The following is a 55,144-nucleotide window of genomic DNA, read 5'->3' as shown; positions in this document are numbered from 1 at the left end:
AGCGTCCGGCCGCCGGTCGCGGCTCGGTTCCAGGAGTCGTTCGGGAGTCGCGCCCGAAGAAGTCGGCCAGAACGTCCCGGTACCGATACGCCAGCGCAGCCACCGCCAAAATCGCCACGATCGGGAGGAGGAGACGGAAGAGTAGACGTAACAGCGCGATCAGGCGGTCGAAGAGCGAGCGTTCATCGGCCGCAGAGCCCGTGTCGGCGGCGGAGCCGGTACCGCTTACAGCGCCGCCTCCCGAGTCATCGGCCGCGTCTCCGTCACTGCCCCCACCTGGCTCACCGTCAGGGTCCCCCACCTCACCTCCGCCCTCGATGGACTCCTGAATCGCGGCCGCGTCGCCCTGGTCTATCGGCAGGCTGTCCCAGTCCGGGTTTATCTCGTCGTCCGGATCGGTCGTCAGGCTCGTCTCCAGCGTCGTCGACGCCACGCTCAACGACGTGATCGCAAACAGCGCTAGCAGCGCCGACAGGAGTTGTGACCGATTCATAAGGCGAGGGACGACGTGGCGGGCTGACAGCCGCTACTCGGCAACGACTCGATGAGGACCAACTGCATTCGCGGAGTGGACACGCCAGAGGGTGTTTAGTATACACACCGTAACGACCCCGAGGCCCTCACGGGATCCATACCGAGGATCGCCGGGGGTCCGAGGATGGCAGGTCGCGGTGACCCGTTCACCCTCCTCGAGGACTATCTGGAGTAGTAGTACTCGCCGTCCCGCTTCTGTGACGTATCGAGCTGCGATCCTGGCTTGTTGATCCGGGGGCGACCCGTCCGCTCGTCGCGTCGGAACGTGATGTCCAGATCGGCGAGGAACTCGTTCATCCCGTCGCGCATGTCCTGTGGCGGCGCGGCGTGCCCGCGCTCGGCCGGCTCGCCGTCGAACACCATCAGACGGTCGGCCAAGAGATCGATCATGTAGATGTCGTGATCGATCACCATCACCGTCGCGTCGTGGTTCTCGGCGTACCGGCGGATCGCCGTCGTCGCGCGGACGCGCTGCTCGACGTCGAGGTGCGCGGAGGGCTCGTCGAGGAGGTACAGGTCGGCGTCCTCGGAGAGACACGCGGCAATGGCGACGCGCTGGCGCTCCCCGCCGGACAGATCGGCGAGGTTCTGCTCCATGATCCGATCGAGCTGAAGCGGCTGGGCGATCTCTGTACTCCAGTAAGAACTGCCGAAGTCGTCGGTGATAGACGAGAGAAACGCGTCCACGCGCATCGGCTGGTCGATCTCGATGTACTGCGGCTTGTACGCGATGTCGAGCGCGAAGTCGAGCGCCCCCATGTCCGGCTCCAACGATCCCGCGAACAGCTTCGCGAGCGTCGACTTCCCGATCCCGTTCGGCCCGACGACGCCGAGTACCTCGGAGCGGTTGATCTCGCCGCCCTCGACGTGGAGTTCGAACTCGCCGTCGCCGTACGACTTCGAGAGGTCCGGGTACTCGACCAGCGTCTCGCTGCGCGAGGAGACCCGCGGGGCGTGCTCCTCGAAGGTGATCGCGGAGGGCCGGATCCGCATGTTCTCGTTGTCGAGGTACCCCTTCAGGTACTCGTTGATCCCGTTTCGGACCGACTTGGGGTCCGTGATGACCCCGTACGCGCCCGGCTCCCCGTACGCGATGTGGAGGGTGTCCGCGAGCAGATCGAGGATGGCGAGGTCGTGTTCGACGACGAGCATCGAGCGCTCGGCGGCGTCGTCGTCCGCGAGCTCTCGGATGAGCCGTGCGACGACCATCCGCTGGCCGATGTCGAGGTACGGCGTGATCTCGTCGAGGAAGTAGAAGTCGGCGTCGCGGGCTAGACACGCGGCGATGGCGACGCGCTGGAGCTCCCCGCCGGAAATTGAGTCGATGTCCTGGTCCATCACCGGACGGATGTTGAGCCGGTCGATCAGCTCGTCGAGCGCGCCGCGCTCGTCCGTGCGCTCCAACAGCTCGCGGGTGTTGCCGTCGAACTGCTTGGGGATCTGGTCGACGTACTGCGGTTTGCGAGCCACGGCGACCTCGCCCTCCTTCAGCGATTCGAGGTAGTTCTGCAGGCCCGTGCCGCGGAATCGATCGAGCACGCGGTCCCAGTCGGCCTCGCTCTCGTGATCGCCGAGGTTCGGGACCATCTCGCCGGCGAGCCCGTGGACCGCCGTCGACTTCCCGATCCCGTTCGGACCGAGGATACCGGTCACGTTGCCGGGCTCGGGCGTCGGAAGCCCGTACAGCGAGAACGCGTTCTCGCCGTAACGGTGGACCGGCTCCTCGTCGAGCTCGGAGGGGAGGTTGATGATCTCGATCGCGTCGAACGGGCACTTTTCGACGCAGATTCCACAGGTCTCGCCGAGGCAGATCTCCTCGGAGATGTGGATCTGGTCCGGGTCGCCCTCGACCGTGTCCTCGCCCCGCTCGGTGATGCATTCCTTTCCGGTCCGGTTCGGCGGACAGTAGTTGGCGCACTCGTAGTTACACCGGTCGGGCTGACACCGATCGAGATCGACGACGGCGATGCTGTCGTCGGCCATCTCAGACCCCCAGTTCGACGCCGGAGATTGCGAGAACCGTGTAGCTGATGAACCAGAGCGTGAACGTCAGGAACGCCACGAAGAGGTTGTCTTTGGCCCCGAAGTCGCCGACGCCGATGATCTTGTACAGCGGGTACTGGGCGAGCACGAACGCGCCCAGCACCAACACGATCGTGGTGCTCCCGGCGTCGGCCGGGTCGGTTCCGACGTAGGCCGCCGAGACGACGCCAGCGGCGATCCCTGCGAGACAGCAGATCGTCGTGACGACTACGCTTCGGGTATGGCCCGTTATCCCCGAGTCGTCGCTCATACCAACGGATCCGCGAGCACCCGTGAAAAGCCGTTCGTTCCGGCCGCCCGTCGCGCCCGAGGCGACAGACGCTCACTGCGGAGACGCCTCGCTGCGGAGATGCTGCGGCTGCCTGCGGAACGGCCTCCGAGAGATCCGCGATCAGTCCCGCGAAATACGCGATCGGCGTCTCACGAGATGCGGGATCGGCCCCGCGAGATACGCGATCGGCCCCTCACGAGATGCGCGACCGAAGTGCGCGCGCGAGCGTCATCGCTGACTGACCGGTCAGTCGATCCGGCACTTTCCGGATTATATTGCCGGTGTTTGTGGTTCAAAGCGGCAATACGATCCGAGAAACGGGGGAAAAACCCCGTCTGCGGGCGGTACTCCATCAACATTTATGCCGATGTGTGATTTCGAGTCGTACCGATGGAAGGAACCCAAACGGAGGGTCTCGACGACCTCCCGCCGAGCGCCAAGCTCGTTTTCAAGGTGCTCGAATACAACGGCCCGCTGACTCAGAAGGGGATCGTCCAGGAGTCGATGCTGTCGGCCCGAACCGTTCGGTACGCCCTCGAACGTCTCGAAGGGATCGGCGTCGTCGACGAGGACGTCTACTTCGCGGACGCCCGACAGAACCTCTACAAGCTCACGGAGCCCGCACAGGAGTTCACCAGCGAGGAGAGCGACGCGTCCTGTACCGCAGACTGACCGACGCGTTCTGTGCCGAGGACTGACCGACGCGTTCTGTACCGAGGACTGACCGGCGGATCCGCTCGCTGGGGTTTTCTACTCGACACGCTCCGTTGAAACCTCGCGAGCTCCCCGCACCGCTTCGGCGACGGTGAGCGCGATGGCAACGAGCAGCGCCGACGTCGCCGCCAGCACGAACGCCAAGAGGAGGAACCAGACGTCCGGTCCGAAAATCGGGTACTCCCGAGTGTCGATGACCGGACCCAGAAGCTCCAGCGTCCGGACGAGGTACAACAGTGCGGCGAGGATAGCGCCGATGAGGAAACCGATCCGGACGTTCCGGTAGAAGGCCAACGACTCGAGGAGAACGAGCATCGGGGGCGCAGTCGAATCGTCGTCGCTCACGAGCGCCCGTAGCGGACGTGCGCGCATAGGATCATCGAAAAGCGATTGGACATCGATCCATCGAACACGCAGACGGCCACGAGAGCGAATTTGAGGGGGATCAACTCCGGTGAAACACCATTTTCCAAATATATATTCGTTCGAAACAACTGGTCGATGAAACGTGCCCCGTGAGCGATTGCGGGAGTAAGGATCTCAGTGTGTTGGAGTGAGCATTTATAAGGGAAAGAGCGGTGTTACAGGTGGCTGTTTATATATCGTTGCTGGCGCGGTGAATCGCTGTATTTCTGGCGTTGAGTGTTTATAAGTGGTTAACTGCACGGTGAACATCTTCAAAGCCCCAGCCGCGAGGCGGACGCACGCTCGCTGCGCGCCTCGCTCAGTCGCTAGACTCCTTCGCTGCGGTGCTTGTGTCGCCTGCGCCCGCCTCGCGGCTGCCCCTTTGAGTCCCGTCCCGCACAGCACCGCAACCGCACCTCATACCTCCCCAGCCTCGCCGCTTCGCGCCTTTATAAGGCGCTCGCGGCGTCCCTCGCGCGGTGTCGTTCGCGGCCTACTGGCCGCTCACGAGCACGCGCCACCGCCACGTTCATTTATAAATAATCGTCGCTGCCACGCTCGCCTGTTTAAATACCTCATTGCCAGCGACGGTTTGCAACACCCACTCCCGTAATCGATCAAGCGATTCCGCTTATAGTCTATCGAGCGCGTCGAAATCGTCGTCGGAGCCGTCGCTTTCCGTGTGCTCTTCATCTGCCGGCGCACCGAACTCGCTCGCGTCGAGCCCCGCCGCGAGCCCGGGACCGAGGTCGTAGGTGTCGCGCATCGTCTGCGCGAGGACGCCGTCGCGGTCGAAGACGACGTAGACGGCGACGAAGTCGTGCTCGACGGGGCGGAGGACGAACACCTCCCGTGGACCGTCGTCGGTTCGGGAGTCGTTCACGCGCGCGACGAGCGGCTCGATCGGAATTCGACCCGCTCGGAGATCTCCGAAGGTGTCGCCGCCGGGTGCGTCCGCGAAGAGGTACAGCGCCCCGTTCGGGTCACCGTCGTTCGACCGGGTCGTGATCGAGCCGACCGCCTCGCCGCTCGCGCGGATCTGCCGCCACGCGTCGACGGCCGCCTCGAACATCCCCTCGATACCGTCGGCGAAGCGAAACCGGCTCTCGCGGACGACGTCGACCTCGACGAACCGAGCCGACCCGTCCGTCCACGCCAGCGTGGCGTCCACGACGAATCCCGGCTCGAGCGACGACGCGCGCTCGGCGAGGTCGCCGCCGTATCCCTCCGCGGTCGCGAACAGCGGGTCGAACCGGTCCTCGGCGTCTGGAGCGGTCAGGTCGATCGGCCCCTCCGCGTGCTCGACGAGGACGAACTCCTCGGGGGCATCGGCGGATTCGCCGCTGCCGTGTGCGGACGCGCCGTCCGCACCCTCGATATCCGGTCGCGGGCGGCGGTCGTGCACGCGGAACCGGCCGCTCGTCGTCGGATCCATACCCGAGGATCGGCCGGCGGCCAGATAAGCCGGTCGGAATCGAGCCTCGATCCGGGGAGTGCCGTGCGACGAAGAGAATCATGCGACGAAGAGAGCCGTGCGCGTCGACGGACCCGCCGGACGGCGGCGGATCCGTGCCGTTATGGGGTGGGCGGCCCAACAAGCCGGTAAATGGGGATCCTCGAGGACAAGTCGAACGCCCGGCTGTTCTACAAGTACCTCTCGAAGGTGTACGACCGGGTAAACCGGTTCAACTGGACCGAGGAAATGCGCACGGAGGCGCTCTCGTGGCTGGAGTTCGGCGACGATCCGACGGTGCTCGACGTCGGCTGCGGTACCGGGTTCGGCACCGAGGGGCTACTCGACCACGCGGACGACGTCCACGGACTCGATCAGAGCGTCCACCAGATGGAGAAGGCCTTCGAGAAGTTCGGGAAGCGCGACCGCGTGAACTTCTATCGCGGGGACGCGGAGCGACTCCCGTTCCGGGACGACGCCTTCGACGTCGTCTGGTCGTCCGGCTCGATCGAGTACTGGCCGAACCCCGTAGAGGGCCTCAGGGAGATCCGTCGCGTCGCGAAGCCAGGCGGGCAGGTGCTCGTCGTCGGCCCCGATTACCCGCACAACCGCGTCCTCCAGCGGGTCGCCGACGCGATCATGCTCTTCTACGACGCAGACGAGGCCGACCGAATGTTCGAGGCGGCCGGCTACGAGGAGTTCGAACACCACATTCAGCGGGCGACGCCCCGAAGCCCGCGCGCGATCACGACGGTTGCTCGGGTCCCGAAGACGTAGTCTCCCGCGCTCACGCCGGCTTCGCGACCGCCTCCAGCGACGCGACCGGTCGTCCGTCGACGGTAACGTCGACCGCGACGGTCCGTCCGGGTTCGAGGGTTGGCGCGTTCGTCCCGGCCACCCGAAACGAGGTCGAATCACCCGCCCGCAGCGCGTCGCCGCTCGCGGCGTTGAACGCTCCGGTCGGTCCAGGGCGGAATCCGGCCGCCGAAAAGAACGGGACCGAGGGCTGTCTGACGAGCGGTTCGCCGTCGATCCGGACGCGAACCGTCAGTTCGTTCGCGTCGAGGTCGTCGCCGCCGCGGTGTGCGATCGCGATCCGGTCGTCGGTCGCCGACAGCGACAGCATGGCCGTGGGTGCAGGGTCGGGAGGTTCGTCGATCGCGGCCGCGACGACCCCGCCCGCGAGGACGACTGTGATGGCGAGCAGCAACACGCCGGCGACCGGCGCGAGTGCCCGGGTGGACGGATCGTTGGGAGGCGATGACGGCGAAGGCGTGTCGGTTCGCACGGGGCGACTGCCGCGTGATGAAATAAAAGCGTCCGGATGGCCGTCAGACAAACCGGCCGACGCGGTGCCGACTATCCGCGCGACGCGATACCGACTATCCGCGCGACGCGATACCGACTATCCGCGCGACGCGATACCGACTATCCGCGCGACGCGGTGCCGACTATCCGTTCGACGCGGTACCGTTCTCGATCGGGCTCGGCGTCGCGATCGGTTCGATCCCGTCGACGACCACGACGCGGGGCTCGTCGACAACGGTTATTCGGTAGGACGAGGCCGGAGAAAGCGTCCGGACGACGCCGTCCGAATCGGTGGATCCGATCGCCCGGCTGTCACCGTCACCGACGCTCTTCGTGACGGTGACGTCGGAGACGGGCTCTCCGGTCTCGTCGTCGAGGACAGTGACCGTCACCGGACCCCCGGCGTAGCTCCGGTCGACCGTGACGTTGAAACCGTCTCCGGCTTCGGCGACCGAATCGGTGTCGGGGAACGTGCCGAGATCGATCCGCTGATGTTCGACGAACACCGCTTCGGTGCCGCCGCTGACGAACGTTCGGAGCAGGCCGAACTCGTGCGGGATGGTGATCCGCTGGACCGAACCGGCCCCGAAGGCGTCGGGCTCGCGGAGCGATGCGGTTTCGGGGTACGCCGCCGACGTCGCCTCGATGGCGTCGTCGTTGCTGATCGACCCGCCGCCGCGGTCCCAGCGATCCACCCGGAACACCTCGCGGACGTACTCGCCGTCGACGATAGTCGACAGCACGATCGACTCCGAGGTGGACGCGACGTGGATGTCCGCGGGCCCCGTCTCGCCGCGGGCGGTGGCGAGCGCGTGGGAGCGGACGGGTCCTTCGTACACCTGCAGCGCCACTTGGAGCTCGTCGAGCCGGGTCGGTGAGCTGAATCCGTCCGTCTCCTCCGCGAGCGCGTCGAGTTCCTCGAGCCGCTGGTCGTACTCGCGGGCGGTCGCCGCGATGCGGACGAGCTCGTCGAGGAGTTCACGGTTGGACAGCTCTCCGGACGCGTGAGCGCTGAACGCTTCCGTCTGTCGGCTATTGAGGCTCACTTCGTCGCGCTCGATCTGGTTGATCGCGGCGAGGATGCGCCGCTGACGTTCAGTGCTGGTCTCCGCCCCCTCGATCCGCTGGACGACCCCCGCGGTTTCCATGGCCGCGTTGGCCTCGTCGACGGAGAAGTCGAGCGACGGGCCGATGTTCGCGCCGCGGGCGGTGCTTCCGGTCCGCGATTCAACGCCGTCGGGCGTCGACAGCGTCCGGAAGGTGAGATTCGCGTCGTCGACCTGCTGAGGTGCGGGGTGGCTCTGTCCCCCGTCGAGCGCGAGGCTCGGCGGCGCGGCCGAGGCGGGTGCGGCCGAGGTGGGTGCGGACGGTGTCGAACCGACCGAATCGAGCGCGTCGGACGAACCGACCGAATCCTGCGTACCGGCGGCTGCCGGGGGTATCACGCCCGCGACCGGCGCGAGCAACAGCAGAATCACGACGGCGACCGGGAGGGCCCTCATTACCCGTCAGTGCACCTCGCGATATAAAAAATCCACCTCAATGGCTCGACGCGGATCGGGACTGTCAACGCCGCTGTACGTTCTGACGGCGGGCACGAGAGGCGCGATCGACGCTGAGTCCATCGAAATTACCTATGGAAAGCGTTTTGGCCGGCGCATGAGTGGCCTTGATCTGTATGCGGAACCCCCCGTCTCGCGGTCTCCTCGTCGCGGTGGTCGGCGCGGTCCTCATCGCCGCCGTCGCTGCGCCCGTCGCCGGAGACGCGCTCGCGTCCCCGTCCTCCCCTTCCATCGACCCGAGAGCTGACTCCGTCGAACCGGGAGCTGACTCCATCGAACCGGCGATCGCAGCCCAGTCTTCACCCCCGGTCGAGCAGATCGACAACGAGTACGATCCGGACGCGACGACGCAGATCCGGATCGAGCCGTCCTCCAACCGCGACGCTCGCTGGGTCGTGTCCGTCCGGTACGGGCTCACCGACGCGAACCAGACCGCGGCGTTCGAGGCGCTCGGAGATCGGTTCCTCGACGGAGAAGTCGGGCCCGACCCGTCCCTGTTCGAGGGGTTCGCGCGGGAGGCCAACCGGAACGTCGATCGGACGATGCGGATCGAAGACGTCGACCGGGAGGTCGTCGTGCACGATGACCCGTCATCGTACGACGTTGCTGGCGACGAGGCGACCGCCGTGGGCGAGCTCCGGTTGACGTTCGTCTGGACCTCATTCCTGGCTCAGGACGGCGAGAACCTGGTGTTGGGCGACGCGCTAACCACACCGAACGACGGGACGTGGCTCCTCTCGCTGGAGCAGGGACAGACGCTTGAGGTGGCGACTCCGGAGGGGTACACGGTCACCGGAACGCCGGGCGCTACGGTCCCGCTCCAAAACAACGCCGTGATCATCGAGGGGCCGCGAACCTTCGGCGAGGAAGAGCGAGTCGCCGTCGTGTACGCGCCGGCGGGGACCGTGGGCCCGCCCTGGACGATGCTCGCCGCCGCGATCGTGCTCGCCGCGCTGCTCATCGCCGGGAGCATCGTCGGGTACCGACGGATGGACGGAACCGGCTCGATAGCGGGTAATGACCGCACGAACGGAGGGGGCGATTCCGACCCTGGGACGACCGAATCGGTTGCCGGGGCTGCCGGCGCGACCGGGACAGGAGGCGGGGCGGGCAACGGCGATGACATCCATCGAGAATCGGACGGCGACGACGAGACGGGGGTCGAAGGCGGTGCCGCCAGCGCCACGGAGGCGGAGACCGAACGGGACGACGAAGCGGACCTCTCACTGCTCTCCGACGAGGAGCGCGTCGAGCGACTCCTCGGCGACAAGGGCGGCCGGATGCGACAGGCGGACATCGTCGCGGAGACCGGCTGGTCCGACGCGAAGGTCTCACAGTTGCTCTCCGCGATGGCCGACGAGGGTCGCGTGGAGAAGCTCAGGCTGGGCCGTGAGAACCTTATCTCGCTCCCAGACGACGAGGACGAGACGGGTGGCTCTGGCGGGAGCGGGAGTGGGTCGGAGCGAGACGACGGCAGCGCGAACGGAACCGACGACGGGCCGGATAGAGCCGGTGACGGACGATAGGGCCGCCGTCGGTGCGTCTCGCGAAAACGCGGAGTCCGGCGGGACGCGTTCCGAAAGCCATTACACATCGAGCGACGGAGTATCGATCATGAAGATTCTGGTGACCGTCAAGGAAGTCGCGGAGGCGGACGACGACTTCGCGATCGACGGGACTGAGATCGCGGCGGCGGACCTCGAGTACGACCTCAACGAGTGGGACGACTACGCGATCGAGGCCGCGGTACAACTTGCCGAGGCCGGGATCGCCGACGAGGTCGTGACCGTCACAATCGGCCCGGAGCGCGCCGACGAGACGATCCGGATGGCCCTCGCGAAGGGCGCCGACCGCGCCGTCCGCGTCTGGGACGACGCTTTCGAGACCGGATTCGCCGACGTGGCCGCGAAGGCGTCGGTGTTCGAAGCTGTCGTCGAGGCGGAGAAGCCGGATCTCATTCTCGGCGGGGTGCAGGCCGCCGACACCGGTTTCGGCGCGACCGGCGTCGCGCTCGCGGAGCGGATCGGCTTCGAGCACGCCGCCGTCGTCAACGACCTCGCCCTCGACGCCGACGCCGGTGTCGCACACGTCCACCGCGAACTGGAGGGCGGCGTCGAGGAGCTGACCGATGTCGACCTCCCGGCCGTGTTGACCGTCCAGACCGGACTCAACGAGCCGCGGTACGCGAGTCTGCGCGGCATCCGTCAGGCACAGCGCAAGGAGATCGACGCGCGGGACCTCGCCGACCTCGGCCTCGACGCCGACGACGTCGCGAGCGCGCTGACGATCACGTCGATGTACGAGCCCGAAAGCGAGTCGGACGCTGAGATCATCGAGGGCGACGCCGGGGAGGCCGCGGGTCGCCTCGCCGAAGTCCTGCGCGACAAGGGGGTGGGCGCGTGATGGCAGACGTGTTCGTCGTCGCCGAACATCGTCGCGGGGAGCTTCGAGACGTCTCCTACGAGGCGATCACCGCCGGTCGCGAGCTCGCCGACGCGCGCGGCGGCGACCTTCGCGTCGCGGTCGTCGCCGGCGACGTCGACACCTTCGCAGAGGACCTGAACCGCGAGGGGGTCGACGCGATCCACGCGGTGGGGAACGGCGAGGAGTTCGACCACAACGTCTACCAGTCCGCGGTCGCCGCGCTCCTCGACCGAACGGACGCCGGCTCCGTTGTGATTCCGAACTCCGTCAACGGGCTCGACTACGCGCCCGCCGTCGCCGAGGACCGCGGGCTCCCGCTGGTGACCGACGCGATCGGGTTCGAGTACGACGACGGCCTGACCGTCACTCGCGAGATGTACGGCTCGAAGGTCGAGACGATCGTCGACGTCGACGGGGACCGGTTCGTCCTCACGATTCGTGGCGGGGAGTGGGCCCCCGCCGAGGGCGTCGGCGACGCGACGGTCGAATCTGTCGACGTCGACCACCCCGAATCCGGTGCACGCGTAACGGGCTTCGAAGAGGTCGGCGCGGGCGACATCGACATCGCGGAGGCGGACGTGCTCGTCTCGGTCGGTCGCGGGATCGAGGAGGAGGAGAACCTCGAACTCGTCGAGGACCTCGCCGACGCGCTCGGGGCGACCCTCTCCGCGTCGCGACCGATCGTCGACAACGGCTGGCTTCCGAAGAACCGACAGGTCGGTCAGTCCGGGAAGGTCGTCACCCCCGACGTGTACATCGCGGTCGGCATCTCCGGGGCGGTCCAGCACGTCGCCGGCATGAAGGGCTCCGACACGATCGTGGCGATCAACACCGACCCGAACGCGCCGATCTTCGACATCGCCGACTACGGGATCGTCGGCGACCTGTTCGACGTGGTGCCCGAACTCATCGACGAGTTCGCCTGAATCCGCCGCATCGACGCCCGCCGCGGAGCGGCGGACGACGGCTCGTTCTCGGGGCGTTTATCACCCCGCCGCACCTCCGATCGCATCATGAGCGAGGCCGACGAGCAGACGGCTGCGACCGCGACCGGTCGGGAGATCTGGATCGAGAAGTACCGGCCGCAGTCGCTCGACGACATCCACGGTCAGGAAGCGATCGTCGAGCGACTCCAGAGCTACATCGAGCAGGACGACATCCCACACCTTCTTTTCAGCGGCCCTGCCGGGGTCGGGAAAACGACCGCCGCCACCTCCATCGCCCGACAGGTGTACGGCGAGGACAACTGGCGCGGGAATTTCCTCGAACTCAACGCCTCCGACCAGCGCGGCATCGACGTCGTCCGCGATCGGATCAAGGGGTTCGCGCGGTCGTCGTTCGGCGGTGACTTCCGGATCGTGTTCCTTGATGAGGCAGACAGCCTCACCGATGACGCCCAGTCAGCGTTACGCCGGACGATGGAGCAGTTCTCCGACAATACGCGCTTCATCCTCTCGTGTAACTATTCGTCGAAGATCATCGACCCGATCCAGTCGCGCTGTGCCGTCTTCCGCTTCTCGCCGCTGTCGGACGAGGCCGTCGCGGCTCAGACCCGCGAGATCGCGGCGGCGGAGGGGATCGAGGTGACGGACGCCGGCGTCGACGCCCTGGTGTACGCAGCCGACGGCGACATGCGCCGGGCGATCAACTCGCTACAGGCGGCGGCGACGACCGGCGAGGTCGTCGACGAGGAGGCGGTGTACGCGATCACGGCGACCGCGCGGCCTGAAGAGATCGAATCGATGGTGACCGACGCCCTCGACGGCGACTTCTCGCGGGCGCGGGCGACCCTCGACACGCTCCTCACGGAGACGGGGATGGCCGGCGGCGACGTCATCGACCAGCTCCACCGCTCGGTCTGGGAGTTCGACCTGAGCGAGCGCGAGGCGGTCGCGCTGATGGAGCGGATCGGGGAAGCCGACTACCGGATCGCCGAGGGAGCCAACGAGCAGGTACAACTGGAATCGCTGCTGGCGGCGCTGTCGCTGGAGGAGTGAGCCACCCCGAGCGCGAGCGATACTGAGAGTGGGTGTCTCACTTCGGTGGAGTCGTTGTTTATAAGTGACAGAGTGGTGTTGCCGGCGGCTGTTTATATATCGTTGCTGACGCGGTGAATCGCTGTATTTCTGGCGTTGATTGTTTATAAGTGATTGTTGCTGGCGTGGTGAACACTTACAAAGCCCCAGCCGCGACGAGCTCGCGGTTTCACCGCTCGCTACGAGGGCTCTCTTCGGTCGCCCTCGCTACTCGGAGGCCTTGCTGCGGTCCTCGTCGCTCACTCCGTTCGCTCCTGCGGTCCTTGCTGCGGCCGCCTTCGCCCTCGCGGCAGCGAGGCGCAGAGCGCCTCTGGCAGCCGGTGCGTAGCGCCGGCGACTGCCCCTTTGAGTCCCACCCCAACAGCACCTCACGCCTCCCCAACCTCGCCGCTTCGCGCCTTATAAAGGCGCTCGCGACGTCCAGCGAGGCGCAAAGCGCCTCTGGCAGCCGGCGGCCCCGCCGCCGGCGACCTCGTGCGGGCGGCTCGCGCCCTACGGGCGCTCACCGGCGCACAGGGCGAGAGCGAAGCTCTCGCTTGAAGCCGGACGTAGTCCGGCGACGCCACCGCACCGCCACGTTCATTTATAAGCAATCGTCGCTGCCGCGCTCATCGATCTTAAATACCACGTCGACGGCGGCGATCTGCAATACCCACTTCCGTAGTCGATCAAGCGGCGGTCGTCAACGAATGGCGGTCTCCGTTGAGTACCGAGCAGATGAATAGACGGTCACCGGGACTGAGCGCCGTCTCAGACGTCGAACTCGGTCTGGTACTCGGTCGCGTCGAGGCGGTCCTCCCGGAGCGGCCAGAAGGCGAGCAGGGTAGCGGGCTCATCGGAGACGGCGCGTGACGCGTGCGGCACGTCCGGCGGGACCTCGACGGCGTCGTACGTCGACAGCGAGATCCGCTCGCCGTCGACGACGAAGTCGACCTCGCCCTCGACGACGAGATTCATCTGCTCCCACGGGTGCGAGTGCGGCGGCTTGTCCTCTCGCTCCGGACCGATCGTGGTCATCCCGATCATCTGGTCGACACCGCGGAAGACGACCTGCTCGAACCCCTTTCCCTCCTTCGCGAGAGGGGCGTCTCGGAGGTTGTGCACGGCCGGGATCTCGGACGGGTCGTACGAACGTACCATATACGGTCGAGTGCCGACGGAGAGTTAAAACTAGGAGATGCGGCGCGCGCCAACACGGCGCGATCGTGGGGCTACTCGACGATGTCGATCGCGGGTCGCCCCGGCTCCGCCTTCCGAACCACCGAGTCGTCGGCGTCTTCGGCGCGCTTGACGCGGACGGGGGCGTCGAACTCGCGCTCGATCAGCCACGCGGCGGCGCGCAGGGCGGCGAACTCGTCGTCGCCGGAGAGCGTCTCCCGGAGCGCCTCGCGGTTCGCCTGCAGGTCCTGTCCGTAGGAGGCCGCTGCGTCGCCCTGCTCGCGGATGTGGCTCTCCTGCATCAGCTCCGAGATGAGGTTGTCGGCGTCGTTGTCGATCGCGATCACCAGGGCGTCGTACTTCCAGCCGGGCGCGACGACGACGTCGATGCGTTCGGGGTCCTCGATGCCGGCGACGTCGACGATGTCGCGCACGTCCTCGCGGGTGTTCGCCACCAGCCGGCGGCGGCGCTCGACCGTCTCGCGGTCGACCGTCGCGGTCGGCCAGTCGGCCTCGACGACGAATCCGTCGCGGTCGAGCGTCTCCCACAGCTCCTCGGCGAGGTGCGGGACGACCGGCGCGAGCAGGCGGACGGCGACGTCCAGCCCGCGCTCGTAGGTCTCCGGGTGCGGGTCTGCGTACTCGCGGTAGCTTCGCAGCGTCCCGACGAGGTCCTGCGCCTCCCGCAGCGCGACGTTGAACGTCAGGTCGTCGTACTCCGTGCCCGCGATGGCGACCGCGGCGTCGACCTCGTCGGCGACGTAGTCGTCGACCGTGTCGCGGTCGGCGGTTCTCGTGTCGCGGTCGGCCTTGTCGTCACCTATCTCGTCGTCCTCACCGGCGTACCTCTCGACGAGGTCGGTCAAGCGCGTCAGGAATCGATGGGTCGATCTGACGCCCTCCTCGGACCAGTCGAAGTCGCGTTCGGGCTGGGCCGCCTGCATCATGAACAGCCGGGCCGTGTCCGCGCCGTACTCCTCGACGATGCGCTGCGGGGAGACGGTGTTCCCCTTCGACTTCGACATCTTCTCGCCGTCCAACTGGACCATCCCCTGGGCCAGCAGGTTCGTGAACGGTTCGCGGTGGGCAAGCCCCTCCTCGTCGGCCAGCACCTTGGTGAAAAAGCGCGAGTACAGCAGGTGCATCACGGCGTGTTCGATGCCGCCGACGTACTGGTCGACCGGCATCCAGTCGTTCGCTCGGTCCAGATCGAAGGGGGCGTCGTCCAATCCCGGCGAGACGTACCGCAGGAAGTACCACGAGGAGTCGACGAACGTGTCCATCGTGTCGGTCTCGCGGGTCGCGGGCGCGCCGCACTCCGGACAGGTCGTCGCCTTCCACTCGTCGGCGGCGTCGAGCGGGTTCCCGGTCGTGTTGATGAACTCGGGCAGCTCCACGGGCAGGTCCGCCTCCGGCACCATCACGGGGCCGCAGTCGTCGCAGTGGACGACCGGGATCGGCGTGCCCCAGTAGCGCTGTCGGGAGATTCCCCAGTCGCGCAGCTGGTACTGGGTGCTCTCCGCGGCGCTTTCGACGTCCGCCGTCAGGCGCTCGCGGGCGGTTTCGCTGTCGAGGCCACTGTACTCGCCCGAGTTGACGAGCACGCCGTCGTCGGTGAACGGCTCGTCGCTCACGTCCGGCGCGTCCGGAATCGACTCGCCGTCCCAGCCGTCGGGCTCCGGCGCGACGACCGGTTTGATCTCGACGCCCATCTTCTCGGCGAAGGCGTGGTCGCGCTCGTCGTGGCCGGGGACGGCCATCAGCGCGCCCGTCCCCACGTCCGAGAGGACGAAGTCGGCGACGAAGACCGGGATCTCCTCGCCGGTGACGGGATTGGTGGCGGTCAGGTCGGTCTCCACGCCGTTCGGTTCGTCGCCGTCGGGGTCGGCCTCGTCCTCGATGAAGCGTCGGACCGTCTCGTCCGACCGGGCCAGCTCCTCGCTGATCGGGTGGTCCGGCGCGAGCGCGAAGAACGTCGCGCCGTGTATCGTGTCGACCCGGGTGGTGAACGCCTCGACGGAGCCGTGCTCCCGCGGCTCGGCCCCCTCGCCGCGTCCGTCCGAGGCGCTCCGCGCCTCGCCGATGAAAAAGTCGAGCGTGGTCCCGTACTGCCGGCCGATCCAGTTGCGCTGCATCTGACGCACCGAATTCGGCCAGCCCTCCAGATCGTCGATGGCCTCCAGGAGTTCGTCGGCGTACTCGGTTATCTTCAGGAACCACTGGTCCAGGTCGCGGGTCTCGACGGGGGTGTCACACCGCCAGCACAGCTCAGCGTCGCCCTCGACCTGCTCGTCGGCGAGGACGGTCTCACAGGAGGGACACCAGTTCACCTCGGCGTCGCGCCGTTCGACGAGTCCGGCCTCCGAAAACCGGGTGAACAGCCACTGGTTCCACTTGTAGTACTCGGGAGTGCAGGTGGTGATCTCCCGATCCCAGTCGTAGCCGAACCCCATCGACTTCATCTGCCCGCGCATCGTGTCGATGCAGTCGAACGTCCAGTCGCGGGGGTTCGTGTCCCGTTCCTTGGCGGCGTTTTCAGCCGGGAGCCCGAACGCGTCCCATCCCATCGGGTGGAGCACGTCATCGCCGCGCATGCGGCGGTATCGGGCGTACGCGTCCGTGATCGTGTAGTTGCGAACGTGACCCATGTGGAGCTTCCCGGACGGGTACGGGTACATCCCCAGCACGTAGGTGGGGTCGTCCGCCTCGTCCGGCGTGTGATACACGGAGGCGTCGTCCCACGCCTCTTGCCACCGATCTTCGACCGCGGTGTGGTCGTAGCCCTCCTGAGACATCTGCTTATATACTCGTGGTGTGGTCGGCGTCGTATAGCTTTCCATCCACTGCTGGAGGGAGACGCGCTGATTTTCGGGAGTCGGAGGCGACGGGACGCAACGAGGTGGACCGACTACAGTTTCTCCGCGTCTTGCGCCTGCTCGACCCGTCGGGTCGCCTGCGCAATCCGCCTGTCGCTCGCATTGGCGAGCCCCGGCGGGAGTCCCTCGCGCGCCGCCGCGAGCCGCTCTTCGATCCGGGCGATCCGCGAGATCACGTTCTCCAGTTGGCGGTCCGTTCCCTCACCGTCGCCCTCGCGGGCACGCTCCTCGGCGCGTTCGGCGGCGTCGACCGCGGCGGCGAGCGCGCGTTCGAGCCCGTTCACGGCGTTCGACGGGCCGCCGCCGGAGCCGCCGGAGCCACCGCCCTCGCTGGATCCGCCGCTCCCGTCGTCAGAAGTGTCGCTATCGTCGCCGTCGCTATCGTCGGCACCTTCTTCCTCCTCGTCGCCTTCCTCCGCCACGGTCGCCGCCACCTCGGCGCGCGTCTCCTCGGCGATATCGGCGACGAAGCCGGCGAGCGAGGCCGCGCCGGTCTCGGGTCGCTCGATCCGGATCGGGCCGGGCTCCTCGGAGGTGTCGTTCGACCCTTCCGAGTCGTTCGAGCCGTCTCCGCCCCCTGCTCCCGGCGGCTCCGGATTCACCCGATACGCGCCCACTTCGTCGGCGGCGTCGCGGACCTCGGTGGTGTACGCACCTCCGGCGTGAACGTACACCGCGTCGCTGCCGTCGACCGCCGAGTCGTAGATCCGTCCGGCGAAGTCGTCCTCAACCGCCGTTCGGGTCACGTCGGTCTCGCTTCCCTCGTCCGAGAGCTCGACCTTGCGAGCGTTCTCGCGGGCGACGAGAGGGATCTCGCCGTCGACGCCGGCCGTCGTTACCGGCTCGTCGGCGGCAACCGCCAGCTCCTCGCTGTGCGGGGCCTGCCCAGCGCCGTTGACCGTGATCCGGTGATCGCCCTCCGGGACCCCCTGTGCGACCGCGACGCCGCCGCCGAACGTCGGGACTGCCTCGGGGTCGCTCTCGATCAGGACGAACGACTCGACGCTCGCGGCGGTCGTCGTCAGCCCCTCACCGTCGGGTGCCTCGTCGCTCTCGGTCGCCTCGGTGACGCGGGCGACCACGGCGTCCAGCCCGTCGGCTGCGCCGGCAGCGAACGAGTCGGCAGCGGCGATGGCGTCGTACCGGTCGGCGAGCTCGGCGCGGTGGTTCCCGGCGGTGACGTCGAGCTCGGGGTTCTCGTAGCGGGGCTGCTCCCACGGGACGCCCGTGGTCGTGATGTGCCCGGCGACGGTGTCCTCGGCGATCTCGGGGACCGCGAATTCGAAGCTCAGCTGCGGGCCGGTGAACGCCGCGATGTCCTCCAGCTCGGCGCTCTCGACGAGGTCGTATCCGATCACAGCTTCAGCGGTCTCGTCCGCGCCCGCGTCTTCGCGGTCGGCGTGCCGGAAGGCGATACCCGTCTCCCGGAGCGGGAGGTCGGTTGGCGGCGATCGCAGCTCGTCGAGCGACCGCACGGTCAAGGCTCCGTCGACCAGCGACTCGGACGTGACGGCGGGGAGATCCGGATGCTCGTAGATCGGCTCGCCCTCGTACTCGGGGACGACGAAGGGGAGCCGCATCCCCTCGTCGCGGGGGAGGCCGTACGCGATCGGGACGCCGAGGAGGTCCTCGACGGTGTCGATCGTCGTGTTCGTGATGTCCGCGAGCAGCCCCTCCTCGCCGACCCGCTGGAAGCCGTCCGGGATCTCGTTGACCGAGAGCGTGCTGGAGTGCGAACCGAGCTCCGGGAGGATCCGCGGGACTGCGTCGGGGTCAGGATCGAGAAACTCGTTGTTCGGGACGCTGCGGGAGTGCGAGCTGGCGACGTACAGCTGGGGGTCGCCCGTGTCGAGGTCGACGAAGACGTGGAGCACCTCCCAGTCGTGCCAGTGGAAGTTCGCGGTGAACTGGTCGAACGCGGAGTAGAACCAGAACTGGACGACCGCGAGCGGCGAGTCCTCGTATCGGATCCCGTTGTAGAACACCGTCGGATTCGGCGGCTCCCCGGCCTCGTCATACCGCTCGTGGTAGCCGTCGAACGCGGCGAACCCGTCGACGACCGTCTCGCCGTCCTCCTCGACGGTGTACGGTCGCGGATCGGTCGGGAACCACGGCTCGGCGGCGTCGAAGTACAGCGTCGGGGCGAATCGGGCCGCGAGTTTGTCGAGCGCCTCCGGATCGAGGTCGCCCGTGGCCGCGTCGTTCGACGCTGAACCCGAGCCAGAGTCGGAACAGCCCGCGACCGCGGTGCTGCCGGCCCCCGCGAGCGCGCCGAGGACGGTTCGACGGTCGACGCCGGAGCCGGACCGGTCGACGTTGGATTCGGGACGGTTATCGCCGGAGTCGAACCGATCGTCGTCGGGATCGACCCGATCGTCGTCGGGATCGACCCGATCGTCGCTGAGGACGGCGCGATCGGTCACGGGAGCGCCTCCAGGTCGTCCGTGGGTGGGATTTCCGTCGAAGACCGTGACTCCGGATGCATTTCACTAGGTCACGACCGTAGCGGCGAATAAGTCTTCTGACGGACAGCGTGATCCCCACGGGAGAAATCTCCACTGGGAGAAGGTATTTGCGCCCGGACGCGCGAGTCTCCCACATGGACGGGAAGAAGGCCCTCTACTACGCCGCGATCGCGATTGCAGTCTTGCTCGCCGTAAGCGTAATCGGGACGCTGCTTTCGATCGCCGTCGGGGTCACACTCTGGGCCGTCGGCTGGCTAGTGAACATCGCTGTCGTCGCGGCTGCGCTTTACCTCGCGTACAAAGCCGGAACGTGGCTCCTCAGCGGCGACGACGGCGGCGCGACGATAGACTCGATCGGAGGCTCGCGGTCGTCCTCGTCGGCGTCACCCGGAAACGGCGGGTTGGAGAGTCGGCAGGATCGGCTCCGCCGGCAGTACGTCGAGGGGCAGATCACCGAGGAGGAGTTCGAGCGCCGGATCGCGAGCGAGCTGGAGACAGAGGAACTCGACGACATCGACCGAGAGCTCGAACGGGAGCGGTAGGTACTTAAAAGCGGTCTCGCAGTTCTTCGCGCAGGTCGTCGAGGTCGAGGTCTTTCATCGCGAGCAACACCAGCAGGTGGTAGACGAGGTCGGCGCTCTCGTAGGTGAGCTCGTCGAGATTGTCGTCTTTCGCCGCGAGGATCGTCTCCGTCGACTCCTCGCCAATCTTCTCCAAGACGGCGTTTTCGCCCTTCTCGTGGGTGAACAGCGAGACCGTGTAGGAGCCCTCGGGGAGCTCCGCCTTCCGCGACTCGATGGTGGCGAACAGCGCTTCGAGGACGGCCTCGGGCGGGACGTCCGCGTCTTCGGGATCCGTAGCTCCCTCATCGGTTCCCGCGTTCGGGTCGCTCACGCGACCACCTCGTTCTCGGGGAAGAAGGCGAGGTCGTGGATCCGCGAGTCGGCGGTCAGTTCCGGGTGGAACGCGGTGGCGACCACGGGGCCGTCCCGCACCGCGACCGGCCGGCCGTCGACCGTCGCGAGCGTCTCGACGCCCCCGTCGACCTCGTCGATGAGCGGCGCACGGATGAACACCGCGTGGAACGGGTCGTCGAGCCCAGCCACGGAGAGCTTCGCCTCGAAGGAGTCCTTCTGGCGGCCGAACGCGTTACGGTCGACGGAGACGTCAACGAGCTCGAGCGCGTCGACGCGGTCGTCTTTCGCGTCCCGCGAGCAGACGATGAGCCCGGCGCAGGTCGCGAGTACGGGCTTCCCGCTCGCGACGTGGTCGCGGATCTCCTCGTCGATTCCCTCGCGGCGGATCAGCCGAGAGATGGTCGTCGACTCCCCGCCGGGCAGGAGGAGGACGTCGCAGTCGGACACGATACCGGAGTCCCGGACTTCGACGACCTCCGCGGGCTCGTCGTGGGCGGCCGCGGCGTTCCGGACGGCCGCGGCGTGCTCGGCCACGTCGCCCTGCACGGCGATGACGCCTGCTTGCATGGGTACCGGTCCGTCGGGGACGGGCAAAAAGGGCCCGCTACGGAGCTTAAAAATCGGGACGCAGACGAACGCGGCGGAAACGGTGAAACCCCAGACCGATCGGCCTAGGCGACGGTCAGCGAGAGAATCTGTACGAACACGCCGAAGAGGACGCAGAACGCGAGGACGGTCTTCGGGTCCATCGAGATCGCGTTCCGGTCTTGGGTGTCGAAGTAGCGGACGAGTCCCGCACTGGACATCAGCCCGCCGGAGTTGGAACCACTGCTCATACCCGACGGTGAGTCTCGCGACGTTCTAAACGTTTCGTTCGCGTGTCCGGACGTTCCGCTCGCAGGGTCGATTGTTCCGCGCGTGGGGTCGGTTGTTCCGATCGCAGATCCGGTCGCTCGGAGGTATGGCGTGCGGGAATGCACGGATCGGAGGCGGTATGGCGCGCACGAGTGCACGAGTGGGAAACCCTTATGCGCGGGCCGACGGTAGAATGCGCCGGATAATGACTGTTCGACTGCTGGATTTTCACGCTGACTGGTGCGGCCCGTGTAAGACGCAGGACCCGATCCTGGAGGAGATCCAGGAGGATCTCGGCGACGCCTTCGAGTTGCAGAAGGTGAACGTCGACGAGGAGCAGGACGTCGCCAACCAGTACCAAGTGCGCTCGCTGCCGACGCTCATCATCGAGAACGACGACGGCGTCGTCGACCGGTTCGTCGGCGTCACACAGCGCGAGGACATCGAGGCCGCGCTGTCCGAAGCCGGAGCCTAGCGTCTCGATCCGCGAGCGGCGCGCTCTGGCGACCCGAATTCCCCGCCGACGGGGCCGCCGCGTCTCGCAAGCTTTTACAGCATCGGCCCGACAGTACCCATATGGCCAGTTTCGACGCCGCGGAACGCCGCAACCTCGACCGAAACATCTGCATGCGCTGTAACGCCCGCAACTCCCCGGACGCGAAGCGCTGCCGCAAGTGCGGATACAAGAATCTCCGCCCGAAGGCGAAGGAACGCCGAGCCGCCTAGATCGGTCGCCGACCCCCTTCGTTTCCAGTGGAGAACACTTCGGCCGAGCGACCGGTACGGGTGTCGATGGGAAAGGATAAAATCCGATGCAGTGGTGCGGTTGTTTATAAATAGCTTATAAGTCGTTGCTGGCGGGGTGACCACTCACAAAGCCCCGGTCGTCGGCGGCTCTGCCGCCGGGTGACAGAGGCGCTCGGGTTCGCACCCTTGCGGGCGCTCACCGGTCCGCGCCACCGCAGCGCATTGTTCAGTGATACGCGGTCGTCGCTGGTGATCGCATTCGTTTACCTACCCCGTCGTCGAGTTCGGCGGATTGTTCGGCCGCGCGCTCGATTATTCGTCGGGGTACTTCGGCTCGCGGCGCTCGGCGCGCTCGGTCGCGCGTTCGAGGACCTCGCGGACCGTATCCGGGCCGTCGCCAGCGCGGTAGACGTCCCCGTGGCCGGGGTAGAGTTCCTCGACGGTGTCGGGCAGGCGGTCGAGCAGCGTGTGGAGGCTTTCGATCAGTCGCTCCCGCGACTGGCCGGCCATGTCCGTGCGGCCGAAGGAGCCGTCGTCGAAGGCACCGTCGTTGTAGACGAACACGTCGCCGGAGTACAACCGCTCGTCGCCGACGAGCGAGACGTGGTCGTCGGCGTGACCGGGCGTGAACACGACCTCGCAGTCCTCGTCACCCACGAGGATCTCGTCGCCGTCGTCGATCGCCGCGTCCCGTCGCGGGTGGGGTGCGTTCGCGTAGAGCGCCGCGTCGAAGCGGTCGAGCACCGCGTCGAGCTCGCCGACGTGGTCGTGGTGCTGATGGGTCAACACGACGCGGTCGAGCCCGCCGACGCCGGCCCCGTCGAGCGCGTCGGCGATGACGTCGTCGACGCCCGGCATCGTCCCGGCGTCGACGAGCGTGGTTACCTCGCCGGGCACGAGGTACGCGTTGCAGGTGAACTCCGCCGCGCCGTCGGTGACAGTGATCGGCTCCATACGCACGGGAAGGCCCCGGTGAGTAAAAACGTGCAGCCCGCGGCGTCCGCGGCGCGGGGTCGATCCTCGAATTCGGCAGGGGATTTATCAGTCGCGGTCTGCTAGTGACACACACATATGGGCTTCGGGAGCTACGACGAATCCGAACAGGAGAACCAGGACCTGGACGCGGATTTCGACGACGACGACGGAGTCCGAGCGGCAGAAGAGGTACACGAGGGCTCGGTGGACTACGAGCCCGGCGCGTCGAACGACGAGCTGCTCGACCGCCTCCAGGAGATCAAATCCGAGGAGACCTGATCGGGTGACTCCGCCGAGCCGGACGCTCGGTATCGCGTTCTCCGACGGCGACCGAACCAGTCGCGTAGCCGGTGCCGTCGTCAGATCGGACGGCACCCTCGACGGGCTCGGCTTCGAACGCTGTACCGTCGGCGGCACCGACGCGACCGACGCCGCGATCGACCTCGTCGACGCGCTCGGCCGCGAAGACGTCAGGCACGTCGCCTGCGACGGGATCGCCCCGGCGTGGTTCAACCTCCTCGATATCCGTCGGCTCCGCGACGCGCTCGACCGTCCCGTGTACTCGGTGAGCTACGCGGAGAGTCCCGGGCTCGAACCCGCGCTTCGCGATGCGTTCGACGGTGACGCGCTCGAGGCCCGCCTCGACGCGTATCGATCGCTCCCGCCGCGCGTTCGCGTGGACGACGACGGTGACAGCGACGGCGACGGTGACAGCGACGGCGACGGTACGGCCGATCCCTCCGCCGGCCCATCCGCCCATCCCCTGTTCGTCCGTGCGGCCGGGATCGACGCCGAGCGCGCGGCCGCGGCGGTCCGCGGCCTCGCTCGGAAGGGGTTCCGCCGCCCGGAGCCGCTCCGGATCGCCGGCATCGCGGCGAGCGCCCACCGGATCGCGGTCGAAGAGGGATAACTGTCGAAGAGGGATAACTGTCGGGACGAGCCGACGGCGACCGGACGCACTTATACGGATCGCGCCCGGATCCGTCTCCATGAACGAGGACGCTGGCGGTCTCGACGCCGACCTCCGAGTGCCGTCCTGCGAGCGCTGTCCGGCGCTCGTCGAGTCGCGGAGCCGCATCGTCGACGGCGTCGGCCCGACCGACGCCGACCTGCTGTTCGTCGGCGAGGGACCGGGAGCCAACGAGGACGAGCGGGGCGAACCGTTCGTCGGGCGCTCCGGCGACGTGCTCGACGACGCGCTGCGGGACGCGGGGCTCGCGCGGGCCGACGTGCGGATCACGAACTGTGTCCGGTGTCGACCCCCGGAGAACCGCGATCCGACGACCGAGGAGCTCGCGAACTGTCGCGGCCACCTCGACGCCGAGATCGACCGACTCGATCCCGAACTGATCGTGACCCTCGGGAAGGTGCCGAGCGAGCACCTGCTCGATAAAGCGGTGGCGATCACCTCGGAGTCCGGCGAGGTCGTCGACGCGCGGATAGCGGGCGCGTCGCGCCGCGTGTTGCTCTCGGTCCACCCCGCCGCGACGCTGTACGATCGCAGCCAGCGAGACGGGTTCTTCGAGACGATCGCGAGAGCTGGCGAGCTGAGCGGGGTCTCGCCGGGCGGCGGTTCCGATGGTTCCAACGGGTCCGGGGGACAGTCGCGGCTCGGCGAGTTCTGAACCGGCGAAATGGCGAAGTGACCGGAACGAGAAACGACCGAATCGCCGCAGAAACCCGTGCGAACGTCCATCACAATAGCGTTGGGTGTGAAACATAGAAAATAATTTACCGTGTGAGGTGAAGTGACAATCGTATGTCCGACAACAGGTGGTCGGCGAATCGGCGAAACTTCGTAAAGACAGCGGGCGCGGCGGGTGTGGTCGGGCTCGCAGGGTGTTCGGGTGGCGACGGCGGCGACAGTTCCGACGGCTCCGACGGTTCTGACGGCTCCGACGGCTCCGACGGCGAGACTTCGGGCGAAGCCGACAGCTCCGCGACGGAAGTGACCTGGGTGATGAACCCCGCGGAGGAGGAAATCGACATTCAGGTGCAGTACCAGCCGCTGTTCGAGTATCTCGAATCCGAGGCCGACATCGAGATCATCGAGCAGCCGACCGCGAGCTACTCCGGGACGGCACAGGAGCTACGCCGCGCGGCGGAGGGCGACCGGCTCTTCGCCGACACGTCCCCCGGCGCGGTCGCCCAGATTCCCGAAGAGATCGACGTGACGGGAATGCGCGTGGCCTACGGAGCCGAGCAGTACTTCTCGCTCATCACGACGCGGGCGGACAGCGACATCGAATCGCTCTCGGATCTCGAAGGCGAGGTCGTCGCATCCGCCGCGCCGACGTCGGTATCCGGGACGCTGTTCCCCCTCCTGATGCTCCGGAACGCCGGCCTCGATATCGGCAGCGCGCCCGGCGGCTCGCCGGAGGACTTCGAGCTCCGGACGTCCGATCACTCGACCGCCCGCGAACAACTCATTGCGGACGACCGGATCGCGGCCGCGGGGACTGGCGCGTTCTCGACCGCGGCGCACGTTCCCCAGGAACAGTTCGACGAGATGTCACAGGAGTTCGTCGACATCTCCGCCGAGTACGACGGCGCTGGCGAGAGCGACCCCGAGCTCCAGCTCCTCGCCGTCTCCGACCCGATCCCGCGCGCGCCGATCGTGAGCAACGCCGCGTGGGAGGAGCCGCTCAAAGACGATATCCGCCAGCTGATGATCGACGCGCCGCCGGAGGCGTTCGAACACGACTCGCAGGCCGACATCGCCGAGGCGCTCAACATCGACCCCGAGATCCTCGAGATGGACGAGTCCGAGCTGAGCGACGATCAGGTGGACGACCTCGAGCTGGTGGAGGCGCACGCGCTCTGGTTCAGCGGCGTCGTCGAAGCCTCCGTCGGGGACTTCGACCCTGTCGCCGAACTCGGACAGGAGCTCGGACTGGAGTGGAGCGACCTCTAGACAGCCCGGATTCACTTTTTGGACACATGAGCTACATCGAAGTAGACGGTCTTACGAAACGGTTCGGCGACACGGTCGCACTCGACGACGTGTCCTTCGAGGTCCCCGCGGGGGAGTTCGTCATCGTGCTCGGCGTGTCCGGCTCCGGGAAGTCGACGCTGCTGCGAACCCTGAGCGGACTCCTTCCTCCGACCGACGGAGAGATCACGATCGACGGGGAGCCGATGAACGAGCCCCGTCCCGAGGTCGCGATGATCTTCCAGCAGCACAACATCATCGGCGACATGTCGGCGTATTCGAACGCGCTCTCCGGCGGCGTCCACCGATCCGGGTTCTTCTCCAGCGTGCTCCAGCTACAGGACGTGGAGGAGAAACACCGCGCGCTGGACGCGCTCGACACGGTCGGGCTGTTGGGGGAGGCCGAACAGAAGGCGCGGAGCATGAGCGGCGGCCAACAGCAGCGCGTCGGGATCGCCCGCGCGCTCGTCCAGCAGCCGGAGGTGCTCCTCGCCGACGAGCCGGTCGCGAGCCTCGATCCCGGCAGCGCACAGAGCGTGATGGGGTACCTCCGCGCCGCGTCCGAGGAACGGGATCTGACGACGTTCTGTAGCCTGCACCAGGTGAACATCGCGCGGAAGTTCGGACACCGGTTCATCGGCCTCAGAGACGGTAAAAAGGTGTTCGACGGCTACCGCGACGAGCTGACCATAAGCGTTATCGACGACCTCTACGGCGACATCGAGACGGAGGGGATGTTCGTTCGCGAGGACGGAGACACGGCCAGCGAGACGGACGAGGACGCCGACGCCGCGACCGACGGGGTCGCGACGACGTGACGAGAACAGAGCTGATCTACGCGTGACAACAGACACACCGAGCACCGACGAGAGGGCCGGTCCCGACGTCAGCGACGGCGGGGTCGCCGTCCCGGACCGCATCGCAGCACAGTTCGAGAACATCAAGCGGACGCGACGACGCCGGGCGATCGGCTGGGTCGGATTGGTGTCGTTCCTCGCGTTCGCCACGGTACAGGCGTTCGCCGCGACCGAGCTGTTGAACCCGGACGCCAGGCTCGGAACGTTCGTCGAGTCCCTGAGCGAGTTCTTCCCGATCACGAACTACCTCGGCGTGATCCCATTCCTCGATTTCGGGCAGTACGTCGAGTTCATGATTCAGGAGAACCTGCTGTATGACCCCGATATCGGGGGCATGCTGTTCCAGTGGCCGCCGAACCCCGCGGACGCCTACGCCTTTTTCTTCCAGGAGCTCGGCATCTTCCAGGTGTTCGGCGAGGCCGGGATCACTCTCGCGATGGGGTTCGTCGGAACGATTCTCGGATTCCCGTTCGCGCTCGTCTTCGGAACGCTCGGATCCGAGCGCGTCACGCCGTTCCCGTTCAACTTCATCTTCCGCGGGACGATGTCGTTCATCCGTGCGATCCCCGCCATCGTCTGGACGCTCATCTTCATCCCGTTCCTCGGACTCGGCCCCGCCTCGGCCGCGATAGCGATCGCCTTCGACACGATCGGGAATCTCGGCCGGCTGTTCGTCGACGAACTCGAGGAGATCGAGGACGGCCCGATCGAGGCCATGCGGACGACCGGGGCGAACAAGCCGCAGATCGTCTTTTTCGGCATGCTGAGTCAGGTCCGAACGGCGTTCATCGCGTGGACGCTGTACATCTTCGAGATCAACGTCCGGATCGGCGTCACCGTCGGTGTCCTCGGGGCCGGCGGGCTCGGGTACATCGTGACCTCCCAGCAGAACCTGCTGCGGTTCACCAACATGATGGCGACGCTGATCGCCATCTTCATCCTCATCATCTCCGTCGAGCTGTTCAGCCAGCGGCTCCGGTCGCGGCTGCGCTCCGATGAGGTGAAGATGAGCCTCTGGGAGCTGATCACGGGGTTCCCACGGCGGATGGCCGAGTCGGCGATGAAGTAACGCCGGCACTCGTCCGCTCCCGTCGCGGTCGAACCGCCGACTGCAACCACCGACCGCCGACCGCCAACCACCGACCACCGACCGCCGACTGCCGACCGCCGGCCACCGACCGCCCACTGCCACAAGGGAAACCGATTTTTCCGTCCCCCTCCCAGTGGTGGTATGAGCACTTTCGAACCGCCCGCGGAGACGCTGGCGGACGTCGTCCTCGTCGACTACGGGCTCGGGAATCTCCGCTCCGCGACCCGCGGGCTCGAACGGGCCGGCGCGTCGGTAGAGATCACGGACGATCCCGAGGCGTTCGCGGCCGCCGACGGCGTCGTCCTTCCGGGCGTCGGTGCGTTCCGCGAGGGGATGGAGAACGCCGGACCGCTGCGCGAGGCGCTGACCGATCACGCGGCGACTGGCCGTCCCCTCTTCGGGATCTGTCTCGGCATGCAGATGCTGCTCACGTCGAGCGAGGAGGCCGACCACGAGGGGGAGGGCGAAGTGACCGGCCTCGATCTCGTGCCCGGCACCAACGTTCGGTTCGACGTGGACCGCAAGGTTCCGCACATGGGCTGGAACGAGCTGTCCGTGGAGCGCGATCACCCGCTGGTGGAGGGTGTCGCGGGCGAGTACGCCTACTTCGTCCACTCCTACTACGCGGAGCCCGACGATCCGGACGCGGTCGTCGCGACCGCGGACTACGGTATCGACTTCCCCGCCGTCGTCGCGAACGAGGCTGGAAACGTGTTCGGCACCCAGTTCCACCCCGAGAAGAGCGGGGAGACGGGGCTCCGAATCCTCCGGAACTTCGTCGAGTACTGCGCGGAGCGGTAGCGGAGACCGAGCCACTATGACGGGAGACGACGGAGACGACAGCCACCCCGCCCGGCTCGGCGTCGACGTGGGCGGCACGTTCACCGACGTGGCGCTGGTCGTCGGCGACGACCTGACCACCGCGAAGGTGCCGACGACGACCCCGCAACACGCCGGCGTCCTCGACGGGATCCGCGAGGCCTGCGCGGCGGCCGGTATCGATCCCGCCGACGTCGACGCGTTCGCACACGCGACCACGGCCTCCGTCAACGCCCTCTTGGAGCGCGACGGCGCGCGAACCGCGCTCGTGACGACGGCGGGCTTCCGCGACGTCTTGGAGATCGGTCGCCAGACGCGGCCGTCCCTCTACGACCTCGACGCGGAGACGGCCGACCCGCTCGTCCCCCGACGGCGGCGCTTCGAGGTCGACGAGCGCGCGACGACCGAGGGGATCGAGCGGGTGGTCGATCCGGAGGCGATCCGCGAGCTCGCGGACGAGATCGCCGAATCGGGGGCCGAGAGCGTCGCGGTCTCGCTGCTGCACGCGTACGCGCACCCGGATAACGAGGCCGCCGCGGCCGAGGTCCTCCGCGAGGAGCTCGACGTCCCGGTCTCGACCTCCCACGACGTGCTCCCCGAGTTCCGCGAGTTCGAGCGCACGGCGACGACCGCGGCCGACGCGTACCTGGCCCCCGAGCTCGACGCGTACCTCAGGCGGGTGATAGCGGACGCGGCCGACATCGGCCTTCCCGAGCCGCGCGTGATGCGCTCGAACGGCGGGGTCGCCGACGCGGAGACGGTTCGCGAGAGCGCGGTGACGACGGTGCTCTCCGGGCCGGCCGCGGGGGTCGTCGGCGCGGCCGCGGTGGCCGAGGGCGCGACGCTCGGCGGTGCGGAGGCGGAATCCGGCCCGCCAACCGGATCCGCCGTCACCTTCGACATGGGCGGCACGTCCAGCGACGTGAGCCTCGTCCGCGACGGGCGCGTCGAGCGAACCGCGGAGACGACGATCGCCGACGTGCCGCTCCGCACGCCGACCGTCGACGTGGAGACGGTCGGCGCGGGCGGCGGGTCGATCGCGTGGACCGACGCCGGCGGCGCGCTCCGCGTCGGCCCCGAGTCCGCCGGTGCGGACCCCGGACCGGCCTGCTACGGGCGGGGCGGCAGCGAGGCGACGGTCACCGACGCGGACGTCCTGTTGGGGTACATCGGTCAAGACGCGGCGCTCGGCGGAGACCTCTCGCTCGACGTCGACGCCGCGCGCGACGCGCTCGACCGGCTCGCGGACGAAGCGGGGATCGAAGCGGAAGGGGAAGGGGGTGGAGGCGGGAACGCCGACAGCGACGCCCCCGGCGACCTCGACGACGCGACGGCGGCCGCGCGCGGCGTGTTCCGCGTCGCCAACGCGACGATGGCGCGGGCGATCCGCTCGGTGACCGTCGAGCGCGGGCGCGACCCCCGAGCGTTCGACCTCGTCGCCTTCGGCGGCGCGGGGCCGATGCACGCCGCCGCACTCGCGGATCGGCTCGACATGGACCGCGTGATCGTTCCCGGGCCCGCCGGCGTGCTTTCGGCGTACGGGTTGCTCGCGGCCGACGAGACCCACGACGCGGCCCGCACGCTCCGGCTCTCGCTTTCCGACGCGACCGCCGCCGACCTCGGCGACGCCTTCGCCGAACTGACCGACAGGGTCTTCGAGGACGCCTCCGATCCCGCGGCGGCACGCGTCGAGCGCGCGGCGGACTGCCGGTACGCGGGGCAGAGCTTCGAACTGACCGTCGACGCCGGGAGGGACGCGGGAGACACCGGTTCCGCAGTCGACCCCGACGCCCTCGCCGAGCGCTTCGCCGCGGCCCACGAACGCGCCCACGGCTACCGGCTCGACGCCGCGGTCGAGGCGGTCACGCTCCGAGTCACCGCCGCCGTCGACGTCGACGCGCCGACGGTCTCTCGAACGGGCTCGGCGGACGCGAGGCAGGGGGTCAGAGACGTCGTCTTCCCGGAGTCTGGGACCGTCGAGGCGACTGTCTACGACCGCGACGCGCTGAGGCCGGGTACGGGACTCGACGGTCCGGCGGTCCTCGCGGGGACCGAGAGCACGACAGTCGTGCCGCCGGCGTGGGACGGTCGCGTCCGGCGGGACGGGACGGTGGTGCTGGAGCGGGGAGACGCCGAGTCCGGGGGTGACGATCGATGACCGACCACGACGCCGACACTGCGAGTGACCGCGACGCCGACACTGCGAGTGACCGCGACGCCGACACTGCGAGTGACCGCGACGTCGCCATCGACTCGGTGACGCTCGAAGTGCTCCGCAACCAGCTGGAGGGCGTCGCCGAGGAGATGGGAAGCGTCCTGATCCGCGGGGCGTACTCGCCGAACATCACGGAGCGCCGCGACTGCTCGACCGCGCTCTTCGACGCCGACGGGCGGATGATCGCGCAGGCGGAGCACATCCCCGTCCACCTCGGGGCGATGCCGGAGGCGGTCGACGCGGTCCGAAAGAAAGACCCGGGGCCCGGCGACGTGTTCGTCCTCAACGATCCGTTCGCGGGCGGAACCCACCTCCCGGACGTGACGCTCGTCTCGTCGCTGTCGCTCGACGGCGACGTGGTCGGCTTTGCCGCCTCCCGGGCGCACCACGCCGACGTCGGCGGGATGGTCCCCGGTAGCATGCCGGCGGGCGCTCGCGAGATCTACCAGGAAGGGCTCCGGATCCCGCCGATTCGGCTCGTCGCCGACGGCGAGCGCAACGACGACGCGTTCGACCTGCTGTTCGCGAACGTCCGGAACGCCGCCGAGCGGCGCGCCGACTTCGAGGCGCAGATCGCCGCCAACGAGCGGGCGGACGAGCGGCTCCGCGAACTGGCCGAAGAACGCGGTCGCGACCGACTCGAAGCGGCCTTCGACGCCGTCATCGGCTACTCCCGCGACCGGATGACCGCCGCGATCGCCGACCTGCCCGACGGGACCTACAAGGCCGCGGACGTCCTGGAGGGCGACGGCGTCACCGACGAGGATATCCCGATCTGCGCTGCGGTCACGGTCGACGGAGGATCGCTCGCGGTCGACTTCGACGGCAGCGCCGATCAGGTCGAGGGGAACTGCAACGCGCCGCTGGCGGTGGCCAAGAGCGCGGTATACTTCGCGGTCCGCTGCGTGACCGACCCGGAGGTACCGCCGAACCACGGGTGTTACGAGCCGGTGTCGATATCGGTCCCCGAGGGCTCGGTGCTGAACCCCGATCCGCCCGCGGCGGTCGTCGGGGGTAACGTCGAGACGAGTCAGCGTGTCACCGACGTGGCGCTCGCGGCGCTCGGCGAGGCGGCCCCCGGGCGGGTGCCCGCCGGGAGCCAGGGGACGATGAACAACCTCACGATCGGGGCGCGCGGCGGGGGCGAGACCTCGGATGGCAACGCCGCCGAGTCGTTCACCTACTACGAGACCATCGGCGGCGGGTTCGGCGCGCGCCCGGGGGCCGACGGGATGGACGGCGTGCAAGTCGGGATGACGAACACGCTCAACACGCCCGTCGAGGCGCTCGAAGCGGCGTACCCGCTCCGCGTGGAGCGCTACGCGTTCCGTCCCGATAGCGGCGGGGCGGGTCGCCACCGCGGCGGCCTCGGACTGGAGCGCACGGTGCGGGTCGAGACCGACGCGACCGTCTCGCTGTTGACGGAGCGGCGGCGTCACGCGCCCGCGGGCGTCGACGGCGGCGAGTCGGGCGCGCTCGGCGAGAACCTGATCGACGGCGAGCCCGTCCCGGCGAAGACGACCGTCGACGTGGAATCGGGGACGACGGTGACGGTCCGAACCCCGGGCGGCGGCGGGTACGGCGACCCGAGCGAGCGGGATCCGGCGTCGACGGCGGCGGACCTGGCGGACGGGAAGGTGACGGAAGACGAGAGAGACGCCTGAACGGGCGGGCGACGGGGTTCAGAGCCCGTCGTAGGGGCCGGGCTTCGCGGCGGTGAGGCGGTCGACCTGCCCGTCGGAGAGGTCGATCGAGGCGGCGGCGAGGTTCTCGGTCAGCTGGTCGACGGTTCGCGCGCCGACGATGGGGGCGGTGACGCCGTCACGGTGGGCGAGCCACGCGAGCGCGGTCTGCGCGGGCGACGCGTCGACCTCCTCGGCGACGGCGTCGAGTTCGTCGTGGACGTCGAAGTTCTCCTCGGTGAGGTACGCCTCCTGAAACCGGCTCGACTCGGCGGCCTTCGACTCTTCGGGGAGGTCCTCGTCGCGGTCGTACTTCCCGGTCAAAAAGCCCTGCCCGAGCGGGCTCCACGGGGAGACCGCGAGGTTCCGCTGGCGGGCGAACTCTAGGTAGTCGCCCTCGATCTCGCGGTCGACGAGGTTGTACCGCGGCTGGAGAACCGTGAACGGTTCCCACCCTTCGTTGCGGGCGATTTCGTTGGCCCGGGCGACCTTCCAGGCGTTCGGGCGGAGCGTCGACGCGCCGAGGTAGTGGACTTTGCCGGACTCGACGAGTCCGTTGAGGGTCTTCATCAGCTCGCGGGCGGGCGTCTCGTCGTCCCACCGGTGGATGTAGAGGACGTCGACGTAGTCGGTGCCGAGGCGGTCTAAGAGGGCGGCGACACGGTGGCGAACGTTCTTGCGGTTCGTGCCGCGGCTGTTCGGGTCGCCGTCGCGGATCTGCCAGTACACCTTCGAGGCGACCGTGTAGCGCTCGCGGTCGCGCTCGGCGAGCCAGTCGCCGATCCAGCGTTCGCAGTCGCCGCCGCCGTACACGTCGGCGGTGTCGACGTACCGCCCTCCCGCCGCCTCGTAGGCGTCGAGCAGCTCGTGGGCCCGCGTCTCGTCGATCTCCACGTTGCCCGCCTCGGTCACGCGGCCGAACCGCCACGTGCCGAACTGGAGTTCGCTCGTCCGGAGCCCGGTTCGGCCGAGCGGGACCGTACCGAGATCGATGTCGTCGAGTTCGGGTGTCATCCCCAGATAGTTGCCCCCGTCGCGGCAAAAACCCACAGCAACCGAACGCGACGAGTGACCGCGTGACACGGTACCGCATTGGCGCACACGAGACGAGCGCCGACCCGCCTGATCGATTTCCGATATGAGTGGTGCACGTGACGGCGGTGGACCGCTATGCGTGAGAGGGTGGTGTCGTCGGCGGCTGTTTATCTGTCGTTGGTGGGATGGCACATCCCTCGAAAGCCCCCAACCGCTCGCTTATAAGTCGTTGCTAGCCCGGTGAACACCACCTCAGCCTCGCCACTCGCGCCTTTATAAGGCGATCGCGGCGTCCAGCGAGAATCGGAGACCCGCTGGCAGCGGACGTAGTCCGGGGACAGCGAGGCGCGAAGCGTCGCTGGCAGCCGCCGCGCAGCGCCGTCGTCGACCTCGCGCAGGCTGTCGCCACCGCCACGTGCATTTATAAGCAGTCGTCGCTCTCGCACTCGCCCGTTTACATGCCGCGTCGCCGGCGGCGGTCCGTGATACTCACTCCCGCGATCTCTCACAGTCGCGTCGAAGAGCGCAACGAGCGGTCGCGGCGCTCACACCGACGCGAGGAAGTTCCGGATCAGGTCGTGGCCGGCTGCGGTGAGCACGCTCTCGGGGTGGAACTGCACCGCCTCGATCGGGTGCTCGCGGTGGCGAATCCCCATCACGATCGCGTCGCCGTCGTGGTCCGTGGTAGCGGTCACCTCGAAGGCGTCGGGGACCTCAGTGGCGGCAAGCGAGTGGTACCGCCCCGCGCGGAACCCCTGATCGAGGCCGGCGAACACGCCCTCACCGTCGTGGTCGACCGGAAACGCCTTGCCGTGGATCGGCTCCGGCGCGTGCCCGACCGTGCCGCCGTACTCGTACACGGCGGCCTCCAACCCCAGACAGACGCCGAGCGTCGGGACCTCGGGCGAGAGATCCCTGAGCACGTCCGCGCTGACGCCCACGTCGCGCTCGTTCTTCGGGTGGCCGGGACCGGGGCTGATGAGGATCGCGTCGGGACCGGCCGCCTCGATCTCCCCGAGCGACGCGGTGTTCTTGACGACCTCGACGTCGATCGCCGATCCGTTCCCGTCGCCATTGCCCCCGCCGTCCGCGCTCCCACCGTCCGCGTCGCCGCCGTCTGCGCTCCCCCCGTCCGCGTCGCCGCCGTCTGCGCTCCCCCCGTCCGCGTCGCCGCCGTCTGCGCTCCCCCCGTCCGCGTCGCCGCCGTTCGCGCCGCCGCCGTCCGCATCGCCCGTCCCGCCGATAGTCTGATCGGAGACGTACTCCACGAGGTTGTACGTGAACGAGTCGAAGTTGTCGACGACGACGATCTTCATTCGTCGACCTCCGTGCCGGCGGCGAGGGGGTCGTCCGCGTGAGCGTCGTCCGCGTCGTCCGCGTGCGAGTCGTCGTCCCGGATTCGGTCGATCGCGGCCACCACCCCGTCCATCTTCTGTTCGGTCTCCTCGTACTCGGCGGTCGGATCGGAGTCGGCGACGAGCCCGGCCCCGGCGCGGACGGTCACGACGGTGTCGCCGTCACGCGCGCCCGTGGGCGACTCTTCGAGCGTCGCCGTCCGGATCACGATCGCGAAGTCGGCGTCGCCGGTCCACGCGTAGTAGCCGACGCCGCCGCCGTACGCCCCCCGCGGGGTCGTCTCCAACTCCTCGATGATCTCCATCGCGCGCACCTTCGGCGCGCCCGTGAGGGTCCCGGCGGGGAACGTCGCACGCGTCGCGTCGAACGCATCGGCGTCGGGCGCGAGCGTCCCCGTCACCGTCGATTCGATGTGCTGCACGTGACTGTACTTCAGCACGTTCATGAACTCCTCGACGCGGACGGACCCGGGCTCGCTCACCCGCCGAACGTCGTTTCGCGCGAGGTCGACGAGCATCGTGTGCTCGGCGCGCTCCTTCCCGTCCGCGAGCATCTCGCCGGCGAGCCGGCGGTCCTCGACCGGGCTCGTTCCGCGGGGACAGGTTCCGGCGATCGGGTTCGAGACGATCCGGTCGCCCTGCACCGACACGAGCGTCTCCGGGCTCGCACCGACGATGGAGCGGTCGTCGTGGCGCAGCACGTACATGTACGGCGAGGGGTTCACGTCGCGCAGCGCCGCGTACAGCCCGAGCGAGTCGACCTCGCCGCGAAGCTCTCGGCTCCGCGAAATCACGCCCTGGTAGATGTCGCCGTCGAGGACGTGACGCTTGGCCGTCCGGACCGCCTCCTCGTACGCCTCGCGGGAGCCGGCCGACTCCCCCTCGACGCGGATCCCGTCGGGCTCCGGCGGGGCGGCCTCGCGCAGTTCGCCGGCGACGCGCTCCGCCTCGGCGACGAGCTCGTCGTAGGTCGCCGCGGGGTCGTCGTCGACGCCGATCACGGGCGTGAAGACGAGTTCGATCGTCCCCTCCTTCTCGTCGAAGACGACCGTGCGGGTCGTTAGCGCGAACTCGGCGTCCGGGAACTCGGTCTCGGGGCGGTCGACGCCCACCTCCTCCAGCCAGAGGTCGTACACCGCCTCGTACGCGAGGAAGCCGACGAACCCGCCCGAGAGGATCTGCCGGTCGGTGTCGGGGAACCCACGCAGGCTCACGTCGGGGAACGCCGCCCGGATCCGGTCGATCGCGTCGCCGGCATCGGAGCCGAGTTTGGAACCCGAATCCGCGGTTTCCGCCCCTTCCTCCACGAACTCGGCCGCCGGGCCGAGTCGCGTCACGTCGGTACGGTCCGGATGGACGGAGACGATCGCCTCCGGATCGTACCCGACGAACGAGTAGCGGGCGTGCCTGTCCGCCTTGCCGCCCGACGTAAACGCGCCGTCGGGGTCGCTGGAGGCGACCTTTTCGCCCGACTCCAAGAGGAACCCGTACGGTCCGTCGCCGACGAGGGTTGCGTACGCCGCGAGGGGGGTCACGTCGACGTCGAGCGGCGCGGACGCGCGAACGACCGCCGGCTTCTCCGCGTCGCTCACGAGGTCGACGAACGCCCCCTTCGAGCGGTTCAACGGCGAGCGCTCGTCGCTCATGCCAGCTCCATCTCCCGGCCAGCGTTCGCGACGAACCGGGCCACCGCGTTGTGGTCCTTCCGGCCCTCCGTCAGCTCGACGCCGGAGGCGACGTCGACGGCGAAGGGGTCGGCGGCGCGGACCGCCTCGGCGACCGTGTCGGCCGTGAGCCCCCCAGCGAGGACGACCGGAGAGGTGAGTCGTTCGGCGAGGACGCCCGCCCGCGTCCAGTCGTGAGTCTCGCCGGTGCCGCCCGCGCCCGACTCGTCGGTCGAGTCGATCACGAGCGCGTCGGCGACGGCGTCGAACGCCTCGGCGCGGGCCGTCTCGGCGGCGTCGACGGCGAGCAGCACCTTTCGCTCGGTCTCCGCGCGGATGAACCGGATCTCGTCGGCGGTCCACTCGCCGTGGAGTTGAAGCGCGTCGGGGCCGATCGTTCGGACCAGCTCGACCGCGCGCTCGGCCGACTCGGGCATCGTGACGAGCGTCGCGGTGACGAACGGGGGAACGTCGGCGAGCAGTTCGGCCGCCGTCGCGGGATCGACCTCGCGGGGCGAGTCGACGGGGACCTCGGAGATGACGCCGACCGCGTCAGCGCCGGCGTCGATCGCGGCGCGGAGGTCGGCCCCCCGCGTGAGCCCGCAGATCTTCACCCGCGCCATCAGTCGTCGCCCTCCGCACCGCGGAGGTCGGCCTCCGCACCGCAGAGCGCCGCGAACTTCTCGGCGGCCGCGCCGGAGTCGATCGCCTCGACGGCGCGCTCGACGCCCGCGGCCAGCGAGTCGGTCTCGCCGGCGACGTAGATCGCCGCCCCGGCGTTCGCCGCGATCAGATCGCGTTTCGCCCCGGTGACGGAGCCGTCGACGATACCGCGGAGGTCGGCCGCGTTCTCCTCGGGCGTCCCGCCGGCGACCGCCTCGATCGGGGCTCGATCGAGCCCGAGGTCCTCGGGGGTGAGCGTGAACTCCGTCACCTCGTCGCCGTCGACCTCGGCGACGACCGTCTCGTCGTGGATTCCGATCTCGTCCATTCCAGCGCCGTGGACGACGAGCGCGCGCTCGACGGGCATGTGCGCGAGCGACCGGGCGATCGTTCCGACGAGATCGGGGTCGTAGACGCCGAGCACCTGCGCGTCGGCACCGGCGGGGTTGGTGAGCGGACCGAGCACGTTGAAGATCGTCCGCATACCGAGCTCCTTTCGCGGATCGATGACGGCCTTCATCGCCGGGTGGAACACGGGCGCGAGCATGAACCCGATCCCGTCGTCCTCGATTGCGGCCTCGACGGCCGGCGGCTCGGCCTCCACGTCGGCACCGGCGACCTCCAGCACGTCGGCGCTCCCCGAGGAGGACGAGACGGAGTAGTTGCCGTGCTTGGCGATCGGAACCCCCGCGCCCGCGGCGACGATCGCCGCGGTCGTCGAGACGTTGATCGTGTCGTACTCGTCGCCGCCGGTCCCGCAGGTGTCGACGAGCGGCCCTCGGGAGGGATCGATCGTGCGGGCGGCGTCGCGCATCCCCTGCGCGAAGCCCGCGATCTCGGCCTCGGTCTCACCCTTCGCTCGGAGCGCCGCGAGGAGCGCGCCGATCTGCGCCTCCGTCGCGCCCTCGAAGACGAGCCGCGCGGCCTCGCGCGCCTCCTCGACCGTCAGGTCCGCCCCGTCCGTCACGCGTTCGACCGTGTCGTTGATATCCATAGTGTTCACCGATGTATTACTTCGAGTTGTAATGTACAAGTATGTACACTGATTTAACGCTGTCGCTGACGGCGGTCGTGGTGTGCCGTCCGCGCAGCCCACTACCTGGAGAGTGAGGTCGATCCGTCTGCCTCGACGACGATCACGGGGACGTCGGCGTCGTCGATCACGGTGTCGGTCGTTGATCCGAACACGAACCGACCGACGGTGCCGGTCGTCGGCGCGCCGACCACGACGAGGTCGTAGTACGGCGACTGCTCGACGATCGCGCCCGCAGCGGTGCGGTCCTCGACGAGCCAGCGATCGACTCGGTCGAACCCGCCGAGGCGGTCGCGGGCGGCCGAGAGGAGTCGATCGCCGGCCGCCGCGTAGTCGTCACCGTCTGCGTCGGGGTCGGCGCGAACTCCGCTGTCTACGCCGTCCGCGCTTCCCCCGCCGCCTGCGCTTCCCTCGCCGTCCGCGCTTCCCTCGCCGTCCACGGGCGTCGCGTCGTCGTCAGCGAGGGCCGCTTCCGAGGGGACGACGTGGAAGAGTTCGAGCCACGCGTCGGTCGCCTCCGCTATCGCACGCGCGACGTCGACGGTCGCTCCGGAGTGCGGGCCGGGGCCGACGGCGACGAGGATCGAGGAGACGCGGTCCGGGCGTTCCGCGCGATCTAGCCCCTCCAGACGGACGCGTTCCGCCGTCGGCGTCGACTCGACGGCCGCCGCGACGGCCGGTCGGATGACGCCCTCCCCGTCCTCCGACGCCCCGGTCGTGTCGTCGGCTGCCGTGTCGTCAGCCGCCGCGTCGTCGGCCGCAGTATCGCTGGTCGCGGTGCCGCCGGCTGACGCGTCGTCGGCCCTCGCGTCGGCGGCCGTCGCGTCGTCGGCGTCGCTCCCGTTCATGGCTCAACGTCAGACGTGCGTCTGATAAATCCAGGTGATCCGCCGCCGGTCGGCGTGCGCGACGGGGTCAGTCCCGGAAGAACTCCTCGCGTTCGAACGGCTCCTCCTCGCCCTCGACCGCGACCACGTCGAGCGCGGTGACCGTGGCGTCGACGCCGAGGAGCCCGGCGAGGCTCGGTTCGGTCCTCCCCTCGTCGCCGGAGATCAGCTCCTTGATGTAGAGCCCGCCGGCCCCGTGGACCTCGACGGTCGCGCAGCGGACGTCGTCGAGTTCGGCGGTCGCTTCATAGACGGCTCGCTCGCGGGTGAGGCTCGCGCGACGGTGGTCCACCCGGTTCGGCGTGTACTGCTCGACGGTCGCTCCCCTCAGCTCGTCGACCGCGGCCGCGAGGGCGTCGGCGTCGACGTCGGCGTCGAAGGCCACCTCGGCGCGGTAGCGCTTGGCCGCGTCGTGCTCCTTAACGCGCGCGACCATGTCGTAGCTCGCGAGCCGGAGCCCCTCGACTTCGACGGCACCGTCCGCGAAGGCGTTGATGTCGGACTGGAGCCGCTCGACGTCGACCCGGCGGCGGCGCGGTTCCTCGATCTCGATCACGAAGGGGCGGCCGGTGCCGAGCATGAGGGCGTCGACGTCCTCGCGGCCCGCGCCGTGGAACGTCGCCTCGGTACCGTCCATCACGTCCTCGACGATCGGCGCGGTGTACTCCTCGACGCTGTCGTCGTAGAGGTACCCGGAGCCGCCGCAGTGGTCGCACGGGTCCGCGCCCTGCCGCCCGGACCCCTTGCACTCCCGACAGGGCCACTCGGTCTGCGGGATGTCGCGCTCCAGCTTGCGGTACCGACCGTACACGAACGTCGAGTTCACCTTCGCGTCGAGGTCGTCCGCCGCGAGGTCGATCGTGAACTGCACGTCCGGCCGGTCGAAGGAGACCTCCGCACCCGTGATCCGACCGAATCGCTTGCCGACCTCCCGGTTGAACTCGGATTTGAACGGCTCGCCGGCGTCCTCGTCGAGCCCCGCCTCCTCGCGGAACAGCGCCTCGTTCTCCTCGATCAACGGCGGCGGTCGAGTGCCGACGTTGTACGTGGCGAATTCGATTCCCTCGACCGCCTCGGCGGCGCGCTCGGCCCACGCGTCGAACTCGGCACAGCGCCCCTCGCACACCCAGCAGTCGACCGTCTCGACCGGCTCATGATCCTCGTTGTCGCGCAGCGCGAGCCCGGTGCGTAACGCCGACCCGCGGTCGGCGTTCGACAGCCCGAAGCTCCGATCGGCGACGAGTCGGCCGAGGCAGGCGTCACACACCGGTCCCGTCCCGGTCGCCCGCGCCGCGACCTCGAGTACGTCCATACGGTCATCAGCGTCCCGCGTGGTAACTGTCTTACTACATTCGGGCCGGATAGCAGCTTCATCGGCGGGCGAGCTCGCAGCTTCGTCGGTGGACGGGACGACGAGCGCGTCGGACCGCCGGTGGCTTCCCGTCCGACTTAAGACGGTCGGCGTCGTTTCGGCGGGCGTGAACGGGCCGGCGTCACGGGAGGAGAAATTGGAGCTCGGCGTCGAGCTCCTCGCGCACCTCGAACACGACGAGCTGGCGCTTCCGGACGCGATCGACCGGATCGAGACGGTGACGACGAGCCCCGCGCTCACCCGCGAGATACTCGACGCCGCCGAGAAGCGCGGCGTCATCGAGCGCGAGAACGCCCGATTGCGGGTGCAGCGCGGCGGGACCTACGTGAACTACGAAACGCAGGTCATCACGCGGGAGGGGGAGTTCGAGTGCCGCCGGTGCGGGACGACGATCTCGACCGGTCACTTCGTGCAGTTGGAGCCCGGCGAGCTCGGTCCCTTCGGCTCCTCGTGCATCCGGAAGGTGACCGGCCGCGACACCGATTCGTCGGAATGAGCGACGATCGATTAAGGGAGTAGGGATCTCAGTGTGTTGGGGTCGTCGTTTATAAGTGAAAGAGCGATGTTGTTGGCGGCTGTTTATATATCGTTGCTGGTGCGGTGAATTGCTGTGTTTCTGACGTTGAGTGTTTATAAGGGATTGTTGCTGGCGCGGTGAACACCTCCAAAGCCCCAGCCGCGAGGGTTCGCGCGACTCGCTGCGCTCCTCACTCAGTCGCTGACGCTCCTTCGCTGCGGTGCTTACTTCGTCGGGCTTCGCCCTCGCGGCAGCGAGGCGCGGAGCGCCTCTGGCAGCCGGACGTAGTCCGGCGACCTCGCGGGCTCCTCGCGCTCGCTTTTAAGCGAGCGCTCAAAGGCGCGCCACCGCACGGTCATTTATAAATAGCCGTCGCTCTCGCACTTGCTCCTTTAAATACCACGTCGCCGGCGGCAGTCTGCAATACCCACTCCCGCTATCGAACAAAACACGTCGCCGAACGGCTAGTACATCCTCCTCTGGCTGAAAACGGCACTGTATGAGAGGTCATCTGATCCGCGCTAAGACGCCGGTACGATCCGTCGCTGGCGAGGGTCGATCCGACTCCTGCTACCGCTGTCGCGCTCGGCAGATGTCACTCTTCGTCGCCGGATTCGGGGGGAGTGGAATCCGTTGACTCCGCTTCCGCGGCGGCGTCCTCGTCCGTCACCTCTCGCCTCGACAGCCCGACCAGGTGGCCGATCTCGGGGAGGATCACCTCGTCGACGCCGAGCCGGACCGCGTGTTCGGAGCCGGGGAGGCAGAACACGGGCGTCTCCGCGGCGATCCCCGCCGTCGCCCGCGAGCCGATAGTCCGCGTACCGATGTCCTCGGCGGAGCGCCGACGGAACAGCTCGCCGAACCCGGGCAGCCCCTTCGAGAGGATCGGAGAGACCGCCTCCGGGGTCACGTCGTCGGGCGTCACTCCCGTCCCGCCCGTGGTGACGACCACGTCGGTGTCCTTTCGCCGGGCCAATCGGTCGACGGTTCCCTGCACGCTGTCGTACTCGTCGGGCACGAGCTCGCGGACGGCGACCTCGTGGCCGGCCCCCTCGAACGCCGCCGCGAGGTAGTCACCGGACGGGTCCTCGTCGAGCGATCGAGAAGACGACACCGTCACGATCCCGACCGCGACGGAGTCGACGTCGTGGTGATGGTGTTCGTGGTCGCCGTGTTGGTCGTGGTCGCCGTGTTGGTCGTGGTCGCCGTGCTGGTTCTGGTCAGCGTGGTTGTCACCGTCGTGCTGGTCGTGATCGCCGTGGTCGTCGCTCATGTCCGGCCGTTCGCTGCCGACGCGCAAAACACCTCCCGGTCTCAGTGCGGGCGTTCGGAGAAAAGCGCACGGATCGATCTACGGCCAGTCGTCGCGAGAGGGCTCTTCGACGGACTCTTCCTCGGCGGCGGCGGCGGTCGCGAGGGCCCACCCGGCGGCCTCGGCCGCGTCCTCGACGTGGAGGAACTCCCAGCCGGTCGCCTCGGCGACGGTCGCGTCCTCGTCGTCGACGCCGACGAACACGTGCCGGTCGGTGTCGAACTGCTGGGCGATGTTCTCCAGGCTCTCCTCGACGCCGCGGGGCCCCGAGAAGAAGTCCTGGCGCACGCGGTGCTTGCGGGTGAAGTTCGTGACGACGTAAGTCGGTTTCTCGCTGACGACGCCGACGTACTCCGTCCACTGCCGGGCGTTGTTGAACACCTCGTTGGGATCGGCGAGCGCCTTCAGCGCCTCCAACTCGAACGCCAGCGTCATATCGGTGGATCCGCCACTGTCCATAGATCCGATCTCTCGCCGCGCGCGAAAACAACTTCGCTTCCGCGGGGGCCGCCTCAGCGCGCGCGAACTTCGTAGTAGTCGGTGAACTTCACCACGTCGCCGTCGTCGAGGTCGCCGGTCTCGGGGATCGTCCACGGCCCCTCCGCGACCTCCCTGATCGCGACCTGCGTCTCCTCGGCGAGCTCGTCGTAGTGCCGGACACGTGCGTCCGCCGGCACTCGCCCGGTGCGCCTGAGCCGGATCCGCCTGTTCGTCTCCCTCAATGGCATGTGGTAACGTATGTCACGATTTATCATAAACGTTTCGGGGATTCCGAGCGGACGGAGCTACCGCACCGCTCGCGAGCGTGCGACTGGGTCAGGACGTCGTCGGAGAGTCTCCGAACGTCCTCGAAGAGTTTCCGAACGTCGACGGAGAGTTCGGCCGCTGCAGTTCGCCGTCTTATTGCTCGGTCGGCGCAGCCAGTTCGTCGACCGAGAACCCGGGCTCCATGAGACGGTCCGTCTGGTCGCTCACGTCGCGGCCCTCGCGCATCAGCTGTTTGAACGCCGACTGCGGGGAGAGGTCGCCGATGAGCACGCCGCCGACGACCTTCCCGTCCTTCAGCGCGACGCGACGCCACTCGTTCTCGGCCGTGGTCGCCTCCACCGATTCGTCTCCGATCGTCGGGTGACCGAAGGAGAGGAACGGGAAGTCGAAGTGCGTGATCGAGTACGACGAGACCCACTCGAACTCCGCGGAGCCGTACGCGATCATGTTGCGGGCGGCTATCGTTCCCTGTTCTTTCGCCGAGCCCCACGACCCGTTCTTCGCCTGCTCGCCGAGCACGAGGTCGTCGAACGTGGTGATGTCGCCGGCCGCGAACACGTTGTCGATACTGGTGCGCATGTACTCGTCGACGACGATCCCGTTTTCGGTCTCCAGCGGCGTGTCCTCGACGAGCTCGGTGTTGAAGTTGAGCCCGATGGCGACGCCCGCGAAGTCGCACTCGTAGCGCTCGCCGTTCGGGTCGACCGCTGCCTCGACGTGACCGTCGTCGTCGACCTCGAAGTGATCGACGCCGGAGTCGAACACCGGCTCCACGCCGCGCTCGCGCATCGCCTCGTGCATGATCTCCGCGCCCTCCGTCGAGAGGGCGTAGCGCCACCACGCGTCGCCGCGCATCAGGTACTTCGCCTCGACGTCCTGCGCGCCGCAGATGGCCGCGAAGTCGATGCCGAGGAGTCCCGCGCCGACGATGACGGCCCGCTCCGCGTCCTCGACGCTCTCTTTGATCTTCCGGGCGTCCTGGAACGTCCAGAAGTGGTGGATCCCGTCGGCGTCGGCGTTGTCGACCGGGAGCTGCTGCGGGGTGCCGCCGACGGCGAGCAGGAGGGAGTCGTACTCGAACGTGTCGCCCTCGTGGGTGTGAACGGCGTCGTTCTCCACGTCGATGTCGACGACGACCGTGTTCAGCCGGAGGTCGACGTCGTGCTCGTCGTACCACTCCTCTTGGTGGATCGAGATCGGAGCCTCGGGGAGCTTCCCCTTCGCGTACTCCTTGATCAGGATCCGGTTGTAGAGGGACTCTCCCTCGTCGGTGAGAACCGTGATCTCGGCGTCAGGCGCTTCCTCGCGGAGCGTCTCGGCAGCGGACGCGCCCGCGATACCGTCCCCGACGATCACGTACGAATCGCTCATGAGCGGCCCTTCGGATTCGGGGTTAATGTGGATTGTCATCCACGTGTCGAACCGTGACAGCCCGTCGCTCGGCCCCGCTCCCCGCGGAGAAACGACCGATCGGTGCCCGCGAGGGGACGGTACGCTACGGATCGCGGGGCCGAGACGCCACAGATTCAAGGCCGTCCCGGCCGAACGAGACGCATGAAGATCCGGCAGAACATCCGCCACTGGGCCGCGAAAAAGGCGTTGACGACGCCGGTCGTCGGCGACGTCGCGAACGACAAGCTCGTCGATCTCCACACGAGCATCTTTCTCAACAAGGCCGACGAAGCGCGCCGCGAGGAGCGCCGCGAGCACCTCGACGACTTCTTCGACGCGACTATGGACGCGTACGTCGCCGCCCTCGAGGCCGGCTTCGCGGAGGCCGAAGCCCGCGAGATCACCCACGTCCAGGCCAACTTCGACTTCTTCAACCACGGCTGGACGGAGATGATGGAGATCCCCGGCGACGAATTGGAGGCACACTACCGACGGTACGAGTCGTTCTTCGCCGAGCACGGGATCACGATCGACGACCCGCTCGGTGAGTTCCGCCCGGCGGGTGGCGTCACCGAGGCCCCGAAGACCCCCGAGCGGCTCGAAACCCCCGAGTACGAGAACGCGCTCGCCGGGTTCGCCGACGACGTCTACGTCGAAACCGACGACGGCGAAACGGTCGCCGGCGGCGAGACGGCGGAGCCGGACGAGGTCGACCCGTCTATCGCCCCGGGCCTCGACGAGGACGAGGCCAACGTCTAGGAACGAGGCCAACGTCTACCCGCTCATTTCGTCCGCGCGTACCCACGATCCACGTTTAAATACTGACGACGAGAGGAGACCGATATGAACCGCGGACAATCGTTTCTCCTCCTACTCATCGGGTCCGTCGCGCTCCTGACCCTTTTCATCATCCTCCCGTTCGTCGAATACGTCATCGCGTCGGCGATCCTCGCGTACGTTCTCTACCCCTTCCACGTGCGGCTGTCGCGGCGGCTTCGAGGCGCGCTGTCCCGTTGGCTGCGGGAGTCGCTGTCGCGTCCGCTCGGAAACATGCTATCCGCGCTCGCGCTCATCCTCTCGTCCATCGTCGCCGTGATCCTGCCGCTCGCGTACATCTCGTGGGTGTTCGTCCGTGACCTCACCGACATCGCTCGGGGAAACACCGACATCGACGTCGTCGCCATCGAGGCCCGCATCGCCGAGCTCACGGGCCAGGAGTTCGCGGTCGGCGACGTGCTGGCGACGGTGGGACAGACCCTCGTGAACACGCTCTTCGGCGGGGTCAGCGGGATCGTCAGCACGACGCTGCGCGCCTCGGTCGGCCTCTCTCTCGCGCTGTTTCTGGTCTACTACACCCTGCTCGACGGCCCCGCATTCGTGCGGTGGATCCGATCCACGAGCCCGCTCCCGCCGGACGTCACCGCCGACCTCGTCGATCGAGTCGACGCGATGACGCGCGGCGTCGTGATCGGTCATATCGTCGTGGCGCTGCTGCAGGCGGTGGTCGCGGGCATCGGGCTCTGGGCGGCCGGCATCCCCAACGTCGTCTTCTGGACGTTCGTCATGGCCGTGTTCGCGCTGCTTCCGCTGATCGGAGCGTTCTTCGTCTGGGGACCCGCCGCCGCGTACCTCGTGGTCGTGGACCAGATGGCGGCGGGGGTGTTCCTCGCAGTGTACGGCGTCCTCGTCATCGCCATGGTGGACAACTACGCGCGACCGCTCGTCATCGACCAGCAGGCGCACCTGAACCCGGCGGTGATTCTCCTCGGCGTGTTCGGCGGAATCTACTCGATCGGCGTCACCGGACTGTTCGTCGGTCCGATCGTGATCGGCGTGCTCGCCGCGACGCTGGAGACGTTTCGCGAGGACTACGACACGATCTGAGTGGTTTTTAAGCGACTCTCCGTACCACGAGCGTCACGGGAGGGTTGCCGTACCAGCAGCTTAACGGGCTCGCTGCCGTATCAGACGCATGGCTCCCGCCCTCCGAACGCGACTGCCCGACAGACGGGACGCGGCGCTCGTCGTTCTCGCGGCGATCGCGGTCAACCTGATCGGTGCGATAGGCGTCCCCTTCACCGCGACCGAGAGCGCGTGGTTCGCCGCCCTCGAACTGCCCTCGTATTACCCGCCCAGCTGGGCGTTCGGCGTCGTCTGGCCGATCCTGTACGCGCTGCTCGGCGCGGCGGCGGCGCTCGTCTATCTGTCGGATCGCCGGCGGAGCGGCGACGCCGACGGCCACGCCGGATTCGGAATCTCCCGTGACGCGCGGGTCGCGCTCGGCTTGTTCGCCGTCCAACTTGCGGTCAACGTCGCGTGGTCGCCCGTCTTCTGGGGGCTCGAACGCGCCGACCTCGGGCTCGTCGTGCTCGCGCTCCTCGTCCCTCTCGTCCTCGCGACGATGGCCGCGTTCACGCGCGTCGACCGGCGATCCGGGCTGCTCTTGGTGCCGTACTTCGCGTGGATCAGCTTCGCAACAGCGCTCAACTACGGGATCTGGGCGCTGAATTGACTCGGTTCTGCGCGCCGAACGGACCCGTCAGCCGTCCGGCGGCGAGTCACCGGCCAACCGGGCCGCGACGAACCGCCGCTCCGCGGGATCGAGGTCGCGGTCGCCGGCGCACGCCTCGTCGAGAAACGCTCGCAGGCCGGTTCGGTAAGCGGCGGAGCGCTCCGCCGGAGCGACGGGCTCGGCCGCGGGTCGCTCCAGCTCGAGCTCGGCGATCCCGGTCTGCTCGCCGGTGTAGGCGAAGCCGCACTTATAAAGCGCCGCGTAGGCGAAGGGGTTGTTGACCGCGATCCGGACGCGGTCGTAGCCGTCGGTCCCCAGGTGGGAGACGGTCCGTTCGACGAGCCGCGGGCCGAACCCCTCGCCGCGGCGCGCGACGTGGACGGTCACGTACCGGAGGCGACAGCACGCGGGGTCGGTGCGGTCGGGTGAGAAGGCGATCGCGGCGAGGACGTCGTCGTCGAACTCCCGCGCGTCGACGGTCGGGGGAAGCGACCCGTCCGGCTCCCAGTCGGGCACCGCCGGCGAGCCGTCAGCGGTCCGCAACACCGCCTTCCCGGGCGCGCCGACGACGAACTTGCCGGCGTAGGCGAACGCCCGGTAGTCGAGCCGCAGCGTCGCCCCCGACCCAGGTTCGCCGACGAGCGCGAACTCCATGGCGACCGGTACGGCGCGGGTATATAAATGCGCATGGGGCGCTCCCGAAACACCGTCACCTCCGAACTCGTGCGATCCACCCGTGAACCATCTCGTGAACCGCTCCGTGAACCGGACGAAGATCTCCTCGCCCGCGAGGCTATTTAAGTAACTTCGCCGCCGATCACGACCATGCACGGACTCGGCGACGTCCGCCTCTTCGACCGGATGGCTCCGCTGTACGATCTCGCGATGCCGGCGGCGAACGGCGAGGCGCTGGCGGCGGGGCTCGACCACGCGACGCGGCCGATCGAGCGCTTGCTCGACGTGGGCGGCGGCTCGGGTCGAGCGGCGGCCGCGCTCACCGGTCCCGAAATCACCGTCGTCGACGTCTCTCTCGGAATGCTCGCACGCGCCCGCGAGGTCCGCGGACTCCCGGCCGTCGCCGGCGACGCGGGTCGGCTCCCGTTCCGCGACGCGAGTGTCGACGCCGTCACGGTCGTCGACGCGTTCCACCACTTCCCCGGCCAGGAAGCCGCGATCCGGGAGGCCGCACGGGTGATCGCGCCCGGTGGGGTGCTCGTTGTCCGCGAGTTCGATCCCGCGCATCCGCTCGGGCGCGCTCTCGTCGTCGCCGAACACGCGATCGGAATGGCGTCGCGGTTCCGCGAGCCGCGCGACCTCGCGGCCGCGCTCGACGACGCCGGGTTCGATCCCCGCATCGTCGACCGCGGCTTCGGCTACACGGTCGTCGGCGTCCGCGCGTGAGTCGACGGCGCTCGGACACCCCCTCAGAGTCGGTTCGGACGGGTCGTCTCGCAAGTCTCGCCGGTGACGGCGACGGCGTCGCGTCTGCCGTCGGAGCCGACGGTAAAACGGACCTCCAGGTACAGGGTTATCCTCGGGAGGCACCAACGCTCGGGCGAATGAGCGACCGAAACACGCGGACTTCCAGACGGGCGGTATTGGCCTCGGCCGGCGCGGCTATCGCGGCGACGGCCGGCTGCCTCGGCTCGACCGACGACGAGCCGCCGGAGGCGTACACGACGCCCGCGGCGGCCGAGTTCGACGGCGTCGTCGACAGCCAGTGGCTCGAAGGGAACCTCGACGACGTCCACCTGCTCGACGCCCGCGACGAGGAGGCCTTCCTCGACGCGCGGATCCCGGGTGCGTATCACTTCCCGGACTCCGAGATGCTCGATAGCTACGCCGAGGAGACGCCGGACGGCTTCGAGGTCTCCCCGGAAGTGATCGCGTGGACGCTCTCGGAGGCGGGCATCGAGACCGACGACGACGTCGTGGTCTACGGTGCCGAGTCGAACCTCTGGGAGACGTACGCCATCTACACGCTCAACGCCCTCGGCCACGAGGGACAGGTCAGCCTGCTCGACGGCGGGTACACCGTCTGGGACGCCGGCGGCGGCGAGACGACGACGGGGTCGCCCGAGGCGCAGGAGGCCACCTACGAGCCCGAACTCGACACCGGCGTCGTTGCGACCCGGGAGTTCGTCGCCGAGAACGTCGGCGAGGATGACGCCTCGACCCCCATCCTCGACATGCGGTCGCCGGAGGAGTACTGGGGCGTCGACGAGCGCGGCGACCTCGACCGATTCGGACACGTCACCGGTGCGACCAACCTCAACTTCGTCCAGAGCATCGACGGCGAGGCCGGGCGACTCCGGACGCCCGAAGAGCTCGAAACGCTGTGGATCGACGACGCCGGTCTCTCACCCGACGAGACGGCCGTCGCCTACTGCCAGACGGCGATTCGGGCGTCGGTCGGCTGGTTCGTCCTCGAGCAGCTCGGCTGGGAGGACGTCCGCAACTACGAGGGGAGCTGGGCCGACTGGGGCACGCTCTCGGAGGACGACGGGTACTACTTCACCACCGGCGAGGACAGCGGGACGGTCGTCGACACGTTCGCCTAAGTCGGCTTCGTCGGCGTCGGTGGCAGCTATTACAGGGACGGGGAGCCGATCACCCGCCGACCGCGTCTATCGAGGTCCAATAGTATTGGCCGTCGTATTCGATATACGTGTTGTAACACTCTGTATCTAGTAATTCCGCACTTCCGTACACATCGTGGCTTCCGCTATCGTCGGAGTCGGTGTCCAGATTCCTTCTCGCGGTCTCGACTTCCTCTTGTGCCCCCTCGGGGAGTTCCTCGAAGTGACAGCTGTTGTCTGGCTGCTCGACGTCCTCTCTTGAGACGGTGACTACGTACGACGGACGGTCGCTGTCCGTTTCGGTGTCGTCGGCTGTGGAATCGTTGGCTGCGGTGCTGTTCGGTGTCGTCGTGTTGGAGGTGTTGGAGGTGTTGTCGGTTGGTTCTCCGCCGCGGTTCAGACACCCACCCAACCCGGTGAGAACGCCGCAAGAGACCAAAATCGCTCGCCGCTTCATGGGACGATTCGAGCGCGAAAGGATGTATGTTTTCGGTTCCGTATTTAAATGCGGACACTCGTAGGCGTACATCTGTGAGTCGCTGTTGGTACCGCAGACGGGACTGTTAGCAATCGCGTCCTCGGACTCTCATCGCCATCGTATATAAACAACTGCCGACGGCGAGGACACCGCCAAAGCCCCAGCCGCGACGAACTCGCGGTTTCACCGCTCGCTACGAGGGCTCCCTCTGGTCGCCCTCGCTACTCGCGTGACTCGCTTCGCTCCTCGACCGCTCACTCCGTTCGCGGTCTGTGGTGCTTACGTCGTCAGGCTTCGCCCTCGCGGCTGCCCCTTTGAGTCCCACCCCACACAGCACCGCAGCCTCACACCTCCCCAGCCTCGTCCGGACCGTTCGCCCGACCGCTGGGCGAACGGTCCGGACTCCCTCGCGGGCTGGCTCGCGGTCACCTTCGGCGACCACTCGCAGGCGCGCCGACCGACGACGACGCCACCGAACCGCACCATTCAGTTATAAGCAATCGTCGCTGGCGCTTGCGGCCATTTATATACACGTCGCCTGCGGCTGCTGTCGACCGAACACCGGCAGAAAACGTCGCATCGGCGCGGGTCAGTCGTGCGAGTGGCTGTGTGCGCCGTGGTCGTGGGCGTCGTCGTCGATCGACTCGTCGTCGTGGGTGTGGTCCTGCTCGCCGGAGTCCGTCTCGCCGAGCACCTCCGCACCCTCGCCGTCGATCATGTCCATGTTCTTCAGATTGTCTCGCTCCTCGAAGTCCTCGACGGCCTCCATCACGTCCTCCTGGGTGATCGTCATCCGGTCTTCCGTGAGCGCGCCGAGAACGGCCTCGCGGAGCACCATCCGGAGGTCGGAGCCCGTGAGGCCGCTCGTGCGGTCGGCGACCTCCTCGGGGTCGAAGTCGGCGATCTGCATCTGCCGGGTGACGACCCGGAGGATGTCGGCGCGCATGTCCCGGTCCGGCTTGGGGAAGTTGACGATCTCGTCGAAGCGACGCCACGCGGCCGCGTCGAGCTGGTCGGGGTGATTCGTCGCGCCGATGAGGAGGACCTCGTCGCGGACGAGCGACACCTCGTCGATCGACTTCAGCAGGGTGTTGACGGCGCGTTTCAGGGCGGCGTGCTCGTCCGAGCGACGGGTCTTCGCGACCGAGTCGAACTCGTCGATGAAGAGGATACAGGGGGAGAGCCGCTTTGCGACCTCGAAGGTCTTCTCGACGTTCTTGGCCGTCTCGCCGAGGTACTGGCTCGTGATCATCGACATCTTCACCTCGACGAGCGGGATCCCGAGCTCGTGCGCGAGCGCACGCGAGACCGTGGTCTTCCCGGTCCCCGGGGGACCGACGAACAGGAGCTTGCCGATCTCGCGGAGCCCGATGCTCGCGAGGTACTCGCGGTGCTCGATCGCCTTCACGATCTTCTGGATCTCGCCCTCCTGGTCGCCGGTGAGCACGAGGTCTGCGAGCGTCGTCTCGATCTCCTCGGGCGCGCGGACGTTGACGAGATCGAGCATCTCCGCGTCCTCGTCCTCGTCGAAGTACTCCTCGAGTAGGGCGTCGATCCAGACGCGGTCGGCCTGTATCGGCCGGACGCTGTCCCGCGCCTCCTCGTGAGTCACGGGGGCGTCGAGGTCGTCCGCGTCCGCGAGCGCGGCGACGACGGTCGGGTTGGCGGCGATCCGCTCGTCGTCGGCGCGGTCGCGGTACCACTCCAGGGCCATCTCGGGCTGGGTCAGCGATATCTCGCCCGAGAACTCCGTCTGCTGGGTGAAAAGCAGGTCTGAGACCGCCTCCCAGGGGTGTTCGACGCCGGTGGCGGTGCGGGTTACCCCCGCGGTCGCCTTCAGCGGTCGCTCGACGCCGCCGGGGGCATCTTCGGCGGCGTCGGCCGACCAGAACACCTGCCGGAAGCGCGGCGGCAGATCGTTCTCGTCGAGGTCGCGGTTCTCGGTGTAGAGGTGCGTCGTCAACACGAACTCGACGACGTCGAGCGCCGGGTCACTCATCCGCGCGACGTAGCCGCGGGACGCGGTTAAGCGCGTCGAACCGCGGACGATACGAGCCGGTCGAACCGCAGACGAGACGAGCCGGTCGAACCGCGGACGACACGAGCCGGTCGAGGGAGCGACCGACCCGCTGCCGGCGTATCGAACGCTTATTAGCCCTGGTGATAGACCTACCTGCCATGAGCTCCGAGGACGCGGTCGCACCCGACGATTCCGGGGATTCCGCCACCGACACGGACCACGAGAACGCGCGCCAGGACGTGATCGCCGTCGACCCCGACGACGTCGAGCAGGGGACGGTGAACCGCCTCGACGCCCACACCGGCGACGGCATCCGACACCGGGCGTTCACCTGCCTCGTGTACGACACGGACGGGCGGATTCTGTTGGCGCAGCGCGCGCCCACGAAGCGGCTGTGGGATGGTCACTGGGACGGTACCGTCGCCTCCCACCCCGTCGAGGGGCAGACGCAGGAGGACGCGACCGAACAGCGCCTGGAGGAGGAACTTGGGATCACCCCGGACCAGTACGACGACCTCCGCGTGACGGACAAGTTCGAGTACAAGCGCTACTACCCCAACGAGGGCGTCGAGTGGGAGGTCTGCTCGGTGCTCAAAGTCACCCTCGACGACGCCTCGATCGACCCCGACGAGGAGGAAATCGGCGGCATGCTGTGGGTCGATTACGACCACCTCCACGAGAACCCGGCGCTGTACCGCCAGCTCCGGCTGTGCCCGTGGTTCGAGATCGCGATGCGGCGCGACTTCGCCTGAGCGACCGGACCGGCCGTCTCCGCGACCGTGACCAAAGCGGCGAGTTGAAGGCGCGCGGGAGACTCAGATTCGCTATGACCGTCGTCGTCGTGCTGGCGAAGCCGCCCCGCGAGGGGCTCGTCGCGTCCGGGCTCGCGGAGTCGACGCCGCTGTCGGCCGCCGAGGCCGCAGAACTGTACGAGGCGCTGTTCCGCGACGCCGTGCTCGCGGTCGACCGCTCCGGCGGCGAACTCCTCGTCAACTACCCCGTCGACGACGACCTCCCCGTCGAACACCGCACCGATACCAGCCCCGAGGCCGAACTGCGCACGCTCGTCGCCGACACCCTCGGTGGCACCGGAGACATCCGCTTCGAGCGGCAGGTCGGGTCGTCGTTCGGCGCGCGCGCCGGAAACACGGTCACGCACCTGCTCCGCGAGGAGAACGCCGACTCCGTCGCCGTCGTCACGCCGCAGGCACCGCTGCTCTCGCGGACCGTCATCGACTCGGCCGCGATGAAGCTCCGCACGAACGAGGTGGTGCTCGGCCCCTCCACCCGCGGGCGAACCTACTACGCCGGATTCACCGAACCCATCGACTTCGACGGCGCGTTCGAGGCCCCGAGCCTGCCGACGCTCGCCGCGCGGGGGGCCGACGCCGACCTCGACGTGGAGTTCCTCGGGTCCTCGCCCTCGATGGTCGACGGCGACGACCTGCTCGACGCCCTCCCCGTGTTGCGCGCGCGGTTCGCGGCCCGGCGCGTCGTCCCCGACCACACCGCCGCGTTCGTCCACGAGCACGGGCTGGACGCGGTCGTCGAGGACGGCGACGCGCGGATCGTGCGGGACTAAAAGAATCACTTGTCTCTCGGACACGTATATACCGAATCCGGTCCGAAGTAGGGTCGTGAGACGACGACCCCTGGCCGCCTCCATCGTGGCGGTCGGCCTCGCGGGCTGTTCGCAGATTCCCGGTTCGGGATCCGACGAGCGCGACGACGACGCGAGTCCCGTTGCCGAGGCGTTCGGTGGCGGGGTCGAGCGACCCGACTGCGCGGTCGAAAGTGAGACGATCGAAGTCGCCGCCGGCGACGAGACGAGAGAGACGGAGACCGCGACGACGGAGCCGTATCCGGACACGCCGAGAGAGTTCGACGAGAACGAGATCGTCGAGTGGGTCCCCGCCTTCGAGGAAGCGTACGTGAGCCACGACGTGCTCTGTGGCCGAGATGAGGCGAGTCACGTCCTGCGGATCACCTACAACACGGACCGGATCGAAGTGTTCGATCGGGCCGGAAACGGGACGACGATCTTCCTGCGGTACGCCGGCGGCGCGACCGCCGGGGCCGACGAGAACGGATCGGTGTGGGAGGCCGACATCGGGTACAGTGCGGTCCTGTACGTCGTCGACGACACCGGTGCGGCGCGGGTCGAACTCGACGGACTTCGCGATCCCAGCCGTGAGGAGATCGAGGCCGAAGCGCCCGATCCGGTCGAGACTGGGGATCTCGTCGCCGTCTTCGGGTGAGGAGACGGGCGACGAAGCAGGTGAGAAGACGGGCGACGAAGCAGGTGAGAAGACGGGTGACGAAACGGGCGGCGCGTCGAGTCGATCACAGATCCTCCTCGGTGAATATCAGCCGCGCGCTGTTCTCGCTCAACCAGTCCGAGTGCGTCTCGTACTCGGGATCGTGGTCGGCGACGAGCGACCAGAAACGATCGCCGTGGTTCGGCTGGCGCAGGTGCGCGAGCTCGTGGACGACGACGTAGTCGACGATCTCGGGCGGGGCCATCAGCAACCGCCAGTTGAGGCTGATCGTCCCCGTCGTCGAACAGCTCCCCCACTTCGTCCGCTGGTTCCGCACCGCGATCTTCCCGTACTCGACGCCCATCTCCTCGGCGTAGCGGTCGGCTCGGTCGGTGAAGTGATCGCGAGCCTCCCGCCGGTAGACGTTCTCCAGTACCCGCTCGACCGTGGACTGCTCGACCGTGCTCCGCCTGAGTCGTATCGATTCCTCGGTGACCGCGTGGCTCCGTGCCGGTTCGATGACGAGCGTTCGTTCCGTTCCGAGGAGCGGGAAGGTCTCGCCCGCCTCGAACGTCCGGTCAGGAACCTCATCGCGGTACCGCTCGAAGTCTCGCCGTTTCTCGACGACCCACGCGGCGTTATCCCGGAGCACTTCAGCGGGCCGGACGTCCGCCGAGTCCGGCACGACGACGGTCACGCCGTGAACGTCCACGTCGATGCGCGATTTCGTCGCCTTCGAACTCCGGCGCACCTCGAAATCGACATCGGTGCCCAACAGGTCGAGCGTCCGCGACCCGGACGAACGTGGCTTAGCCATCGTCGTGAACGAGGTAGTTCCGGATCGAGTCTGCGAAATAGCCGTCCTCACGAATCGGCTTGCCGAGGTCGTGCTCGACGGCGAGGACGTCGAGCAGGAGGCGTTCAATCTCGTCTGTGATCGGCATCGATCCGATCGTCTCGC

General features: G+C 68.1%; 57 protein-coding genes (1 of these 57 cut by a window edge). 27 read left to right on the top strand and 30 right to left on the bottom strand.

What is annotated here, in order from left to right; translation table 11 throughout:
- The 3 genes from ACFQEY_RS01105 to ACFQEY_RS01095 all read right to left on the bottom strand — a co-directional run.
- A protein-coding gene (locus ACFQEY_RS01105) for a DUF4129 domain-containing protein (protein ID WP_379763935.1) crosses the window boundary here: on the bottom strand, nt 1–493 show its 5' portion. Its footprint begins 254 nt before the window's first position; 493 of the gene's 747 nt are visible here — the first part of the coding sequence; it begins with the start codon at nt 491–493; the stop codon falls past the left edge of the window.
- A 203-nt stretch (nt 494–696) separates the two neighbouring features.
- Nucleotides 697–2,517 (bottom strand): ribosome biogenesis/translation initiation ATPase RLI, encoded by a 1,821-nt coding sequence (locus ACFQEY_RS01100; RefSeq protein ID WP_379763934.1) that lies wholly within the window; start codon nt 2,515–2,517, stop codon nt 697–699.
- A 1-nt stretch (nt 2,518) separates the two neighbouring features.
- Entirely contained in the window at nt 2,519–2,827 is a 309-nt protein-coding gene (locus ACFQEY_RS01095; protein WP_379763932.1) for an EMC6-like membrane protein, read from the bottom strand.
- Between the two features lie 411 nt (nt 2,828–3,238).
- On the opposite strand from ACFQEY_RS01095, the gene ACFQEY_RS01090 reads away from it, so the two are divergent.
- Complete coding sequence (locus tag ACFQEY_RS01090; RefSeq protein WP_379763929.1) at nt 3,239–3,520, top strand: ArsR family transcriptional regulator; 282 nt, start codon at nt 3,239–3,241, stop codon at nt 3,518–3,520.
- Between the two features lie 78 nt (nt 3,521–3,598).
- On the opposite strand, the gene ACFQEY_RS01085 is transcribed toward ACFQEY_RS01090, so the two are convergent.
- Both ACFQEY_RS01085 and ACFQEY_RS01080 read right to left on the bottom strand, forming a co-directional pair.
- Nucleotides 3,599–3,934 (bottom strand): DUF7536 family protein, encoded by a 336-nt coding sequence (locus ACFQEY_RS01085; RefSeq protein ID WP_417448640.1) that lies wholly within the window; start codon nt 3,932–3,934, stop codon nt 3,599–3,601.
- Nucleotides 3,935–4,598: 664 nt separating this feature from the next.
- Entirely contained in the window at nt 4,599–5,402 is an 804-nt protein-coding gene (locus ACFQEY_RS01080) for a DUF6663 family protein (protein ID WP_379763927.1), read from the bottom strand.
- A gap of 171 nt (nt 5,403–5,573) precedes the next feature.
- Here ACFQEY_RS01080 and ACFQEY_RS01075 point away from each other — a divergent pair, with 171 nt between their 5' ends.
- On the top strand, nt 5,574–6,197 hold the full coding sequence (locus ACFQEY_RS01075; protein ID WP_379763924.1) for a methyltransferase domain-containing protein: 624 nt from the start codon (nt 5,574–5,576) through the stop codon (nt 6,195–6,197).
- 10 nt (nt 6,198–6,207) lie between these two features.
- Here the strand turns inward: ACFQEY_RS01075 and ACFQEY_RS01070 are convergent, their stop codons facing one another.
- Nucleotides 6,208–6,708, bottom strand: coding sequence for a type IV pilin N-terminal domain-containing protein (locus ACFQEY_RS01070; protein WP_379763922.1), 501 nt, complete (start codon nt 6,706–6,708; stop codon nt 6,208–6,210).
- A 163-nt stretch (nt 6,709–6,871) separates the two neighbouring features.
- Nucleotides 6,872–8,230, bottom strand: coding sequence for a DUF7094 domain-containing protein (locus ACFQEY_RS01065; RefSeq protein ID WP_379763920.1), 1,359 nt, complete (start codon nt 8,228–8,230; stop codon nt 6,872–6,874).
- Nucleotides 8,231–8,406: 176 nt separating this feature from the next.
- On the opposite strand from ACFQEY_RS01065, the gene ACFQEY_RS01060 reads away from it, so the two are divergent.
- From ACFQEY_RS01060 to ACFQEY_RS01045, 4 genes are all read left to right on the top strand, one after another.
- Nucleotides 8,407–9,816, top strand: coding sequence for a helix-turn-helix transcriptional regulator (locus ACFQEY_RS01060; protein WP_379763918.1), 1,410 nt, complete (start codon nt 8,407–8,409; stop codon nt 9,814–9,816).
- A gap of 88 nt (nt 9,817–9,904) precedes the next feature.
- Nucleotides 9,905–10,693, top strand: coding sequence for an electron transfer flavoprotein subunit beta/FixA family protein (locus ACFQEY_RS01055; protein ID WP_379763916.1), 789 nt, complete (start codon nt 9,905–9,907; stop codon nt 10,691–10,693).
- Entirely contained in the window at nt 10,693–11,640 is a 948-nt protein-coding gene (locus ACFQEY_RS01050; protein ID WP_379763914.1) for an electron transfer flavoprotein subunit alpha/FixB family protein, read from the top strand. The genes ACFQEY_RS01055 and ACFQEY_RS01050 overlap by 1 nt, the downstream gene beginning before the upstream one ends.
- 87 nt (nt 11,641–11,727) lie before the next feature.
- Nucleotides 11,728–12,711 (top strand): replication factor C small subunit, encoded by a 984-nt coding sequence (locus tag ACFQEY_RS01045; RefSeq protein ID WP_379763912.1) that lies wholly within the window; start codon nt 11,728–11,730, stop codon nt 12,709–12,711.
- A gap of 789 nt (nt 12,712–13,500) precedes the next feature.
- On the opposite strand, the gene ACFQEY_RS01040 is transcribed toward ACFQEY_RS01045, so the two are convergent.
- The 3 genes from ACFQEY_RS01040 to ACFQEY_RS01030 form a co-directional block, all read right to left on the bottom strand.
- Complete coding sequence (locus ACFQEY_RS01040; RefSeq protein WP_379763910.1) at nt 13,501–13,890, bottom strand: cupin domain-containing protein; 390 nt, start codon at nt 13,888–13,890, stop codon at nt 13,501–13,503.
- A 71-nt stretch (nt 13,891–13,961) separates the two neighbouring features.
- A complete protein-coding gene (gene leuS / locus ACFQEY_RS01035) occupies nt 13,962–16,703 on the bottom strand; it encodes a leucine--tRNA ligase (protein ID WP_379763908.1) in 2,742 nt (913 codons plus the stop codon).
- Between the two features lie 113 nt (nt 16,704–16,816).
- Nucleotides 16,817–19,207, bottom strand: coding sequence for a hypothetical protein (locus ACFQEY_RS01030; RefSeq protein ID WP_379763905.1), 2,391 nt, complete (start codon nt 19,205–19,207; stop codon nt 16,817–16,819).
- A 176-nt stretch (nt 19,208–19,383) separates the two neighbouring features.
- On the opposite strand from ACFQEY_RS01030, the gene ACFQEY_RS01025 reads away from it, so the two are divergent.
- Nucleotides 19,384–19,791 (top strand): hypothetical protein, encoded by a 408-nt coding sequence (locus ACFQEY_RS01025; RefSeq protein WP_379763903.1) that lies wholly within the window; start codon nt 19,384–19,386, stop codon nt 19,789–19,791.
- A 4-nt stretch (nt 19,792–19,795) separates the two neighbouring features.
- On the opposite strand, the gene hisE is transcribed toward ACFQEY_RS01025, so the two are convergent.
- From hisE to ACFQEY_RS01010, 3 genes are all read right to left on the bottom strand, one after another.
- Nucleotides 19,796–20,143: a phosphoribosyl-ATP diphosphatase gene (hisE, locus tag ACFQEY_RS01020; RefSeq protein WP_379763901.1), complete on the bottom strand. Its 348-nt coding sequence runs from the start codon at nt 20,141–20,143 to the stop codon at nt 19,796–19,798.
- Nucleotides 20,140–20,733, bottom strand: a complete 594-nt coding sequence (gene pdxT, locus ACFQEY_RS01015; protein ID WP_379763899.1) for a pyridoxal 5'-phosphate synthase glutaminase subunit PdxT — start codon at nt 20,731–20,733, stop codon at nt 20,140–20,142. Before pdxT ends, hisE begins: the two co-directional genes overlap by 4 nt.
- A 104-nt stretch (nt 20,734–20,837) precedes the next feature.
- Complete coding sequence (locus ACFQEY_RS01010) at nt 20,838–21,002, bottom strand: preprotein translocase subunit Sec61beta (protein ID WP_379763897.1); 165 nt, start codon at nt 21,000–21,002, stop codon at nt 20,838–20,840.
- Nucleotides 21,003–21,226: 224 nt separating this feature from the next.
- On the opposite strand from ACFQEY_RS01010, the gene ACFQEY_RS01005 reads away from it, so the two are divergent.
- Together ACFQEY_RS01005 and ACFQEY_RS01000 are read left to right on the top strand one after the other, a co-directional pair.
- Nucleotides 21,227–21,496 (top strand): thioredoxin family protein, encoded by a 270-nt coding sequence (locus tag ACFQEY_RS01005; protein WP_008002506.1) that lies wholly within the window; start codon nt 21,227–21,229, stop codon nt 21,494–21,496.
- Nucleotides 21,497–21,597: 101 nt separating this feature from the next.
- Nucleotides 21,598–21,747, top strand: a complete 150-nt coding sequence (locus ACFQEY_RS01000) for a 50S ribosomal protein L40e (RefSeq protein WP_379763895.1) — start codon at nt 21,598–21,600, stop codon at nt 21,745–21,747.
- A 333-nt stretch (nt 21,748–22,080) separates the two neighbouring features.
- Here the strand turns inward: ACFQEY_RS01000 and ACFQEY_RS00995 are convergent, their stop codons facing one another.
- Nucleotides 22,081–22,722 carry an MBL fold metallo-hydrolase gene (locus tag ACFQEY_RS00995; protein ID WP_379763892.1) on the bottom strand — a complete coding sequence of 214 codons (642 nt, stop codon included), beginning with the start codon at nt 22,720–22,722 and terminating at the stop codon, nt 22,081–22,083.
- A gap of 117 nt (nt 22,723–22,839) precedes the next feature.
- Here ACFQEY_RS00995 and ACFQEY_RS00990 point away from each other — a divergent pair, with 117 nt between their 5' ends.
- The 9 genes from ACFQEY_RS00990 to ACFQEY_RS00950 all read left to right on the top strand — a co-directional run bounded on the left by ACFQEY_RS00990 (nt 22,840) and on the right by ACFQEY_RS00950 (nt 32,320).
- Complete coding sequence (locus tag ACFQEY_RS00990) at nt 22,840–23,022, top strand: DUF5786 family protein (protein WP_004049114.1); 183 nt, start codon at nt 22,840–22,842, stop codon at nt 23,020–23,022.
- Nucleotides 23,023–23,026: 4 nt separating this feature from the next.
- Nucleotides 23,027–23,653, top strand: coding sequence for an endonuclease dU (locus tag ACFQEY_RS00985; protein WP_379763890.1), 627 nt, complete (start codon nt 23,027–23,029; stop codon nt 23,651–23,653).
- Between the two features lie 79 nt (nt 23,654–23,732).
- The gene (locus ACFQEY_RS00980; RefSeq protein ID WP_379763888.1) at nt 23,733–24,368 is read left to right on the top strand and encodes a uracil-DNA glycosylase; all 636 of its coding nucleotides are present in this window, start codon (nt 23,733–23,735) and stop codon (nt 24,366–24,368) included.
- A 134-nt stretch (nt 24,369–24,502) separates the two neighbouring features.
- Nucleotides 24,503–25,657, top strand: coding sequence for a phosphate/phosphite/phosphonate ABC transporter substrate-binding protein (locus tag ACFQEY_RS00975; RefSeq protein WP_379763885.1), 1,155 nt, complete (start codon nt 24,503–24,505; stop codon nt 25,655–25,657).
- A 26-nt stretch (nt 25,658–25,683) separates the two neighbouring features.
- Nucleotides 25,684–26,493 (top strand): phosphonate ABC transporter ATP-binding protein, encoded by an 810-nt coding sequence (locus ACFQEY_RS00970; RefSeq protein ID WP_379763883.1) that lies wholly within the window; start codon nt 25,684–25,686, stop codon nt 26,491–26,493.
- 22 nt (nt 26,494–26,515) lie between these two features.
- Nucleotides 26,516–27,601: a PhnE/PtxC family ABC transporter permease gene (locus ACFQEY_RS00965; RefSeq protein WP_379763881.1), complete on the top strand. Its 1,086-nt coding sequence runs from the start codon at nt 26,516–26,518 to the stop codon at nt 27,599–27,601.
- Between the two features lie 162 nt (nt 27,602–27,763).
- On the top strand, nt 27,764–28,423 hold the full coding sequence (gene hisH / locus ACFQEY_RS00960) for an imidazole glycerol phosphate synthase subunit HisH (protein WP_379763879.1): 660 nt from the start codon (nt 27,764–27,766) through the stop codon (nt 28,421–28,423).
- A gap of 16 nt (nt 28,424–28,439) precedes the next feature.
- Nucleotides 28,440–30,599 (top strand): hydantoinase/oxoprolinase family protein, encoded by a 2,160-nt coding sequence (locus ACFQEY_RS00955; RefSeq protein ID WP_379763877.1) that lies wholly within the window; start codon nt 28,440–28,442, stop codon nt 30,597–30,599.
- On the top strand, nt 30,596–32,320 hold the full coding sequence (locus tag ACFQEY_RS00950; RefSeq protein ID WP_379763875.1) for a hydantoinase B/oxoprolinase family protein: 1,725 nt from the start codon (nt 30,596–30,598) through the stop codon (nt 32,318–32,320). Before ACFQEY_RS00955 ends, ACFQEY_RS00950 begins: the two co-directional genes overlap by 4 nt.
- Before the next feature lie 18 nt (nt 32,321–32,338).
- On the opposite strand, the gene ACFQEY_RS00945 is transcribed toward ACFQEY_RS00950, so the two are convergent.
- The 7 genes from ACFQEY_RS00945 to ACFQEY_RS00915 form a co-directional block, all read right to left on the bottom strand.
- Nucleotides 32,339–33,352 carry an aldo/keto reductase gene (locus ACFQEY_RS00945; RefSeq protein WP_379763873.1) on the bottom strand — a complete coding sequence of 338 codons (1,014 nt, stop codon included), beginning with the start codon at nt 33,350–33,352 and terminating at the stop codon, nt 32,339–32,341.
- 566 nt (nt 33,353–33,918) lie between these two features.
- The gene (locus tag ACFQEY_RS00940) at nt 33,919–34,689 is read right to left on the bottom strand and encodes a glutamine amidotransferase-related protein (protein WP_379763871.1); all 771 of its coding nucleotides are present in this window, start codon (nt 34,687–34,689) and stop codon (nt 33,919–33,921) included.
- Nucleotides 34,686–36,374 carry an anthranilate synthase component I gene (trpE, locus tag ACFQEY_RS00935; protein ID WP_379763869.1) on the bottom strand — a complete coding sequence of 563 codons (1,689 nt, stop codon included), beginning with the start codon at nt 36,372–36,374 and terminating at the stop codon, nt 34,686–34,688. Before trpE ends, ACFQEY_RS00940 begins: the two co-directional genes overlap by 4 nt.
- Nucleotides 36,371–37,015, bottom strand: a complete 645-nt coding sequence (locus ACFQEY_RS00930) for a phosphoribosylanthranilate isomerase (RefSeq protein ID WP_379763867.1) — start codon at nt 37,013–37,015, stop codon at nt 36,371–36,373. The genes trpE and ACFQEY_RS00930 overlap by 4 nt, the downstream gene beginning before the upstream one ends.
- On the bottom strand, nt 37,015–38,049 hold the full coding sequence (trpD, locus tag ACFQEY_RS00925; protein WP_379763865.1) for an anthranilate phosphoribosyltransferase: 1,035 nt from the start codon (nt 38,047–38,049) through the stop codon (nt 37,015–37,017). The genes ACFQEY_RS00930 and trpD overlap by 1 nt, the downstream gene beginning before the upstream one ends.
- A 101-nt stretch (nt 38,050–38,150) precedes the next feature.
- Complete coding sequence (locus tag ACFQEY_RS00920) at nt 38,151–38,936, bottom strand: universal stress protein (protein WP_379763863.1); 786 nt, start codon at nt 38,934–38,936, stop codon at nt 38,151–38,153.
- Between the two features lie 67 nt (nt 38,937–39,003).
- Nucleotides 39,004–40,287 (bottom strand): tRNA pseudouridine(54/55) synthase Pus10, encoded by a 1,284-nt coding sequence (locus ACFQEY_RS00915; protein WP_379763861.1) that lies wholly within the window; start codon nt 40,285–40,287, stop codon nt 39,004–39,006.
- Nucleotides 40,288–40,453: 166 nt separating this feature from the next.
- Between ACFQEY_RS00915 and ACFQEY_RS00910 the strand changes: the two genes are divergently transcribed.
- The gene (locus ACFQEY_RS00910; RefSeq protein ID WP_379765071.1) at nt 40,454–40,843 is read left to right on the top strand and encodes a DUF5830 family protein; all 390 of its coding nucleotides are present in this window, start codon (nt 40,454–40,456) and stop codon (nt 40,841–40,843) included.
- Nucleotides 40,844–41,459: 616 nt separating this feature from the next.
- On the opposite strand, the gene ACFQEY_RS00905 is transcribed toward ACFQEY_RS00910, so the two are convergent.
- The 4 genes from ACFQEY_RS00905 to ACFQEY_RS00890 form a co-directional block, all read right to left on the bottom strand.
- A complete protein-coding gene (locus tag ACFQEY_RS00905) occupies nt 41,460–42,137 on the bottom strand; it encodes a MogA/MoaB family molybdenum cofactor biosynthesis protein (RefSeq protein ID WP_379763859.1) in 678 nt (225 codons plus the stop codon).
- 78 nt (nt 42,138–42,215) lie between these two features.
- Nucleotides 42,216–42,635, bottom strand: coding sequence for a DUF7124 domain-containing protein (locus ACFQEY_RS00900; RefSeq protein WP_379763857.1), 420 nt, complete (start codon nt 42,633–42,635; stop codon nt 42,216–42,218).
- Between the two features lie 53 nt (nt 42,636–42,688).
- Nucleotides 42,689–42,904, bottom strand: a complete 216-nt coding sequence (locus ACFQEY_RS00895; protein WP_379763855.1) for a DUF7979 domain-containing protein — start codon at nt 42,902–42,904, stop codon at nt 42,689–42,691.
- Nucleotides 42,905–43,076: 172 nt separating this feature from the next.
- Nucleotides 43,077–44,315: an NAD(P)/FAD-dependent oxidoreductase gene (locus ACFQEY_RS00890; RefSeq protein WP_379763853.1), complete on the bottom strand. Its 1,239-nt coding sequence runs from the start codon at nt 44,313–44,315 to the stop codon at nt 43,077–43,079.
- Nucleotides 44,316–44,498: 183 nt separating this feature from the next.
- On the opposite strand from ACFQEY_RS00890, the gene ACFQEY_RS00885 reads away from it, so the two are divergent.
- The 3 genes from ACFQEY_RS00885 (at nt 44,499) to ACFQEY_RS00875 (ending at nt 46,848) form a co-directional block, all read left to right on the top strand.
- The gene (locus ACFQEY_RS00885; protein ID WP_379763850.1) at nt 44,499–45,095 is read left to right on the top strand and encodes a DUF6149 family protein; all 597 of its coding nucleotides are present in this window, start codon (nt 44,499–44,501) and stop codon (nt 45,093–45,095) included.
- 84 nt (nt 45,096–45,179) lie between these two features.
- Nucleotides 45,180–46,220 (top strand): AI-2E family transporter, encoded by a 1,041-nt coding sequence (locus ACFQEY_RS00880; RefSeq protein ID WP_379763848.1) that lies wholly within the window; start codon nt 45,180–45,182, stop codon nt 46,218–46,220.
- 88 nt (nt 46,221–46,308) lie between these two features.
- Complete coding sequence (locus ACFQEY_RS00875) at nt 46,309–46,848, top strand: TspO/MBR family protein (protein ID WP_379763846.1); 540 nt, start codon at nt 46,309–46,311, stop codon at nt 46,846–46,848.
- Between the two features lie 27 nt (nt 46,849–46,875).
- On the opposite strand, the gene ACFQEY_RS00870 is transcribed toward ACFQEY_RS00875, so the two are convergent.
- Nucleotides 46,876–47,502 carry a GNAT family N-acetyltransferase gene (locus ACFQEY_RS00870; protein WP_379763844.1) on the bottom strand — a complete coding sequence of 209 codons (627 nt, stop codon included), beginning with the start codon at nt 47,500–47,502 and terminating at the stop codon, nt 46,876–46,878.
- A gap of 171 nt (nt 47,503–47,673) precedes the next feature.
- Here ACFQEY_RS00870 and ACFQEY_RS00865 point away from each other — a divergent pair, with 171 nt between their 5' ends.
- Together ACFQEY_RS00865 and ACFQEY_RS00860 are read left to right on the top strand one after the other, a co-directional pair.
- Nucleotides 47,674–48,249, top strand: coding sequence for a class I SAM-dependent methyltransferase (locus ACFQEY_RS00865; protein WP_379763842.1), 576 nt, complete (start codon nt 47,674–47,676; stop codon nt 48,247–48,249).
- 158 nt (nt 48,250–48,407) lie between these two features.
- Complete coding sequence (locus ACFQEY_RS00860; RefSeq protein WP_379763840.1) at nt 48,408–49,409, top strand: sulfurtransferase; 1,002 nt, start codon at nt 48,408–48,410, stop codon at nt 49,407–49,409.
- A gap of 49 nt (nt 49,410–49,458) precedes the next feature.
- Here the strand turns inward: ACFQEY_RS00860 and ACFQEY_RS00855 are convergent, their stop codons facing one another.
- Entirely contained in the window at nt 49,459–49,884 is a 426-nt protein-coding gene (locus ACFQEY_RS00855; protein WP_379763838.1) for a hypothetical protein, read from the bottom strand.
- Nucleotides 49,885–50,494: 610 nt separating this feature from the next.
- Nucleotides 50,495–51,904: an ATP-binding protein gene (locus ACFQEY_RS00850; protein ID WP_379763835.1), complete on the bottom strand. Its 1,410-nt coding sequence runs from the start codon at nt 51,902–51,904 to the stop codon at nt 50,495–50,497.
- A gap of 179 nt (nt 51,905–52,083) precedes the next feature.
- Between ACFQEY_RS00850 and ACFQEY_RS00845 the strand changes: the two genes are divergently transcribed.
- The 3 genes from ACFQEY_RS00845 to ACFQEY_RS00835 all read left to right on the top strand — a co-directional run bounded on the left by ACFQEY_RS00845 (nt 52,084) and on the right by ACFQEY_RS00835 (nt 54,183).
- Nucleotides 52,084–52,677 carry an NUDIX hydrolase gene (locus ACFQEY_RS00845; protein ID WP_379763833.1) on the top strand — a complete coding sequence of 198 codons (594 nt, stop codon included), beginning with the start codon at nt 52,084–52,086 and terminating at the stop codon, nt 52,675–52,677.
- Nucleotides 52,678–52,751: 74 nt separating this feature from the next.
- Nucleotides 52,752–53,507, top strand: a complete 756-nt coding sequence (locus ACFQEY_RS00840; protein WP_379763831.1) for a DUF2064 domain-containing protein — start codon at nt 52,752–52,754, stop codon at nt 53,505–53,507.
- Nucleotides 53,508–53,562: 55 nt separating this feature from the next.
- Nucleotides 53,563–54,183, top strand: coding sequence for a hypothetical protein (locus ACFQEY_RS00835; RefSeq protein ID WP_379763828.1), 621 nt, complete (start codon nt 53,563–53,565; stop codon nt 54,181–54,183).
- 85 nt (nt 54,184–54,268) lie between these two features.
- On the opposite strand, the gene ACFQEY_RS00830 is transcribed toward ACFQEY_RS00835, so the two are convergent.
- A complete protein-coding gene (locus tag ACFQEY_RS00830; protein ID WP_379763826.1) occupies nt 54,269–55,000 on the bottom strand; it encodes a M48 family metallopeptidase in 732 nt (243 codons plus the stop codon).
- Nucleotides 54,993–55,127 carry a hypothetical protein gene (locus ACFQEY_RS00825; protein WP_379763824.1) on the bottom strand — a complete coding sequence of 45 codons (135 nt, stop codon included), beginning with the start codon at nt 55,125–55,127 and terminating at the stop codon, nt 54,993–54,995. The genes ACFQEY_RS00830 and ACFQEY_RS00825 overlap by 8 nt, the downstream gene beginning before the upstream one ends.
- Nucleotides 55,128–55,144: the final 17 nt, after the last annotated feature.

Origin of the sequence: Halorubrum trueperi, from assembly GCF_042662525.1 — an archaeon.
Lineage (GTDB): Archaea > Halobacteriota > Halobacteria > Halobacteriales > Haloferacaceae > Halorubrum > Halorubrum trueperi.
The sequence above is the reverse complement of the archived record's forward strand: the minus strand, read 5'-3'. Positions and strand labels throughout refer to the sequence as shown.

Coding starts and splice junctions, on each gene's coding strand:
- ACFQEY_RS01100 (WP_379763934.1), bottom strand. CDS start 2,517: ATGGCCGACGACAGCATCGCCGTCGTCGATCTCGATCGGTGTCAGCCC.
- ACFQEY_RS01095 (WP_379763932.1), bottom strand. CDS start 2,827: ATGAGCGACGACTCGGGGATAACGGGCCATACCCGAAGCGTAGTCGTC.
- ACFQEY_RS01090 (WP_379763929.1), top strand. CDS start 3,239: ATGGAAGGAACCCAAACGGAGGGTCTCGACGACCTCCCGCCGAGCGCC.
- ACFQEY_RS01085 (WP_417448640.1), bottom strand. CDS start 3,934: ATGCGCGCACGTCCGCTACGGGCGCTCGTGAGCGACGACGATTCGACT.
- ACFQEY_RS01080 (WP_379763927.1), bottom strand. CDS start 5,402: ATGGATCCGACGACGAGCGGCCGGTTCCGCGTGCACGACCGCCGCCCG.
- ACFQEY_RS01075 (WP_379763924.1), top strand. CDS start 5,574: ATGGGGATCCTCGAGGACAAGTCGAACGCCCGGCTGTTCTACAAGTAC.
- ACFQEY_RS01065 (WP_379763920.1), bottom strand. CDS start 8,230: ATGAGGGCCCTCCCGGTCGCCGTCGTGATTCTGCTGTTGCTCGCGCCG.
- ACFQEY_RS01060 (WP_379763918.1), top strand. CDS start 8,407: ATGCGGAACCCCCCGTCTCGCGGTCTCCTCGTCGCGGTGGTCGGCGCG.
- ACFQEY_RS01055 (WP_379763916.1), top strand. CDS start 9,905: ATGAAGATTCTGGTGACCGTCAAGGAAGTCGCGGAGGCGGACGACGAC.
- ACFQEY_RS01050 (WP_379763914.1), top strand. CDS start 10,693: ATGGCAGACGTGTTCGTCGTCGCCGAACATCGTCGCGGGGAGCTTCGA.
- ACFQEY_RS01045 (WP_379763912.1), top strand. CDS start 11,728: ATGAGCGAGGCCGACGAGCAGACGGCTGCGACCGCGACCGGTCGGGAG.
- ACFQEY_RS01040 (WP_379763910.1), bottom strand. CDS start 13,890: ATGGTACGTTCGTACGACCCGTCCGAGATCCCGGCCGTGCACAACCTC.
- leuS (WP_379763908.1), bottom strand. CDS start 16,703: ATGTCTCAGGAGGGCTACGACCACACCGCGGTCGAAGATCGGTGGCAA.
- ACFQEY_RS01025 (WP_379763903.1), top strand. CDS start 19,384: ATGGACGGGAAGAAGGCCCTCTACTACGCCGCGATCGCGATTGCAGTC.
- pdxT (WP_379763899.1), bottom strand. CDS start 20,733: ATGCAAGCAGGCGTCATCGCCGTGCAGGGCGACGTGGCCGAGCACGCC.
- ACFQEY_RS01010 (WP_379763897.1), bottom strand. CDS start 21,002: ATGAGCAGTGGTTCCAACTCCGGCGGGCTGATGTCCAGTGCGGGACTC.
- ACFQEY_RS01005 (WP_008002506.1), top strand. CDS start 21,227: ATGACTGTTCGACTGCTGGATTTTCACGCTGACTGGTGCGGCCCGTGT.
- ACFQEY_RS01000 (WP_379763895.1), top strand. CDS start 21,598: ATGGCCAGTTTCGACGCCGCGGAACGCCGCAACCTCGACCGAAACATC.
- ACFQEY_RS00995 (WP_379763892.1), bottom strand. CDS start 22,722: ATGGAGCCGATCACTGTCACCGACGGCGCGGCGGAGTTCACCTGCAAC.
- ACFQEY_RS00990 (WP_004049114.1), top strand. CDS start 22,840: ATGGGCTTCGGGAGCTACGACGAATCCGAACAGGAGAACCAGGACCTG.
- ACFQEY_RS00980 (WP_379763888.1), top strand. CDS start 23,733: ATGAACGAGGACGCTGGCGGTCTCGACGCCGACCTCCGAGTGCCGTCC.
- ACFQEY_RS00975 (WP_379763885.1), top strand. CDS start 24,503: ATGTCCGACAACAGGTGGTCGGCGAATCGGCGAAACTTCGTAAAGACA.
- ACFQEY_RS00970 (WP_379763883.1), top strand. CDS start 25,684: ATGAGCTACATCGAAGTAGACGGTCTTACGAAACGGTTCGGCGACACG.
- hisH (WP_379763879.1), top strand. CDS start 27,764: ATGAGCACTTTCGAACCGCCCGCGGAGACGCTGGCGGACGTCGTCCTC.
- ACFQEY_RS00955 (WP_379763877.1), top strand. CDS start 28,440: ATGACGGGAGACGACGGAGACGACAGCCACCCCGCCCGGCTCGGCGTC.
- ACFQEY_RS00950 (WP_379763875.1), top strand. CDS start 30,596: ATGACCGACCACGACGCCGACACTGCGAGTGACCGCGACGCCGACACT.
- ACFQEY_RS00945 (WP_379763873.1), bottom strand. CDS start 33,352: ATGACACCCGAACTCGACGACATCGATCTCGGTACGGTCCCGCTCGGC.
- ACFQEY_RS00940 (WP_379763871.1), bottom strand. CDS start 34,689: ATGAAGATCGTCGTCGTCGACAACTTCGACTCGTTCACGTACAACCTC.
- trpE (WP_379763869.1), bottom strand. CDS start 36,374: ATGAGCGACGAGCGCTCGCCGTTGAACCGCTCGAAGGGGGCGTTCGTC.
- ACFQEY_RS00930 (WP_379763867.1), bottom strand. CDS start 37,015: ATGGCGCGGGTGAAGATCTGCGGGCTCACGCGGGGGGCCGACCTCCGC.
- trpD (WP_379763865.1), bottom strand. CDS start 38,049: ATGGATATCAACGACACGGTCGAACGCGTGACGGACGGGGCGGACCTG.
- ACFQEY_RS00920 (WP_379763863.1), bottom strand. CDS start 38,936: ATGAACGGGAGCGACGCCGACGACGCGACGGCCGCCGACGCGAGGGCC.
- ACFQEY_RS00915 (WP_379763861.1), bottom strand. CDS start 40,287: ATGGACGTACTCGAGGTCGCGGCGCGGGCGACCGGGACGGGACCGGTG.
- ACFQEY_RS00905 (WP_379763859.1), bottom strand. CDS start 42,137: ATGAGCGACGACCACGGCGATCACGACCAGCACGACGGTGACAACCAC.
- ACFQEY_RS00900 (WP_379763857.1), bottom strand. CDS start 42,635: ATGGACAGTGGCGGATCCACCGATATGACGCTGGCGTTCGAGTTGGAG.
- ACFQEY_RS00895 (WP_379763855.1), bottom strand. CDS start 42,904: ATGCCATTGAGGGAGACGAACAGGCGGATCCGGCTCAGGCGCACCGGG.
- ACFQEY_RS00890 (WP_379763853.1), bottom strand. CDS start 44,315: ATGAGCGATTCGTACGTGATCGTCGGGGACGGTATCGCGGGCGCGTCC.
- ACFQEY_RS00885 (WP_379763850.1), top strand. CDS start 44,499: ATGAAGATCCGGCAGAACATCCGCCACTGGGCCGCGAAAAAGGCGTTG.
- ACFQEY_RS00880 (WP_379763848.1), top strand. CDS start 45,180: ATGAACCGCGGACAATCGTTTCTCCTCCTACTCATCGGGTCCGTCGCG.
- ACFQEY_RS00875 (WP_379763846.1), top strand. CDS start 46,309: ATGGCTCCCGCCCTCCGAACGCGACTGCCCGACAGACGGGACGCGGCG.
- ACFQEY_RS00870 (WP_379763844.1), bottom strand. CDS start 47,502: ATGGAGTTCGCGCTCGTCGGCGAACCTGGGTCGGGGGCGACGCTGCGG.
- ACFQEY_RS00865 (WP_379763842.1), top strand. CDS start 47,674: ATGCACGGACTCGGCGACGTCCGCCTCTTCGACCGGATGGCTCCGCTG.
- ACFQEY_RS00860 (WP_379763840.1), top strand. CDS start 48,408: ATGAGCGACCGAAACACGCGGACTTCCAGACGGGCGGTATTGGCCTCG.
- ACFQEY_RS00855 (WP_379763838.1), bottom strand. CDS start 49,884: ATGAAGCGGCGAGCGATTTTGGTCTCTTGCGGCGTTCTCACCGGGTTG.
- ACFQEY_RS00850 (WP_379763835.1), bottom strand. CDS start 51,904: ATGAGTGACCCGGCGCTCGACGTCGTCGAGTTCGTGTTGACGACGCAC.
- ACFQEY_RS00845 (WP_379763833.1), top strand. CDS start 52,084: ATGAGCTCCGAGGACGCGGTCGCACCCGACGATTCCGGGGATTCCGCC.
- ACFQEY_RS00840 (WP_379763831.1), top strand. CDS start 52,752: ATGACCGTCGTCGTCGTGCTGGCGAAGCCGCCCCGCGAGGGGCTCGTC.
- ACFQEY_RS00830 (WP_379763826.1), bottom strand. CDS start 55,000: ATGGCTAAGCCACGTTCGTCCGGGTCGCGGACGCTCGACCTGTTGGGC.
- ACFQEY_RS00825 (WP_379763824.1), bottom strand. CDS start 55,127: ATGCCGATCACAGACGAGATTGAACGCCTCCTGCTCGACGTCCTCGCC.